A 57671-nucleotide genomic window follows, 5' to 3' on the forward strand; every position below is an offset into this window, starting at 1 on the left:
AGGAGGTTGTTACCATGTTTTCTGAAGCATTACGAAAATTGGATGAAAATACAGTCAATTACATGATCGATGAATTGAAAAAAGAACGTGATGAAGCAGTCACCGCTTTATCTGAAAAAGATGCAGTAGTATCTAAAATGAGCGCTACTCTAGCCGAAAAGAATGCTACAGTCTCTGAAATGAGTGCAGAGATTGCCTCACTAAAGGCTCAGCTTGCAGCGTTAAAGAAATAGCAGTTCTTACTCCCATAGAATATAACAAAACCCCTGCCGGTTTCCAAGTCTGTACTGGCTGGGATTTTTTACATTTATTCTATTATTCATTTACAACTCCACATAATTATATTCCATAGAAAGATCATCCAACATATCCCCAATGGCATTATTTGATGTGAATATAATAATCTGGTCAGTATCAATACGGCTCATGCAATAGAGCGCATTTTTCAGGCGATGTTCATCATAAGCTGTAAAGATATCGTCTACAATGATCGGCATACGGTCTTTGCAGAGAAGACCTGCGATGCACAGCCGGACAGCCAGATAGATCTGCTCGATCGTTCCGCTGCTTAAGAATTCGATCGGCATATAATGATCGTCGTCAAATACTGAAATGTGCATGTTTTCATCCAGCTTCACGTCATTATATTTGCCATCTGTAATGATACTAACAATCTCCGAGATATTCTCGTTTAACTGTCCGCCAAAATCATTGTAAATATCAACCGATATATCATTGATGGTCTGGATCGCCAGATCGATCGCTTTCTGTTCCTTCTCCAAGACTTCGAATCGTTTCTGAAGCTCGTCACGTTTTCCTTTTAATTCATAATAGGAATCACGTTTTGCCATGGCATCATGCTCTTTGAACTTCAATAACTCAAGTTTTGCGTCATGCGCCTCCTGAAAATTCCGGTCAATCTCGATTCTTACCGTTCTCGATTCTGTTGCACGTCCAAGCTCATAAATCATCTGGTCAAATTCCTTTTCATCCGGTACGACATCCGGTCCATCGAAGAATCCTTTTCGGAATAAACCATCAATGATCGTAACTGCGACAAATGCAATCGTGCAGATTGTAAATAACTGCTGAATCGCTTTCTGGAAATTCAAAAGATGAACAGCAAGTACAACAGCTGCAACAACCAATACACCGGTCAACATAATAATCAAAATATTATCTGTTAACTTCTTCTTTTCCTTTGGCCGATTCTTTTTCTCGTCTTCCTCATCGTCAAGAGCTTCTACATCAAGGAAGATATGGCTTCTGGTTCGATCCTCGTCCTCATCCGGAATAGCGGCATCCTTTTCATTTACAAGCTGCCTTGCTTCTCGTTTCAGGCGGGCAATCTCCATATTATATGCATCCAGCTCTTCACGACGTTCTTCCCGAATCGCTTCCAGATCACCGTCTACATCACCCAATGCATCCATTTGTTCCCCTAACTGATCGATCTCCACCGCCAGTTTTTTATTTTCAAATTTCCGTCTCTCGTTTTTCAGATAACGGATAGCTTCTGTCTTATCAATATCGGCATTTCGGGTCGTTGTCAGATTCACCACATAATTCCCGAGATCCTCTGCCAGTTCTTTGCCGGGTGCTGCACCATGCTCTCCGATACAGAGAGTATTTGTATAGGTGCTCTTATCCACATCAAACAAGATGCCCTTATAAGAATTCTGATTCTTAAGCTGGACTTCCTTTCCGGTATCAATCTCCGTCAGCGTCGCATTCTTACTGGTGCGAAGAAAGTTCCGCTCCAGAAGATAGCTTTTTTCATCTGTTACCGCATATGCTTTTCCGGAATACCCACCGCCATTTACCGGCTTGCGAAGTTCATAATTATCAAGCCGCGCACCGATACCTCTGGTCTTATCAATTCCATACAACATACCAACGATAAATTCTTTTACAGTCGTCTTTCCGGATTCATTTGCGCCATAGATCAGATTCAAACCTTTTTTAAGCCGAATTTCTTTATTATTAAATTTTCCAAATTCCTTTAATAACAGCTTATTTATATACATGTTTACTTATCTCCAGTTGCAAGTATTGCTTCTACTCCGTATTTCAGGGCACGTTTGCTGATCTCGTCATCTGCTTCCGCAAATCGATCAATAAACTGTCCGAGAAGGTTATCTTCATTATCCAGATACAATTTATCCAGATCATACTCGCACAATGTATTGTCTACAATCTCATAGATCCTGTAATTCCGCATCAGACCGGAAAAATCCAGCTTCAATCCATTTGCCATGTGACCCGACAGGATGATTCGATAAATGTTCTGAGTACCCATACTCTCCATCTGCTTTGCAAGAACATCCAGAATCTTTGCTCCGCTGTATTCCGGTTTCACGGCAAATCCAAGATTAATATAACTCCGACAGTTAAATGGCTCCCAGCGGATCTTCGTCGCGCCATCCTTGATCTGTCCGTAAATGAAACCATGTCGACCGGTTTCCGTCCGATCAAGAGGCTCCAGCGAACCAGGATATGCCATTTTGTTCTTCACGATATGCTTCGGCTTGTGGATATGTCCGAGTGCACAGTAGTCAAATCCTGCTTCTGCCATCCGTCTGAAATTGATCGGTATGTGCTTCTCGTCTCCGCCATGCGCCAGCAGAATATTAATCGCATCCTTCATCTGCGGCATGATATCTGCATAGACATCCTCTGTGTATTCTACCTGTCCAAAACTGAATCCGGTCACACAGACATTGATATCATCCAGATATGCATTACTAAAAGTATCTGCCGGCATCAACACTGTATTTGATGTAAATTCATAACTCTCCGCCGGTGAACCTTTTCCGATATAATCATGATTTCCTGCAATCATAACGGTTCTTGTATTTGTAAGCTTTGACAGCTTGTAGTCCAGACTTTTCAACTCCTGCAGAGATGGCGGTGCATGGAACAGATCACCGGCGATCAGCAGCAATTCTACTTTTCTTTCTTCTGCCACAGTCAAAAGGCGGTCAAATGTTGATTCGATCTCGTCTGCCCGCTCTTTGCTCCAGCTTTTATCTTTGTCAGGAACGGCGCCCAGATGGACGTCCGCAATATGAATAAATCTCATAGGATGACCCCTTTTCTGTTTCTCAGCCAGAAAAACCTCTGGCAACTCACCCTTGATTATACCCCACCTGCCCCCTGATTGGCAATGGAATTATGGATATTCCATTATCAAGCCTGTCCTATCTCCACTACTAATTTGGTTCGATTTCTATTCGATTCGCACGCCTATTTGCCAGCAGTCGCCCAAACTCGTCCTACGGACTCAGACAAGGGCTTGATGCTGGCAGCTAGTGCAAATCTCATTACGAAATCTACACCAACGTTTGTAATGGAGATAGAGCAGGCTTGACAATGAAATATTCCTCGCCTTCCAGCCTATACCCAATCCGTTCATGCTCCTGTGCTAACTCGTCCTCTAGGCTCAAACAAGCACCCACATTCACTGGCAGTATGTCCCTCTCTACGAAATGCTCGCTATGTTGTTACAGGACAGACTACGATACACGATGGACATTCAACTTTCCCATAATACAAAATTGCCTGATTGCCGGTTGACTATATGATATTCCATTAACTCGACTTGATTTTTATTCGGTTCGCACGCTGATTTGCCAGCAGCCGCCCTAACTCACCCTCACGGGTTCAAACAAGGGCTTAGTACTGGCAGCTAGTGCAAACCTCATTACAAAATCTCGCCGAATGTTAACGGAACACCATATACCCAACCGGCAATCAGGCACCTTTTATCAACTGTGTTTAGCGACTGCTGTATATCAATGGTCTATTCTGCAGCAACATAGCGAGCATTTCGTCAGGAGGTGTATATTGTCAGCGAATGCGGGTGCTGGTTTAGCAGACATTAAAAATTGGCCGAAAATATGCCCGGTAGTTGGTATTACAATAACATTGTGAGGATTTCGCAATGAGGTTCGCACTAACTGCCAGCACCAAGCCCTTGTCTGAGTCCGTAAGGACGAGTTAGGGCGACTGCTGGCAAATAAGTGTGCGAACCGAATAGAAACCGGAACACGTTAATGTAACACCAACTACCGGGCATTGATCGAGCAATTTTTAATTTTCAGAAAGTCAGTCGGTTGCACCGGAAATGCCACCAACTGCTTCGGCGAGCTTCATCAGGTCGATGGCAGAGCCATCTCTGGCATCCAGAATTACGGCCTGCTCCGGAAGTTCGTGATCTGCAGGGTCTTCGTATTCCGCAAGAATCCAAGCCGGAACATATTCAAATCCGCTTCCATCTTCCTTCTGTTTCAGATAGTAAGACAACGTAATATCGTTAAATGCAATCTGCTTATATGCTGTCGGATATTTGGTATAATACGCTGCTATCGACTCATTTGCTTTCTTAAGCATCTCATCAAAGGATAACAACTCCACCGCCTGCGCACTACCATCGGCTTCCAGATAACTGTTCCATAGAGCATCGATCACACCATTTGCATCTACCTGAATCGTATATTTCTCGATCGGAACATTCACAAATCCATTTGCCTGACGAAGATTATCAGCAGTCCAGACTGCTACATCCGACACTGGCTGATCCATAACCGATCTTATGTATTCAAATGAATATCCATCTACAACCGTCGGCAGATTCTGGTCAGACGAACCATCGTTCCGATACAGCCAGCACAGATCCGATTCACTCTGTAAAATCACATCCGATCCGCCAATCTTTGACAGAAATTCTTCAGCAATCTGCCTTGCCTCATCTACCGACAGTGAACATTCATTAATATCCGATTCCAACTCTCCATATTCATCACCCAAGCCGGTATTGTATTCTTCCAGGCTGGATGTGAATACACCGGTCGCACCTTCCATCGGACGATACTGCAGAAGATCTTCCTTTATCCGAAAAAGAGTATCATTTTCCCCTTCCTGAGGAAAACTTATTCTGTATTCCAGATCACCAACTGTCCCCATATATTCATCTGCGGAATAATCTCCCGCATTTTCTCTCTGCTTTGATGTCGTTTGCAGCAAACGGTTCATACGGTCAATATCCGAATCATAATTCGTTGCATTTGACGGATCTGCCTTTTTCTGCTGCTCGTACAGATCGATATATTCCTGAATATCCTCCTTTGACAGCTTGTCCATATTCTCCATATCATAATAGACATAGACACCCTTATCTGTGTCAAATAACTTTTCTACCAGATTTTTTCGATATTCCGGATCGATCTCTTTCATCTTTACCGGAGCTACATACATTGCACCGGTATTCGGCACAGTAATATCTGAATCTGTCAACCGGATCTCTTTAAGCCCGGTCGATCCTGCGTCAAATGTGGTATCACACGATTCCGGAATACTATATTTACTCTGAACGCTTCCGCCATCTCCATTACCTACATCCACATTATAATCGGTATCTTTTTTTCCACACGCGGACAAAGCTGCAATACATGCAAATGCCGCTGCCATTACCACAAACTTTTTCTTTCTCCATAACTTCTGTCTCATTGTAATCGCCTCCGTTAACTATCTTTTACCCCTTATTCTCGTACATTCTCCTCGTTATATCTATTTTTCATTTTAACCAATCTCATCTGATAACACAAGTAAACTAAAAAAGAGAAGCAATCTTTTTCAAATTGCCTCTCTGCGTCATCATGTCATCTTCTGACTCCATATCTTTTCGCCTTATACCGATCTATGCAAATATTTTTATTCATTGCACCTCTTGTTCTTCCCGTTCATGCAGATATTTCTCTTTCGTTGCCATTCCTCCCCTGATGTGCCGCTCTGCTTTATTCACATCCAAAACGACCCGGATCCTTGCCGCCAGAAATGGATTGATCTTCACCAGCCGTTCCGTCACATCTTTATGTACCGTACTTTTACTTACTCCGAATTTCTTTGCTGTCTGCCGGACAGTCGCTCCGCTTTCCACGATATATTGTCCAATTTCTTCTGCTCTTTCCTCAATATAATCTCTCAAAAAAATTCCCCTGCAAATCTCATTTTTACAATGTATGCAGAGGAATTTTTGTGTATGTCTATCTGATGGAATGAACATAGAATTATTTTTATTCTATTAATGCGCTTAGATCAAGCTTATATAGCATATCTCCCAGTTTTTTTTCCTTATTCAAAAATGTTACCATATAAATAGGATAATATATAATATTGTCTTTTTTATTTACATTACCATTACAGAAAACAAACGCCTCATGAATATTATATCTAGGATTTTTCATGCAATTATTAAGAGCCGCATGTCTTTCATAATCTTTTCCTGATTTTATCTCAATAGGCAATACGCAATCTTCATATTCGATAATAAAATCTAATTCTCCAGATCGATTATCGTTATAATAAAACAAATTAAATCCATGACATTTTAACTCCTGTGCAACAACATTTTCATATATTGCACCATAATTTATATTGAGCTCATTCATCAACATTTTCTTTTGAATTCCATTTGCATACATGGCTGTAAGAAGTCCTACATCTGCAAGAAACAACTTAAATAAATTAGTCGATTTGGATATAAGCAACGGTAACATGGGTTCCGATATACAAAATACCGGAAGCGCAACCCCTGCATCCTTCAGCCATATAAAACTATTCTCATATCTGGAAAGCTTAAAATTTTCATTAAGATTTTTCATAATAAATCGTTTATTCTTATTGTTCAATTCACTTGGAATCAGATCAAATATGTCTTCCAAATATAACTTGCTTTCCGGATCATACTTAGCAATATCTTTTTTATATTGCATTATAATCTGGCTTTGCAAATCAATAACATTCTGAAGATTATTTGTATCAATATATTGCTTAACCACCTCTGGCATTCCGCCAACGATCAAATATAAGCGAAATAATTCCAACATTTTTTCATGTACAACTTCATCTACGACTTTTTTGTTTATAAAGCAATCCTTTAATGAGTCCAATATCCGTTGGCTCACATTGTTTGCCATACAGAACTCTTCAAAATCCATAGGATACATTTCTATAACCTGCAAATATCCGACAGGAATTGATCGAATATCCTTTAATTCAACACCAAGAAGGGAACCACTTAATACATATTTATAATTTCCTTCTTCAACCAAAAATTTTATCGCCGTAACTATCTCCTTACACTCCTGTACCTCATCCAAAAAAATAATCGTTTCACCTTTTATTAATTCACCTTCTGTAAATGCCGATAATCTGAGCAAAAAATCGCGTGTATTTTTAAAATCCGAAAATAATTTTTTTGCCTCTTTATTCTCAATAAAATTGATTTCAACAAAAGAAGCTGTGGTTTCCTTTATACATTCTCTAATTATATATGTTTTACCGATCTGTCTGGCTCCAGTAACAAGCAAAGCCTTCTTTTTTGCATCCTGATTCAAAAAATTCAAAATATCATTTTTTATTTTTCTTCTCATTCTACACCTTCTTTCATATTTTCATATATATTATGCCATATCTTCGTCCGTTTATACAAGTTTATTTTTGCATTTTTGTCCGTTTATACAAGGTTATTTTTATATTTTTGTCCGTTTATACAAGGTTTGTACATTATTTATGAACCATGATATAATGAACGCAAAATTATTTGCTCGCAAGGATGCTGATTTTGCGGAATGCATAGAATGTGCGAAGCACATGATATAATGATGAAAAATCGCTTGCTTGCAAGGGTGCTGATTTTGCGGAATGCATTGAAGAAAGAAGTTTTGATAATGAACAACAAACCAAACAACTACATTCTGGATTTTACACATGTATACTGTGATGAAGATATGAAGAACAACTCGCAGTTTCACTGGATCGACTGCTCTGACATCAATGGCTGTGATCTGTATTGTTCAGATGAAGCTGCTGCCGAGATTCAAAAACGGATCATGCCGTATGGCACTAAAGGTATTCATTTTATTGATTCCGGAAATTTTCATTATATAACAAAGATAACCACCGACCAGATCAAACAACCATTCTCGCTCGTAGTATTCGACCACCATACAGATATGCAGCAGCCACTCGTTAACGAAATGATGAGCTGTGGTGATTGGGCGGGTCTTGTTCTGGATCAGAATCCGAATCTGAAGCAGTTAATTCTGATCGGACCGGATGCAACCGATATTTCTCAGATTGATGTGATACGCAAAGATCGCCTTCTGACTTTTTCCGCTGAAGAATTAAAAAATGGAACTGCCCAAAGGAAATCAACTGACATCCTTTCAGGTGTTCCATTTTATATTTCTATTGATAAAGATGTCCTCTCCACCCGTTTCACGGAAACCAACTGGAATCAGGGCGACATGACGCTCGACATGTTGGAACATCTGCTTGGCATTATCTTAAGCCGTGAAACCATATGCGGCATCGACATCTGCGGTGAATGTCAGCAGGATCTGCCACTACCGGAATATATGAAAGCCGAAGAAAAGAACGAACGGATAAATCATGAATTGGCGGACTTCATCCGATCACATATTTCTACTTATATCCCATCCGCTTCTCATAGTCGATGATATAGTCTCTATTTGCAAGCTCATATTTATTAAATAAAGCGGTATCGTCAAAATCATCCGGATCGATCGTTCCATTGTACCAGCTCTTGGAATTGAAATATGCCCGGTAATCCGGATCATTAAACTTTCTTCCGTGACGAGCATATATTTCATTGAGCGCAAGACGGCATTCATCTGCTGTCAGACCATCCAGATCACTGTCCGATATGTATTCCGAATCACTGTTTGGCAGAATATAGTCATCTGAAGTCTGAATTTCATTTGCACTGTAATCTACATTTGCATTTGAATCATATTCTGCACTTTCTCCGCTGAATGTGCAGGAATCTTCAAGCTCCTGTACCTCTACCATATGATAATAGTAATTGGCACCTGCGATAGAATAAATCTTCGCTGAGACACATAATACGCCATCTTTATTGATATAAGGTACTGCATCCTTGATATTTGAATCTGCGATTGTCTGATTATAAGTCTCATTCAACGCCTCATCTGATTTATTATCTTCGCCATATAATGACCAGAAATACTGATCCAACGCATTTCTTACCGCGCTTTCATATGCCGAGATATCCAGATTTACTGCTCCAAGCAGATCGTCCTCTGATAACATGACATCCTTTTTCAGATTGATGTTGTAGATCGTATATTCCGTCGCATCCCAGTCAAAATCAACCGATACCAGCAGAGATAATATGTCTCCATACACAGCCCATTTATAGCCGATTCCTATACAGACATTTCCATCCTCATTCATATAATTTTTTCCAAGCTTCTCGATCTGCTCATTCACATTGTCACACGCATCTCCCTCATAATTGATATGAGGTAAATGATATACTGCCGTATAGCCCTCATACTGAACCTGGGTAGAAATATTCGAATCTACAACCATATCTGCCGAATATGGCGCTTTCGTATCATCTGACTCCTCCGATACTACACTCTCTGTTGTCACTTCTGTATCCTGCCCGGTTGATACCTGCGTATCTTCCTGCTCCGTCGCTTCCGTGGTCTCTACAGTCTTATCTGCATCTCTTCTATTATCAGATAACTTGCTTTCGACTTTATAAACCACAAATCCTACAATCACTGTTAATACAGCAATCCCCACAACGATCAACAACCATTTCTGCCATCCCGATAAACCACCCGAAGATGGTTTCTGTGGCGGTTGCGGTCGTGAAGGTTGCCCCTGCATCTGTACTGAATTCGGATCATATTGATTCGTTCCCACATTCATCTGTGAAGTCCGCCCCTCTTCTTCTATCCGCATACCACAATTCGGACACACCGACCAACCATCCTGCAATTCACATCCACAATTACTACAAAACATATTTTCACCTGTCCCTTCCATATATAGTCAACCATTCAAATTCCATTTGAATTCCCCAAGTTTATTTATAACAGAATCGGAACCGCGTGTAAAGATTATGCTGAATCAACTACAATACCAACACGAATCTAAAAAGCAACTGTCTAAAAGAATTCATCTATCCCCTCAAATAATTCTTCTCCCCCTTGCCAATAAAATACACCTTATGAAACGGCATAGTCACAAGAAGCGTCACCGCTTCCGCGATCGGTACAGCCAGCCACGCTCCATAGATCTTAAGGAAATGCGGCAGGATCAGAAGACTTAACACCGTAAAGATAAATGTCCGGCTGAATGAAATGATCGCCGACACCTTACCATTTGAAAGGGCAGTGAAGAAGCCGGAGGATGTAATATTCAACCCGCTGAACAGGAAATTGACCGCAAAAATCTTGAATCCGATCTCCGCCAGTTCAAATGTTGCCGGGTCATGTGTGAATACCGTAATGATCCAGGTCGCAAGCACCTCTGCAATAACCGTCAGAATAACCGCCGATACCGCCACAAAAAGGAAAGCAATCTTATAAATACTCCGAAGTTTTTTCTTATCCTTTGCGCCATACTGGAACCCAACGATCGGACTGATCCCGATTGTAAATCCCAAATAGAATGCATTGAATAAAAATTGTCCATACAGCAGAATTGAGATAGCCGCAACTCCGGCTTCTCCTGCAAGCCGCATCAGAACAAGATTGAACAATACCGTTACAACAGAATTTGAAAGCTCTGATACCATCTCTGAAGAACCGTTATAGCAGGCATGTCCAAGCTCCCGCAAGGAAAGCTTGAATCCGGTAAACCGAAGCTCACCTTTGGAGAACATGAAAAATACAAGTCCGGCAATCGCGGGAATGCACTGACCGATTCCTGTTGCAAGTGCCGCACCTGCAACTCCCATATCACAGATCACGATCAATACGTAATCAAGAACAGCATTTACAATACCTGCACCAATCATAAGCAGCAAGCCCATCGTTGGCCGTCCCGCTGTGACCAGATACATCTGAAACAACGTTTGCAGCATACAGGCAGGAATGAATAAGCTCACCATTCCCAGATAACTTTTACAGTCTGCCAGAAGCACTTCATTGGAACCCAGCAGTCTGGATATCTCTGTCAGGAACACCTGACTGATCACCACGATCACAAGACTGACCAGAACACATACCGTGACAAACTGAGTCAGGCTCTCACATGCTCTCCTTTTATTTTCCTCTCCAAGATATTTGCTAATGATCGCATTTCCACCCGATGCCAGCATCATGGCAATGGCGATCGCCACATTTACTACGGGATATACGATATTTAACGATGATAATGCATTACTTCCGACAAAACGGGATACAAAGATACCATCCACGATGGTATACAACGACATAAATACCATCATGATGATTGACGGTGCCGCAAAACTCAGCAGCGACCATGGCGTAATGCGACGATTTAATGATTTACCCATTTTAACAAGTCCTCTCCGTTTTATAACACTTTTCTAATTGACAAAGCCAAGCATATACTATAGGGTAACCCTATAGTCAAGTGTAATTTTGAAAATGAAAGGAAATTCAAATGAATAAAAAGATATATATGACGACCGGCGAGTTCGCCAGGATCATGCGGATAACAAAAGAAACCCTGTTTCATTATGATGAGATCGGTTTATTTCAGCCGGAGCTCACCCAGCCAAATGGTTACCGCTATTATTCGATCTATCAGACTGAGATTCTTGACACCATCCTTCTATTAAAAGACCTAGGTATGCCGTTAAAAGAGATCAAACAGCAGCTTGCCAACCGTGATCCGGCAAAGATGCTCCATATATTAGAAGAACGTGAACATCAGATCAATACGGAGATTGCCAAATTACGCTCCATGGAAAAATGGATCTCGCAGCAAAAGAGCAAGATCCATTTCGCTATGCAGATTGATCCGACAGCCATCTTTATTGCTGACTTCCCGGAACGCTACTATCTCTATGCAGAAGCACCGACCGCTACAGATGCTGAACTGTATCGAAAAACCGATGACCTGATCAATCTTCTGCTAACAGTCGGTTCTACTTTTAAAAATGATTATGATATGGCATATTTCCAGCATGCTTCCCATATCGAATCAGATAAGTACGCTGTCTATGATAATGTCGCCCTGCTGTTAGATAACAAGCCTTACGGGCTTCCTGTCCATACCTTGCCTGCAGGAAAATATCTCACCGCCTACCACACTGGTCACTGGGATACGATCGGCGATACTTACGACCGCCTGATGACCTTTAAACATGAGCACAACATCCATACTTCCTCTGAATATCTGGAGCACAATGTTATAGACAGCTTCACTGCCGAAGACCCGCAAGACTACATTACCGAGATCACTGTAGCCATAGAAGCATGATCCACATTTTTATATAAGGTTCCGCTTAAAACTTCTCAAAGAAATGATATTCGTACAGGTTAGTCAGCTTCTTACCTGTCAGCGCCGCATAGGTACGGAGCATATAATCATAGAACTCTTTCTCCCCGGTATATTCATACATGGCAGCAAAATGCTCCAGAATACCTGCTGTTCCACAGCACTGGCACTGGCAGTTCCAGAAGCCCCAGGAATGTTTCTCCGGCGCACCGGCACGGACGATACCACGCGATAATTCGATCGTCCAGTTCCGGTAGATCTCCTCTCCGGTAATCTCATATAATTCACGAAATGCCAGCGTACTTCCAACCGGGCCATGACATGTACTGAGATAATATTTGTCATACGTCGGACCTGTTACCGGATGATCCTGATATGGAATCAATCGTCCGGTCTCATCTCCTACTGCGATGTTCATTGCGTATGTAAGGCCTTCCTTTGCCAGCTCCAGATATTCCTCTTTCTTTGTATCCTGATATAAGGCTGCGAACATCCTCCCGGTATCCATCCTGTCCTTCCGGCAGAGCTTGCCAGATCCTGCCATACTCCGTCTTAATTGCCAGCGTATCGATCCATTCCGCCGTATCAATCGCCGCTTTTAAATAATCTTCTGCTGTATTCTTCAACTATACTATTAAGTGTCCTTTTCATTACATTTTGTATCGTGTTATATCGTTCTCCCCTTATTTACGAACTCTCATAAGGGAAAATAAGGGAAAGAAAATCTGGTAACAAATTATAGAAATGGCGCTAGAATATTGGAACTTGATATGATAAGATTAACGGAAATACTTTATTTGAAAGAGGTGAGAACGATATGAAATATATCCGAGATAATTACTCAGTACAGTTGATGTAAACTGTTGGCAGATTGTGCTGAGGTGAAAATAAACTTGCTAGCAGTCGTTAACTGTACTGTCCAAATGATTGAACTACAATATATAAAGGAGTACAGTTATGCGCTATATAAAAGAAATTCTAAAGAATAACAGAATATGGGTATTAGCTTACATTGGACTAGGTATATTTAATGCATTTATGGCTAATTACAAGACGGACTATTTTCAGAAGGTTATTGACGGATTGGCGACTGGAACACTTACATTTGCAGGAGTTATAACCTACGGTCTTATTTTGCTGGTAAATTATTGTATGAACTATCTGGATAATTATCCAGAAAAGAAATTGGAGTATGGTATTTATCTGGATTTTAAGCTTTTGTCGCTTAGAAAAATAAGTACAATCGATTATACGGAATATCAGAAAATAGGTACTGGAAAACTTGTTCAAAGGATCGAGAATGGCTCATCCGCAGGCAGAAATGTAGTATTCAATTTCTGGTTACGTTTGATTCGTGATTTACTTCCTACCATTGTTTTTAGTGTATATTTTATTTGGAAGATTGATAAAATAATTACTTACATTTTGTTTGTAGGCTATATGCTTATTTTTATAATAACCAATATTCTACTAAAGTTTCTATACAAAATAAAAGAAAAGATTTTGAATAGTGAGGAGCTATTCAATCATTTTCTGGTCAGGGGCTTTATGGAAATGTTGGTATTCCGTATGAGCAAACAGTTTCCGAGTGAAATAAAGAAAACTCGTAGTGCCAAAGAGAATATTGTATCATCAAAAGTAAAAATGAATATGATTCATGAAGCATTTTTTACAATATTTGCGCTACTTGTGGCAATGTTAGATATTGGTATTTTATTTTACGCATGGAAAACAAAAAATCTTACAGTGGGTTCTATAGTTGCACTCATTGCGCTGATTGAAAATGCTTACACGCCGATCGCTATTTTTAATGTACTTTATGTTCAATATAAATTGGACAAGGCGTCCTATAAGAGATTTGAAGAATTTTTAGATTTAAAAGATGATAATCAATTAAGAAATGGTAACGCAATTAATACGGACATTGGTGAAATAGCAATAAAAAACTTATCGTTCCAATATGAAGAACGGAAAATTATTGATGATTTGAGTCTATTCATAAAAAGGGGACAAAAAATAGCTTTTGTAGGAGAAAGTGGCTCTGGAAAATCCACTGTGATTAAGATATTACTGGGATTACTAAAATACAATCAGGGAGAAATCTGCTTAGGTGATATGAAGTTAAGTGGAATTTGCCTTAATAATTTGTATGACAAAGTTAGCTATATATCGCAGGATGTTCCCGTTTTTGATGGAACAATAAAAGAAAATCTGGTATTTGAAAAGAACGTGTCAGAAGAACAAATGCTGGACGCATTGAGTGAAGTGCAACTATCTCATTTGGTTGAGAATCTTGCGGAAGGCTTAAATACTGAAATTGGTGAGAAAGGTACCTGCTTATCAGGTGGAGAAAAACAAAGACTTGCTTTCGCCCGCTTGTGGTTTGAAAACCCTGAACTTGTCATTTTGGATGAAGCAACATCTGCAATGGATAATTTAACAGAAGAGATTGTAATGAAATCGGTTATGCAAAAAATGAAAGATAAAACGGTCATTGCGATTGCACATAGATTAAATTCCATTGCCGGTTTTGACAGAATTATTCTCTTTAAAGAAGGGAAGATTGTCGGACAAGGGACTTTTGAAGAACTATTACATACAGATTCTTATTTTAAGGAATTGTATAATGCGAATGTGCAATAATAGTATTTGTTACATTTGAATTTGTAAAAAATTTAAAGTGGCTGGCGCTCTTGCATTTTAGTGTTCGAACGACAGCCACCCAACAAAAATTCACACTATTTTAAGCGAATAGTTTTTGCTTTTGTAGATATTTGAATTGCCTTTGTACTCATATTTTTCACAGATGCATTATCTAGTTGATCATCCCCTGTAATGAATATCAGTGAGATTTCCGTAATAAAATACAGCTTGCCAGCATATGTGGGCGCATGTTTGAGCCGAAGGCGAGTTTGCGCAGGAGCATATGCGAGTCAGGCAAACTACCGCTCATCCTCCAGCATCTCCCTGTCCTTCTCCATCTCCTGCACAACCCCAAACGCCGACAGCTCATCCGCAAATTCTTCCATATAATCTTGATAATGCTCCATCAGCTCTGCCTGAACCGCATCCACGCCCTTCTGTTTACCCAAATGACGCTTCTTATCCACACCATGCTTCCGGCTTTGGCGCATCCCCGGATATACCTGATCTGCAGTCCTGTTTCTTCTATTAAATAACATATCCCATTCCTCTTTTCATACAAAAAGAAACCACCATGCATATAAGCCATTCCAGTTTCCTTTCTTTATAAAAGAGTATCGACATCCAGAGAGCGATTTATACCATTCCGTCTGCTGTATCAATTAAACATAAATAAAAACCTGGGGGAAATTGAAATTATGTATAGAAACATCATAAATAAAAATTTTTAGGGAAATTAATTATAGAAAGGGCTTGAGCCCCAGTAATTAATACTGAGGCTCATTCTTAAAGGAGAGGTCATGGAGGATTCCAAAAAGGGGGGGTTTGGGGGGGTTTGGGGGTTATGGGGTACATTACATCGTAATATAGGGATTATACGAATTCGTGCATTGGGAATCCTCCATCATATCTATTCAAATGTTAAGTAATTGTCTTTTTTTAACTTACTACACTGTAGTAACTTCTTTCAAGATGTTCGTTTTTATTTCCTGTCCATCTCTTATGGTGCTATAATAACAAATCATTTCATATTTGTAAATATTGCATAATAAATAAAGTTTTCGGGGTTTTATGGTTCTTTTTGCACAAATTTTACTAAAAATGAATTATTTATGAATATTTTGACCGATTCTGCCTGTCTTGTTTTGTTAAATTTACTACTTCTTTACTTATTCAATCAAATTCAATCACAGCACTTTCATTTTGCGTACGACGTTTTTCGACATTTAACGACCCGGCGCATCCGATTTTTTGTGAATTTATTGTGAAAAATGCCATTTTTAAAAAATTTTTGAATATATGTATCGCGTAGCGTTTTCTTTTTTATTTTAACAATATCTATCCGGCATAGAATTTCGTCAAAAAGTTTTTTATCAATCGAAAAAAGGAGCTCAAATCTGAGCTCCCCATTCTTCGAACTTTATACTATGCAAAATTAAGACGTCTGTCACAATCTTACTGACCCCGTGTTCGGAATCCTCTTCTATCGCGCCAGACGCTTTACACAATATATACGTTTCATTCTGTTTTGTCAAGAATAATTTTAAAAAGTTAAGATTCTCTCTACAAATCTCTCTTTACAAATATACCCAATAATTTTATCATTCTACATAGAATTCAAAGCACACGTCACACCGGAACAGGAGGAACAGCAGCATGAACACCGATTTCTTATTACAGGGTCATTTAAATGATCTGGCAAACAAAGCCTACCAAAAGAACATTTATACATTTACTAATTTTTTATCTGCATCCGACCTGGATATTTTTTATAGTATGCTACCGGATATTTCTCATATTCCATATGAGATTTTCGGTGGAAGAGACAGCTGCGACCGCGTAATGATACGATTCGGTTCCGAGGACACAACAGGGTATGATTTGCCCTTTCCTATCACGATTTTACAAATTACTCCATTGATGGACAAATTCTCAGATGAATTATCTCATCGTGATGTCCTTGGCTCTCTGATGAATCTTGGTATTGAACGTGAGATGACCGGAGATATCATCATGAAAGCATCATCCAGAAGCGGCATCCGAAACACAGCCTATGTCTTCTGTGTGTCTTCTATCGCTGACTATATTTCCGAGAATCTGACCCGCATTAAACATACATCCGTGCGCTGTATCCCATGTCCGGACTCAGATCTACCTGACATCACCTCTACTCTTGAAGAATGTCAATGCATCGCTGCATCCGAGCGAATCGACGCTGTGATTGCAGCTGTTACCAAGTTATCCAGAAGCCAGACCGTTATCCTGTTTCGGGAGAAAAAAGTCTTTCTCAACAACCGTGTTCTGGAAAATAACAGTTACACACTAAAACCGGACGACACTTTCTCCATCCGCGGCTACGGCAAATTCATCTATAAAGGCTGTGGCAAAGAGACACGGAAAGGACGCATCTACATCACTCTGGAAAGATATGTGTAGCCACATATATAATAAGCAGTACAGTCCGTATAACACAGCCTGTACTGCCCATTTTGACATCTTATGAATTTTTAATTTTACATCCTGTCAAATCCATTCTTATCTTCCCATATCCGGCGCCTGAATACCGGAATTACAAATGTCCGACAGCTGTTATCTGTATATGTCTCGCTACCCTCCTTTTCATCTGTTTTCTTCGACAGCCTTTCATATCTGCCGACACCCACACTATACACAAAAAAGGAGCATTTTTATCACAAATGTAATAAATGGTATGTCTCAATGTAACTTTTGGTAAGTAAGCTCCAAAATTATCATTACTATGTACTCGCAATTCGTCCTTTTTATATCCATCGTTCCATTATAATAAGCAACAATTTCCCTCATGATATGCAGTCCGATTCCATGCATTTCAGAATTTGCCACTCCATTTTTTATACCCGGAACAAACGACTCTCCACATCCGTCAGAAGATCCGGAATCTGTTGATCTGTTTTCACATTCATCCACGGTATTTTTACAATGGATCAGAAGATTTTGCCGATCATAAACCATCTTGATCCAAATCTGTCCTCCTTGTCCGGTATGACGAATCGCATTATCCAGTATATTTCCAAGCAACATATTCAGATGATAGTCACTGATTGCAAGATCTGTCGGTATTGAAGTCTCCACCGTAAGTCCGATCTGCCGCTGATCCGCTTCCGAACGCTTACAGGAAAGAATGGCATCTGTCATAACATGACCACTTATAACCTCGCGCGACGAAGTAATCTGGATCACGCGGTCATATTCCTGTTCCAGCTTTTCATATTCGCCCCGTTCCAGATAAATCCGTTCTAACATATACTGCTTCTTCAGATCATGCCGAAAACGCCTGTTTCTTTCCCAAGCTTCTCCAAGCGAATGACAATAAGCACGATACTGTTCTGCCTGTCTCTGAATATTCCAGACAAATACTGTCGAACTTCTCTCATTTCTTGTTCTCATATAGAGATCCTGCGCCATCAAATTAATACTGTAGACAGCCATGGTCATCCAGACTATCCGACACCTTGTATTATCCATAAAAAAAGCGCCTATAACCACCATGGACATACATGGGATCAACACAGCCTCCAGCCAATCAGAAAAATACAGATGATGATCCAGACGATCTGCTTCTATAAATAATTTTTTTGTTTCAATTTTTTGAAATCTGTTATTATATCGATTAAGTAAGAATTTGTAGATTAGAATATAGATCTTTATAAACAGACACACCAGCAAATTTGAAAGAATAATGCGATACATCTCTATCGGGACAGCCGGTCTTCCCTTCATCTTTTCAAGCCATCCATGTTCTGCAAATACAACATGGATGAATATCTTTGCAATAACCTGCATTAATACAAGATAAACCGAGGTCAATAAAGCTTTTTTCTCTGCACTATCAAAAAGTAATTTAAAAAATAAAAAGTACAAAAAAAACAAACTTACAAATACCAGATTTTTATATATTGATATCATATGGGAAATAACGCAGTAGACACACAACCATATCATTTCCAGCATGATCTCTGTTGTACTTTTATATTTCGACCGATGATATAACGCATGCCCCAAAGATCTTATATTCCAAAGATAGAACAGATCAGACGCCAGCGTGATCATCCGGATCAAAAATTCATTCCTTCCAGCCACTTTGTATAGTACTCACGCACCCGGCTTCTTTTATCCCGGCTGATCATCAATTCCACGCCATTACTCATACCTACGCAAGTATAGGAAATCGTTCGAATATGATTCGTATTTACGAGAAAAGACCGATGAATCCGAACAAACCTCTGCTGTCTTGTTCCAAGATACTCCTCCAGATGTTCCAGCTTGTCATAAAATTCATATGTCCCGGAAGTGCAAAAAGCTGTTATCATACGCTTGTTGCTTTCCAGATAAACAATATCACCAATTTTGATAGAATAATAAACTCGATTCTGACAAAATGTTAGAAGCTCCGTGTCATTGACAACACGCTCTAAAACCTGATCTAATGTTAAAAGAAGCCTGTCTGCCGCAACCGGCTTATCAAGAAACTGAAAAGGCTGAACATCAAAAGCCGCCTTATAATATTCACTATACGCAGATATAAAGACAAGAATAATGGATGGGTATTTCTCCCGTAGTATTCCCGCTACCCGAATCCCATCCATTCTTGTTAATTCAATATCCAGAAAAACAATATGAAACATTCCGGCATCTTCCGTTCCCAGCAATAATGCTTCTCCATTTTGATAAGAATATAGCTGATAATTAAGATTTTTCTGTTCCATATGTTGTGTAATTACACTCTGCATCTCTGTGAGCATAACTGCATCATCATCACAAATTGCTATTTGTATCATTTGTCCCCCCCAATTATATTTATCTGATTACCGACTATTTGGTTATATCCATAAGCATGATCAGCTTATCAAGAACCGCCAGTAACTGTTCTGTCTTTGCAGTACCAAACCGCTGAAAAGATACATATTTCTCCAGTTCTCCGCCTTCGACCTTATAGTCATAGCTTATACTATCCTGAAGATAATAATCTGCGGGAACATCAAATGCATTCACCAGCTTTACAAAACAGTCCAGGGAAACATCTGCTTTTCCTGTCTCAATCCTGCTGATATATTTATCTGCAAGACCGGTCTTTTCTCCAAGTTCAGCCTGAGTCATCCCATGTTTCTTTCGGATCTCTCTAAGACGTTGACCAAACATCTCTTTATCGATTCCTGCCAAGTTGTCCACTCCAATTATGTTTATTCTATAATGTGTACAAAAGCTACTCTTGTATTCTGTCAAAAAAAGTCACATTATAGAACAACCTGACAGGGCAATTTCTAACTGAACATGGAATTTATTTCGTATTTTTCTATCTGTTTTTATAAAGTTTCCGCGCGCTGTTTGATATTTTTCTTGAAATTGATAACCTTATGGTCATATTCCTGATCCATATATTTGGAATTGATCATAAAATCAGCAGTTGATTTATTATTTGCGATCGGAATATCATATACCTGTGCAATACGAAGCAGCGCTTTTACATCCGGATCATGTGGTTGTGCTGTCAGAGGATCCGAAAAGAAGATCACCATGTCGATCCTGCCCTCTACGATCTTGGCACCGATCTGCTGATCACCGCCTAATGGTCCGCTGTTGTAACCTCGCACCGGCAGTCCTGTCTTATCTGCGATCATCCGGGCTGTTGTTCCGGTTCCGCAAAGAAAATGATTCTTCAGTATGTCCTTATTGTCATTGCACCACTCGATCATCTCAGCCTTTTTGCTGTCATGTGCGATCAGTGCGATATTCTTCTGTCTTTCAATCGTAAGTGTCACAAAATCATCTGTCATATTAGGTCTCCTTTCTGTCCAAACCTGCAGCTTACCTGCCGGAAATTGTTACTGTATTACCGGCCATCAGATTTTCAGCAAGTCTCTGTTATTTTGTTATACCAAGCTTATGTGCTTCATCCGCAACTGCCTTGGCAACCACCTTTGCTACTCTGTCATCAAATGCACCCGGAATAATATATTCTTCATTTAATTCTTCATCGGTTACAATTGATGCGATTGCTTTTGCTGCTGCCATCTTCATTTCTTCTGTAATACCTGTTGCCTTCGCATCCAGTGCTCCACGAAAGATACCGGGAAATACCAGAACATTGTTGATCTGATTTGGATAGTCGGAACGTCCTGTCGCCATAACACGAACGCCGCCCTTCTTTGCTTCCTCCGGCATAATCTCCGGTGTCGGATTCGCCATAGCAAATACAATTGGATCTATGGCCATGGATGCTACCATCTCTGCCGTTACGATATTCGGAGCCGATACACCGATAAATACATCCTTGCCCTTCATGATCTCCGCAAGATTTCCAGTCTGTCTGTCTTTATTTGTAATCTCTGCCATATCTGCCTGTGCCGGATTCATCCATTCCTGACCCGGACAGAGAGCACCCTGCTTATCAACCAGAACTACGTTTCCGATACCTAGCTGAAGAAGCAGCTTGCAGATAGAGATACCCGCTGAACCTGCACCATTAATTACAACATTTGCTTTATCGAAATCCTTACCTACCAGCTTCAGTGCATTGATCAGACCTGCGGATACAACGATAGCTGTTCCGTGCTGATCGTCATGGAATACAGGGATATCCAGTTCTTCCTTTAATCTTCTCTCAATCTCAAAACATCTCGGTGCTGATATATCCTCCAGATTGATACCGCCAAATACAGGAGCGATCCGTTTTACGGTTTCTACAATCTCATCTACATCCTTTGTATCAAGACAGATTGGGAATGCATCCACTCCACCGAATTCTTTGAACAGGATCGCTTTGCCTTCCATAACAGGAATCGCAGCTTCCGGTCCGATATCGCCAAGTCCGAGAACTGCAGTTCCATCGGAAACAACCGCTACCATATTGCCCTTACATGTATATTTGTATACATCAGCCTTATTGTCACGGATCTTTCTGCATGGCTCTGCAACACCCGGTGTATATGCTGTACTTAAGTCGTCTCTATCTTTGACTTTAACCTTTGAGATAACCTCAACCTTTCCTTTATTCTCCTCATGCATCTTTAAGCTCAGGCTATTGTAATCCATTTGCGTAACTCCTTTATTCATTGATTATTATATCTGAAGCCATCTTCTATATGGCTGCATATATTCTGGTTTTTGTGAATATATTATATAGATATAATAACATAAATTGCTGGCATATAACAGCAATTAATACCACAAAATAATATGGAGGATTTCAATGAATCAGTCTGTTAAACACAACTTTTTTATCTGGAGTGTTTTCTCTTCCATCTGTATTGTGATACTTGGAAGCGGCTGGCATTTTCTATATGTCATCTTAGAGAAAAGTAATCTGGTCGCCTGGTGCACCCCGATCAATGAAAGTGTCTGGGAGCATCTGAAGCTTACCCTGTATCCGGTGCTCATCGTTATGCTGATCCTTTATGGTCTGCATTTTATTCCCTGTGGACCTTCGATCCATAAAGTGATCCTGATGATCTCAGCCAGCGTCTGCATCTCAGATCTGATCATTGTCAGCATCTATTATGTGTTCTCCGGCGGATTCGGACTTACCGGAATGTCTATCGACCTTACAGCCTATGGCATCGGTATTCTGGCAGGACAGTTTCTAAGTGTGATTCACCTGCTTTCGCTCCACCAGATTCCAAAATGGGTATATAGTATTGGTTATATTCTTCTGATCGGACTTATCATTATTACAGCTGTATTCTCTTATAATATCCCAGATCTCCCTCTCTTTGTTCCGCCTGATCAGACGGTATGAAAAAAAGGTGACAGTCAACCCACAGCAGGTGAATGGTCAATTGACTCATTTCGATTTCTATTTGATGCACATGCCTGATTCGTAAAGGCTCCTGTGCCAACTCGTCCTTTGGACTCAAACAAGCACCCGCCTTTACTGGCAATGTGCTTCAAATAACGAAATCACCATTAATGTCAATTGACCATCCACCTGCTGTGGGTTGACTGCCACCTTTTTTATACAAATACATACAAAAACCCAGATGCATAAGCACCTGGGTCTTTGTATGTATTTAATTTTAGATTATTATCGAAGTATTCTGTAAATATTCGAGGTTTCCACACCTGCCATATAAAACGCCATTTTATATAAAATCTATAAATAAATTCTACTGAAGGATGAGCAATTATGTATGCTCCCGATGCAACTGCATCATTCAAATCTTAGATGTATGGTACAATATTTCAAAAGATGTGAAATGTTATACCGCAATGGTACATATTATATAAACTCCTGCTTATAACGAATCTAAACAAGTGGCATCTGTAACAGTCACTGCCTGAACAGATACTATGTTGTACCAATCCTTCCAACAATTTCTAAGCGTCTATGTGATATAGCCTAATGCCCTTGAAACACTACCTATATCTTGTGTTTTTGAACAATCCTAGCAGAACATAACCGGTAATCTAATACCTACGTCCCGATACTTCAATCTATGCCGAACCGGCATCCGTGTGGGGACTTGTTTCAAGTTATATCGATAAGGCATCCCGTGTGGAAACAACTTCCCAATCATGTATGCTGCTACGATAAAACTGTTCTTCAATTGTATCCAACGGAATCTCCTCCTTCCTTGAACTTCCGGAAAACATCTTTTACTTTTGACCAGTTTCCGTGTACCGGACCTCGATCTGTTTATCCGGGTGGCATCTGTTTGATGACCGTTCTTTAATGTATCTTTATTATATGTGATAATACCCATTTTGTCAACATTATTTTTTGACAATTTAATCATTTTATTGTATTTATTTTGTCTTTTTGTGTTCGTTTATTGCATTGTGGTATTAATTGCATATATTGTATATTTAATTAAGGTTCTGTCGAACAATTCACATCTATTTGCATTATAAACCAATAAATATACCATTCAATTCCAGTTGATATATGCCTGCGTTTATTATCCATTTTCATCTGCTACACACATTTGACCGTCCGAAAAATTTGCATGAAAATTAAGTTGACTTTTTCCCTGTGCAGTGCTAGACTTTTAGAAAAATCAAAGGCTATGACAGGAAGGAGTACTTAAGCAAGTGTTACTTCAGAGAGCAGGCGGCTGGTGTGAGCCTGTAGAACATCTTAAGGAAGCAGTCCCCGAGCTGTGATTGCGAAATAGGTTTTAGATTAGCAGTCAACGGAAGGTTCCACGTTACAGGAACAATGGTTAAGAGATCTGGCCGTACAGAGTGCAGGAAGTTTTTCCTGAAGTTAGGTGGTAACACGGACTATAAAATGATAAGTTCGCCCTAAGCAAAATTTATTTGCTTGGGCTTTTTTATTGTCATCTTATAAAGTCCGGCAGATTCCCATAACAACAGTTTCCTGTACAAGAATGGATTCTTAAGGTTGCTTAACTTCCGGTTTTGGGAGCCGGATAAATTCTTATAAAGAGAGGTATATCGCATGAGAACATACGAAAAATCAACGAAACTCGATAACGTTTGTTATGACATAAGAGGTCCTGTTATGGACGAAGCAAACCGCATGCAGGCAGCGGGCATTGATGTTCTGAAACTGAATATCGGAAACCCTGCACCATTTGGTTTTCACGCACCGGATGAAGTCATTAAAGACATGTCTTACAATCTGAGAGACACCGAAGGATATTCCGATTCCAAGGGCTTATTCTCCGCAAGAAAGGCTATCATGCAGTATTGCCAGTTAAAGCATATTCCAAATGTCGGAATTGACGATATCTATACCGGAAATGGTGTAAGTGAACTGATCACCATGTCTATGCAGGGACTTTTAAATAATGGAGATGAGATTCTGGTTCCTTCTCCTGATTACCCATTATGGACAGCTTCTGTCACACTGGCAGGCGGTACTGCTGTTCACTATATCTGTGATGAACAGAGTGACTGGTATCCGGATATCGATGATATGAGAAGTAAGATCACTCCAAATACAAAGGGTATCGTTGTGATCAATCCAAATAACCCAACAGGTGCCTTATATCCAAAGGAGATTCTGGAACAGATCGTTGATCTTGCAAGAGAATTTGACCTGATCCTGTTTGCAGATGAGATCTACGACAGACTGGTTATGGATGGCAGAAAGCATGTTGCACTCGCATCTCTGGCACCGGATGTATTCACGATCAGCTTCAATGGTCTGTCCAAATCCCATCGTGTAGCCGGTTATCGTATCGGATGGATGTGTCTGTGCGGCAGAAAGGATCATGTAAAAGGCTACATCGAAGGTCTGAATCTTCTGTCTTCAATGCGTCTTTGTTCAAATGTTCCTGCACAGAGTATCGTTCAGACTTCTCTGGGCGGTTATCAGAGTGCCGATGAACTTCTGCTTCCGGGCGGACGAATCTACGAACAGCGTGAATATATCTACAACGCCCTCTGTGACATTCCCGGTGTATCCGTTGTAAAGCCAAAGGCTGCTTTCTACATATTCCCGAAACTGGATCAGGAGAAGTTCCATATCAAGGATGATGAGAAGTTTGCCCTTGATCTTCTCCGTGAGAAGAAGATCCTGATCACCTGTGGTACCGGCTTCAACTGTATAGACCCGGATCATTTCCGTATCGTATATCTGCCGAATATCGTGCAGCTTAAAACCGCTATGGGAAGAATTGCCGACTTCTTAAGCTACTACCACCAGTAAATCGACAGATTACACATAAAAATGAAAGAGATTATTACATATTATTCCGTAAGACGCTCGCGCTCTAATCCTCGTGCAGCGGTACATAAGGTTGCAAAAGACGCAACCTAAGTACCGGCCTCGGATAAGGCTTACTTCATAATAGTAATAATCTCTTTCATTTTGATTCTATACCAGCTTTTGGGGTTATAGATCTGTTTGGTAATCATATCAGAACAAATGCCGAACATACCTTTGTGTAGCAAACCTATTCGAACGCCGGTTCTTAACGAACTGCATAAGCAGTGAGTTTAGCACCGCTGCGTGAGAATCGAACGCAAGTGTTTTGCGTAACAAATGGTATGTTCGGCATTTGTTTGTACGGTATAACACCTTATATAAAGTCGAAGGTTGCCTGCTGGTAGGTGATGTCCTGATATTCCAGTTCCTCCTGCGAGGTCTTGCTGGTGTAATCGACAACAACCGTCTGCTGGCGGTTACCGACCATCTGCTGGCCAAGAACGTAGTTCACATCAAATTTGCCGGTGATCGCCGGAGTTGCGCCACGGGCAGGAACGATCAACTGCACATGATTAGCTGCAAGCATGGCAAAGATCGGCTCCCAGATATATACATCCTTTGCCGCACCAAACGGATTATCGATAAAGATCGTCTTTGTAGAGATCTCGCCCTCTGCACCATAGGAATACATACCTGCAATATAGTTGATGATCGCAACCAGAAACTGAATGTAGATACCCTGTGACTGTCCGGTACTACCAACCGCTTCTTCATAACGAAGATACCGGCTCTGCTCCTTGATACGCTCTCTCTTATATAGTTTCAGCTTGATCGCATTCATGTCTGTGACCATTACGCCAAATAACCGCTTCAATGCAAGGCAGTCACGGATATAGCGAACACGCTTCCGCTCATCCTCATAGGCATCTGCGCCTTTTACGATATCGTCAATATAATCAGACATGCGCTGTGCAAGAAATTCTTCTTTTACATAAGGAATCGTCAGATCGACCATACGGATGACTTCTTCTCCGACGGTGATCTTCGATAATTTTGGAAGCTTCTCAAGCTCAGTCTTTACATCCATACAACGCTGTAAACACTGACTGCAGAAATTCTCCTTGATCGCAACCATATCTTCAATTCCCTTTTCCACTCTTTCCTTTTCCAGATCGATATAGGAAATGATCTGTAACAGGCTTTCAAGCAACGCCTTTGCATCATAGTAGTTTTCGGGTATGATGACATCTCTGCGGATCGTTTCTGCCATCTCGAATACACCCATTTCGCTGAGTGCTTCCGCTGTCTGTCCCTTGAACCGCATCAGTTCATTTCTTGTCTTTTCCAAATTCTTGCGGCTTCTGTCATATCGTAACAGACTGGTCTCAAATGCCTGTCGCAGCTCCTCTTTTCCGGCTTCTAACAGCTTACCGTTTTCTACATTAATGTCATTTGTATCTACGATACGTTTTACATCTTTATAAAGCTCGATCATATAGCCCTGCTCTTTGTTACAGGTCTCATATTCCTCTGCTGTCTTCTTATAACTCTGTTCCAGCTCGGCAAGGATCTGATCGCCCTGTGCGATCGCCTGCTCTGCTTCACTTAGAGAAATCTGTTCTTCTGCATATGCATCTTCACCATAAGTCTTTTTCAGACTGGCAACCGCATATTCGATATTTCCTTCCAATCTGCCGGAAGCCTTTGATACATTCTTCAGTTCTTCCGCCATGGATGCTGATACCAGTTCCAGACGCATCAATTCATCAGAAAGTGCCTGTAACTGCTGCTCGGATGTGGCAAATAACTGTGTCTGTGCTTCCAGATCCGAAAGCTTCACGCCACGCTTCTCGATCGTATGCAAGATACGATCCATTGACTGTGACAATGCCTGAACCAGCTTCTTCTTATCCTCTATATCCGGTGCATTTTTATTTGCTACTGCATACATCGCCATAAATTCTGTCTCCAGCACTTCATCAGAGATCGTAAGGATCTCGATATCCCGTCTGGATACATCTTCCGTTTCCTGTCCAAGTGCCACCTGAATCTTCTGCTTTGGATCCAGTGACACATACACTTTTCCATCCTCCGGGTAATAAGGTTTGAAATAATTCTGCCATTTATCCTGTATATCCTGAATACTGTTTGCAATCGCAAGCATCCGTGCCTCCGTCTCGCTCATAGTTGTATTCCATCTGACTGCATCCCGCTTCAGTTCCTCGATCTGTCCTGTGATCCGCTGTTCTTTCTGAACATTCTCCGTATAACGGGCTTCTTCCTCAACTGCCAGATCAGAAAGCTCCTTAATACGAAGCAGGATTGATTTGTCTTCCTCCAGCTCATGCAGTTTTTCTTTTACGGATACCTCATCTTCTTTCTGATGCGCGATCCGGCTTGTCCGTTCTGCTATGCGATCCTGAAGCTCACGAATCTCATCCTTTTTATTTAACAGCTCCTGATTCAGCTTTCGTTCGATATCCGCCGCATCCAAGTGCCTCTCATCTGCCAGATGACTGACAAATGCCAGATCTTCCCGGTAGGTTGCAAGCTTCTCATCGATCATGGATATCTCATCCTCAAGGCCACGGATCTGGATCGTCAGTTCTTCTTTTAACGATTTCAGAATCTCATCATCTGTAAAATATTCGCCTTTTCTGCAGACCATAACGGCATTTTCGTTTAAGGTAACTGCCTTTTCGGACAGGTCATCCATATCGTAGATCAAAACCATTTCATTGTCCGTCTGAATCGAATCCAGATTGATATCTTCGGCTATATCAGCGAAATTCTTCACGACTACTCCATACGGAAGTGCTCTGTTTTTCTTCAAGATCTCCGTCCGCTGCTCCGGCTTAAGTGCTGCCAGATAATCAGCTCCGTGCATCGCCATATGTCCATGTCTGGTCACGATATAATCAATAACTGCCGATGCTCCTGCACTCGGTCCGAATAAACGTCCGGATTCCAGATATTTGCGTCTTTCGAGCAAACGGTCAATCTCCTGTTTTCTGGTGATCGTCTCGGTCAGCGTTCCTGTGATCCTTGCATTGATCGCATCTATGATTTCTTCTGCTTTCTCTACACTATATACCGCCATAATGCTTTCTAACTTCTTAGCTGCCTGACGATATTCCTCTGCATCCAGATGGCTCGTCTCATATTCTTTTTCCAGTGTTTCCAGACTGTTTTCCGCAAGTGACAACCGGTAACGGTCTTCAAATACCTGCTCCTGATCTTCCCGGATGCTCTCTGCAAGTGCCCGTAAGGATGCCTCTAGTTCTTCTGCCTTTTCTTCGGATGCTTCTATCACGTTTGCCGCATCCGACACAACAAGCAGGGCAACCTGTGAGGTCAGCTCGGATATCTTGTTATTTAAGGACTGTAATTTGTCCGAAGCTGCCCTCCGGTTGTCTCCGGATACGGCCAGCTCGATCTCGCCCTCTTTAATGCATTTTGTGCAGTAATCAGCCTCTTTCACCGCATGTTCATGCGACTGTTCGACCTCCTCCTTTGCCAGAAGAAGCTCTTTCAAATGTGCATCATCCCTGAGCTTTCTGTTATAGGCATAGACCGTCATCTTCTCGCGGTCTGCACCGGTATTCTGTAAGATATGATCGATGATCTTCTGGTTCTCGGATAACTGTTTCTTATCTTCCAGATAACCCAGATAATCATTGATACTTTCTTTCATATTCATATCCTGCTTTAATGCCGATACCTGTCGTTCATTTTCAGCAAGATTTGCATTTAACTGCTCTGACTTATCCCGAAGCTCTTGCAGACGGAAACCATCTCTGGTGATCTTCAGATTCTCCAACCGCTTCTTCTGACTTTCCTTCTGTTCAAATGCAGTCTGTTTTGCTACAAGCAGTTCTTCCAGATGTTCATTTTCCCTCGATGTCAGTTCTTTTCCCGTCACATAGATATCCGCAAGCTGCCTTGTGATATCTTCGTGTGCCTCGTACTGGTTGATACAGGAATTGACCTTTGCCTGCAGGACATTGATCAGCTCGATCTGATGATCGAAGTTCGCAATATCCCTCTTCTTCTGTGCCAATACGTTCAATTTATCCTTAATGTCAAGCAGAGTTTCTGCCATTGTGCTCTCATCCCCATCCCTACCGGTACGGGTCAGAAATGCTTTCTCTATGATCTCCTCGATCAGCAGATCCTCTACTACTTTTCTGGTCGTCTTATAATTCGTCTCAAAATAAGTACGGACATGACCCTCTGTCTTATTGATTCCACGGATGATCTCCCAGTGGCTCTCATGCAGACCATATTCGCTGATGAACCGCTGGTACTCCCCTTTCCGCTCAAACAGACGCACTTCAAGGCTCATATCCTTATGTCCAAGCTCCTTAATGTAGGATTTTAGACCACTGTATGTAATTCTTTCATTACCATTTGACAATGGAAGATTAATGATATCGTTCTTATTGTAATCCCGATAGAAAATGCAGTAATTGAAATATTCGATCGCCGCCGTCTGTCCGTCCTGTGATGCTCCTTCATCGGATTCCTTTGCTTTTCTAGCACAGAAACCGGTCGTCATGTAGCGGTATCCGTCCTTGATATCCGCATCGTCTAATTTCCATTCGATCAGGGAATGAATAGTCGTATTGCCGCCGCCATTCCGGAATAATTTCTCGATCGGCTGCTTATCATCTAACGTACAGTTCGGTATCAGATTCTGAAGCAGAAGAAGCATCAGCACACTCTTTCCTCCACCATTTGCAAGGTCATAAAGCGTGTTCTTGCCATACATCCGCATCGAAAAATCATCGTACTGCTGTGTACCAAAATTGTATTTTACATTATTCACTCGTATTCGGTTAATGCACGGCATCCTCTTCACCTCCAAGCAGCTGATACAGACGTCCTCTGTATTCTTCAAAGTAATTCTCACATAACGCCTTGAACCGATCGGTCGGATAGTAGCGTTCTTCGTTCTCGACAAATAATTTCTGGCTGACCATAAAGTTAAATGTCAGCTTCACATAACCGGATTTGGATGCCTTTGACGCCTTCGTCTTTTCTCCGTCATAGACTGCATGACTGACTGCCGGAAGCTCATCCCACAGCAGTCCAACCGCTTTAAAGCTCTCTGCCCCGACATCCTCTGCGGAAAATACAGACAACCGCTTCGTCACATCTGCCAGATATTTGTCCGCCTCTTCGATCACCTTTTCCGGCTTGATAAATTCACGGAACTGATAGCTTCCGGAATCTTTATAAAAATACAGCAGGATCACATACATGAGGAAATAGCATAGGAATAATTCTTTATTCAGCCGCAGTCCAAGTATGCGCTTCATATCGTCATTTGTATAACCAAATACCCGGTTGCCTTCACCCGGAGTGATATAAAGTGCTTCATTGTATTCGTAAATACTCAGATTCAGTTTCTTTAACAGATTGCCTACAATCTCGTAGACCTCTGCATTTCCATAATAATCTTCGTACAGAGCACTGTTTTCTCTGCTTGCTTTCGCGATCGTTTCGCCCTGTATCAGTCTGGCGTAGATCTCAATCGCCTTATCCAAATTTCTGCTGTCCATCTTTTTTCCTCACATGTATTTTTATCATTGATATTTGAACAAAATATCTATTCATATATTTGTCTGTATATATTGACTTTGTCAATCAGGGGACGCTTTCGCTCGTTGAGTCCTGCAGCGGTACTAAGATGCCACTCATGTGCCATCAAGTACCGGCGGACTCAAATGCCCCTGTATTAACAAATCAATATTTACAGACAATATACATACTATTTTTTTGTTCAAATATCATCTATCGCACTTCAAACAGGATGTTCGTTACATACATATCCACTCCAACCGGGATCTCCTCAGTGCTGTCAAAGGTCAGCGTGAAGCGCATATCTTTGTATGGCTCAAATGAGATGTCCGGAGCATAAGCATCTTCCGAATAAATGTCCGGTACGCTTACGGTTGAAATGCTGTCGGCTGTAGCCTGTGGTATCTGCTGCTCTCCGATGCTGTCCCGCACCTTCTGATATTCCCGGATGCTGTCAACTACCAGCTTTTCAAGCATGGTATCCTGCTTCTTTAACATCCGGCTGATATCATATTCCTTCTTCTGTGCCAGATGGGTAAGGAATGCGTAATAATCGGCATTCTCATAGATTTCTTTTCCAAATCGTATCTCAAGGAATCCGTTGAATTCTTTCAGGCTGAGTTTCTTCCAGCGGACAAGTACATCCATCAGTTCAAAAAATAACTTACCGTAGTTCCTGCCGGAGCGTTCTTCCTCGATCTCATCCTCATAGCGGAAGTTTGCATTTACATCTTCTTTCTTTGCTGTCACCATCTTCGCCTCATCCTCTGATTTGAGCGTAAGAAGATTGTCGATCGATGTCATCGAAAATGACTTCGCGATTGCCGGTGCAAATAAAGGAGCAAGGATCATGCCCATCTTATCCGGCCGATCCTCCCTGATCATCTTCTGTAATTCCTTTTCAAAATCAAATACCGGACGCAGACGCTTTAACTTCGCCTTCTGAATAATGTTGTCCGATATATTCTGTAATTCCATGGTGCTGTTGATCAGATTTCCATGCTTTAATATGGTCTTCTTCAGTTCCAGCTCCAACTGACTGATCTCATCCAACAACGTAGAACCTTTTGTCAGATGGTCAAAGTTCGCTTTCGCAACTGCCTTATCGACCAGTGCCTTGTTCTTCGCAAATAATTTCTGTTCCTCGGAAAACCATTTTCCAACCGTCTTCATATATTTCTCATAAGCTTCTGCCCCGGCAAATACATCGTAAGAAAGCAGATCTACGATATCGTCTTTTTCTCTTACAAGCCGGTTCACTTCGCTGTTGATCCGCTTGACAACCTCGATACCTCCCTTGAAATTCTCTCCGGTGATCATCTTCTCAAGCAAAACCTGTTCTACATTGATCTTGCTCTCGTCCTTGATCTCCTTGGTATCAAGATAGAATTCTATCCCATCCGCAGTTATGTAATAAAGCACTTTTCCATCCGTGATCCGGCTGTCGATCAGTCTGACACGTCCAGTCTTCTTCTGCTTCTTACCCGGATCGTAAAATGTAAATTCAAATGCTTTTCCGTCATTTCTGATCTTGTCAAATATATATAAGATCAGGTCTGCCATATCCTCATCCTCGATCTCAATATCGAAATCACGGATCAGTAGCTCTTTTATAAATGCTTCACACTGAGGATATGTGATGTCCCTCTCGTTGAAGTTGTTTTCCTCAATAAAAAAACGCAGTACCGCCATGGTGATATATCCCATATCCAAACTGTTATATCGTCCATCCTTGTACTGTGTAAATGCAGTTTCCGATAACACAAAAAACGGGTAGTATTTTCTTAAGTTATACATTCTCGCATTATGTTCTTCGATTATGTCATTGATCATCACGTACTGCTTTGCCACTGTTTCTACTCCCTGTTTTGTGTGCTTTATTTTCTGTTTTTCTTAAAAAATCACGGACACATAACATGCCCGTGATTTTTCAATACCTATTCGCCCATCATCTGTTTAAAAAATAATTACCTGAATCAGTCCTGCTTTGCAAGATTTTCTTTGTCTACTTTGTAAACCATAAGACGAAGAAGATAGTATGGCATTCTTCTATTTCCAAGTTCCCAGTCCTGTACAGTTCTATACGGTATCTCGAAATACTCAGCAAATTCGCGTCTGTTCATTCCTGTAGACTTTCTTAATTCTAATAATTCTTCACCTGATGTCATAGTCTGCGTCCCTCCTGTATCATTCCTATGTGCATTCTTTCTGAAAAAAAAAGAATGCTTTCATTCAATATTATTTCAAAATTCAGCACAAAATAAATTCTACAAGAATCCAACCCTAACCTCATGTATATTCTACAATATAACAGTCGGCATGACAATAGGATTTGTTAACACAATAAAAAAAATTTTTATATGCGTGTTCTTCTCGATTTGATATTTAATGCATTTTGTCCATTGACTTTATGATATAACCGGAAAATAATAAAATTAATTTTTTATATTATACATTAATATGCATGGGATACCTTTAACATTACCAATCAGGGGACGCTTCCGCTCGTTTTCCCGCTGTGTAACTTCGAACTAACCTCGGATAAACCTCGGTAAGGTCTCAGTTAGGTCTGCAACGGTACTAAGATGCCGCTAATGCGCCATCTAAGGACCGGCGACCTCAAATGCCCCTGTATTGGTAAGTTAAGATATCCCAACGCATAATTCACACAATATAAAAAATTAATCTCATTATTACACAGGGGGTGTTATGTATGTTGAATAATCGAATTATAAAGGAAAAGCCATCAGACGAGGAAATGAAGACACGGTTAAAGGCTTTGCAGGAAAAGCTGGCGACGCAGACGCTGGCCGTCCGGGAACACAAGCTTCCGGTCATCGTTCTGGTAGAAGGCTGGGGTACTTCCGGCAAAGGCAGTCTGGTCGGACGGATCATCAACAATATCGATCCACGTTTTTACCGGGTTGCATCGCTGGAAAAGGTCAGAGAAGAAGACAGACGGAAACCATTTCTCTGGCGATTTGTAAAAGAGATACCGGAAGCCGGCAATTTTGTCTTTATGGATTCCGGCTGGATGGATCAGCTTACGCGTGAATACGCACACAAAGAATTGACAAAAAAAGACTATGAGCTTCGAATTGCCAATGTTCGGAGATTTGAACGACAGCTGACCGATAACGGCTATCTGGTTGTCAAATTCTTCCTGAACATATCGAAGAAAGAACAGAAGAAACGGATCCGGACGCTTGCCGATGATCCTGCAACCAAATGGAGAGTGACCGATACCGACCTTGCACAGAACAAGCATTATGACAAATACATGGATATCTTTGACAAATTCTTAGATGCTACCGATTCTTCCCGCGCACCATGGTATATCATCGATGGCAGCTCCAAGAAATGGGCAGAGCTTCAGGTTCTGGAAATCCTGACCGAGGGAATCGATGTTGCCCTACAGAATCATTCACTGGCAGTTCCGATCCCACAGAATGTATTCCCTCTTATGGACATGCCGAAGCTGTCGGATATCTCTTTACAGGACAAGACGGTATCTGATGAAGAATATTCCAAACGTCTGAAAGAATTACAGGGAAAGCTTCGAGAGCTGCACAACAGCATTTACCACAAAAAGATTCCTGTCATCATTGCATACGAAGGTTGGGATGCTGCCGGAAAAGGCGGCAATATCAAGCGTGTAACGGAAGCATTAGATCCTCGCGGTTACGAAGTATTCCCAATCGCAAGTCCTCTTCCGTATGAAAAATCCCGACATTTCCTCTGGCGTTTCTTCACCAGGCTTCCACGCTCCGGTCATGTAGCTATCTTCGACCGAACATGGTATGGCAGAGTCATGGTAGAACGGATCGAAGGATTTTGCAGTGAAAATGACTGGAAACGTGCTTACAACGAAATCAACGAATTTGAAAAAGAACTGTATGACTGGGGTGCTGTGATCATCAAATTCTGGATACAGATTGATAAAGACACCCAGCTTGAACGATTCACGCTGCGTCAGAATACACCGGAAAAACAATGGAAGATCACAGATGAGGACTGGCGGAACCGTGAAAAATGGGATCAATACGAAACAGCCGTCAATGAAATGCTGCAAAAAACAAGCACCACCTATGCTCCATGGCACATCATCGAATCAGTCGATAAAAAATATGCCCGGTTAAAAACCCTGGAGATCATAGTTGATGCTATAGAAAAAGCTATATCTTAATGAATCTTTGTCTTCTGGTAGTCGATCATGACATCATAGATCCGTTCACAGTTGTCATGGTCGTCAAACCGGAAGAAATCATCGGCACGTCTGCGGTACTCCGGTTTCATCTCGCAGTTATTCTGCATATAAGAGATCAGAACATCGATCAATTCGTCGTTGTCCTCACAGATCTCGCCAAATCCCATCGTATCATAGTGGAAAGTTCCTTCCTCATAATGCTTCGGTATATCGTGATGGTGCAGGTAGACCACCGGCTTACGCATATAAGCAAAATCGAACTGAACACCGGAGAAATCCGAAACCATCAGACTGGATTCCCTGAACACCTTCTCATAATTGACACCGGAATGTCCATGAACGGCAACCGCCGGAATGATCTCTACCGAAGGATTCTTATCAAAATCATCGATCTGCGGGCTGACGATCGGATGCAGTACATAGACGATCTTATAATTATATTTCTGTGCCGCAGCGATCAGACGCTCATCATTAATAAGGCTGTTATATACCTGATAATAGGTTGTCTCCTTAAAAAGTGGATTGTAGTCACGGCTCACACCCTCATTCTTTGTAACCGGAACTGCTGCCTGCATCCGCCAGGTCGGGGATAACAGGATCTGCCGTTTATCTTCATTTATAAGTCCATCATAACGCGGTACTCCGGTCAGCTTCAATGCATCATAACCCTCATAGCCGTAGATCGGCTTCGACAGATTTTCAATCTCATATTTGGATGCACAGAAATACAACCGTGTATTATCTCTCAACCGGTTCTGCGCAACTGCGATCTTCTGGATAGACATACCATGCTGGACACAGGCTACATGGAAGTTCATCAGATCACGGATCAGTGCCGAATTGATCGTACCGAAATCATTAAATGCGTAGACGGTAGAGTTTGACACGATCACCATATCCGCATACAAAAATGCATACCGGTGCTTGACGCTTCTCCGTTTGACCGGCTTCATACCTTCGCGTTCCAGACGTGCGTAATCTTCCGATGCCCCATCTGCCAGATAATAGCATTTGATGCCATCCTTCTTGCTTCTTGCATATTTGTACATATATTCAGCAGAGTCCCCCGCCTTATATATCTTATCAAAAAAGAGCCAGATCGGACGATGCTTTAAAACCGGCTTTGCCTTTAAGAACGCCCGGACAATGATAAACTTAATAACCTTCTTCTGTCCGGTTGCAAACATATCCCGCCATAACGTCAGTTCTCTGCCTGCAATCTTCCCATGCTTTACCGGATCAACTTTCATGATATTAGCTTCTGTCTTATACATATACAGCTTCTTATTGATCTTCCAATAGCTGTGACGGAAACGGTCGCACAAACGGCTGAAATGAGAATCGAATTCCAGAGTGACCGGAAGATCCTCTACCGACATTCCCATCGTTTCACCATTTTCAAAGACATCCGTCCGGACTCTTGTTACATAAGCCAGTTCTGTTTCCTGTCCATATGGAAGTTCCACCCGGATCGTAAACGCCCGAAGCTTGAAGATCGACATGCCAAATGCTTTTGTATGTGCATACCGCTCATTATATTCTGCCGGATAGAAGCGGTCACCGACCAGAACACCAAACTCTGCTCCATTCATCAAAAGAATAGGCGATAACCGTCCTTCGATCGTAAGCTCTGTGTGATCCTCCATATCTTTATTATCCATAAACTGAATGTCCGCCGTCGGCTTCGTAAGTTCTCCGATCTGAATATCATTATAGCTGTAGCAGCCATCCGCAAAATCAAATTCCAGACCGGTGTCCTTATACTTTAAGATCAGCAATACCCATACCAGACAGTCTTCATTCTTCATATCCACATGGTATCCCTGATTCTCACAAATGATCGAATCATCTATATAAGAGAGCACTTCCCCAAGCCTCCACAAAAAAGCCTCGCCGTCGGTCTCTTCAAATAAATGCTTGTTCAGGTTATCGAGATTTGCCTGGATCATATATTTTACAATGAACAGTGCATGCTGCATAACAAGCATTTGCAGGGTTTCCTGATGGATGGACATTTCCTTTAACCATTCGATCAGCTGATCAACGGTATCCTTATACCATGCCCGGTCATAGATTCCTTCAAAAAAGGTCTTATCCCCTTCAAAGCTGTTTTTCAAAGTATAGTCAACACCATCGATATAATAGAACTTCTCATCCAGACAGGCTCTTGCCTGAACCGCAAGTAGCCATTTTAATACCGGAAATGATCCCTTTACCAGAACGTCCTCCAATGTGTGTGCAGGGCTTCCGAATGTCACATTTGCATCCTGCCCGGCATTCTGTATTCCGGCAGAACTACTCTGTATTCCGGCATCTGCAATCTCCATCAACTGATTTAACAGACTTCCCTTAAATATCATACCGAATGGTGTAAATCCGTGCAGGAATCTTAAAATCTCCGTAGAGATCACACCATTTGCAAGCTGCTCATAGACACCATGAAATTCCTGATCTCTGTCCAGCTTCTGTGCAAGCCAGGGCGCATGCTTTCCTTTCTCGCGATATGCGGAAAACGGCGCATACATAATTCCCTTCTTGCTGTTCCTGCTCAGTCCGTATTTCTTCGGCAACAGAAAGATATCTCCGTTCCTGTGGTCATCAACAAAGGTCACGATACGCGCAAAATCCTCATCTGAAAGGATATCGCCCTCTTCCATCAAAAGGAACATCCCCTGCTCATCAAATTTTCCATGTATACTGAAGCTGTCCGCTCCGACTACGATCCTGTTTACCAACTGTCACTTCCTCCTGTTTTCTTTATCCCAGACTTTCCTGTAATGCAAATAACTGCTGCTACCATAGAACAGGTCGTCCCCTGCAGCAGCAGCAGTTTCTGTTTATTTCTTTCCGAACTTTATCTTGTATACTCCATGCTCTTCATCATACGGGTATACATTTCCTCAAGACCGATCACCGGCTTCCAGCCAAGTGCCTGAAGTTTATCTGAATTCAATCGCATATTTACATCCGGTGCATAGCCAAATGTCATGGCACTTTCCGGTATGTCAAATACGACCTTGATCTCATTATTTGCCAGTTTCTCTGCAACCATCTTTGCCATATCTCCGATCGTGATGTGTGCTTCCGGATGTGCTACGGTATAGGCTTCACCATCATTTCCTTTTACAAGAAGGAGTAAGATACCCATTACGGCATCTCTGGTATAGCAGTAGTTACCAACGGATTTTCCGGCTGTGTGCAGAACGATATCTGTCTTATTCATAGCAGCCTTTGCAAACTGTGCAAATACACGGTTCTCCTCATAGCTGATGCCTGCGCCAAATGTCTGTGACAGTCTTGCGATACGAACCGGCAGCTTATACTCACTTGCGTAAGAAGAACACATACATTCGCAGAGACGTTTGCCCTCCGGATAACAGCTTCTTGGATTGTGGATATCGATGTATCCCAGATCATCTTCCTTTACATATGGCTTTTCAGGATCCGGTGCGCCAAATGCTTCCATCGATGATATATATACAACACCCTCGGACTGCTTCTCCTTACCAAGGTCTAACATATTCTTTGTACCATTTACCGCAGTCATGATCGTCTCTACCGGATAGTCCACAAAGAACTTAGATGCTGTAGGACTTGCCGCATGGATGATGTAGTTGATCTGTACTTCTGAGATTTTCTTGCCATTTGACAGGGTTACAGTCTCATCGGTAACCGGATCTCCGACATCACCGATCACATACACCAGCTTATCCTTTGCAAATTCATCATAGATCTTGTCTGCCTTTTCTGCATTTCTGACAAATGCATAGATCGTGATATCAGCATTCTTTACTTCGTTCATCTTAAGCAGTGCCTTTACGATCTGTGAACCAACCAGTCCGGTTGCTCCTGTGATCAAGATGGATTTGCCGTATAATTTCTCATAATCTCCACCTGCATTTGCAATATACAACAAATCTTCTTCTAAAATCTTATCTTTCATTATTATTTCCTCCTGCAATATTTTTTCTAAATATCTGTACGAATTGTTATCCTGTCATGGAAAGCACTTTCGGCATATTGTGCTATGCCCGCTGTGCAAATATCTATTATTCTTCCACCTGATACATTTTGATAATGTGAGCTTTCCGGTCTTCTTCCGGCGGAAGCTTCATATAGTCACCGTAAAGGGATGTCAAATAGTAATCGGTACAACCCGGTGCGATCAGCTCCCGTCCGCCAAATGTCACTTTCATTGGTTTTACATATTCTTCCCTTGGCATCTTCTCCTGCGGACCATAGCCACAGGCAATGCCTCCTACATATTTGCACGATTCAAAATCATACTGCGTACATAACCGTATCAGCTTCTTCACCGTCCGCTTCTTGCCCCAGATCAGATGTGCGAATGGCTTTAAGATCGGCTTCACGATCTTCTTGACCAGATTACCGCCGCGCCCGGTCTTCATCTTCAGATACTGAATGACTCTGCGGTACCAGAGTGCTTTTTTATAGATCTTCTCAATCTCTGCATCATCATCCGGCAGTCCGTCCATCGGGAAAATATCCATCCATAGATAGATGTCGTATTTGTCTTTCGTATAATATTTGTCCAGCCTTGTCCTCGTATCCGCAAGCTTCGTATATGGCTCATCCAGATTGCCAAGGCTTGTTGACAGGAACTTATGCTCCGGCAGAAACGGCTGCTCTTTGATCACTTCCTGTAATCTCTCATAATCCGGTCGTGGCATCAGAATGTCGATATCATCATCCCACGGAATAAAATCCTGATGTCTGACTGCTCCAAGCAGCGTGCCGCCGCACAGATAATACCGCAGCCCATGCTTCTCACACAGATCATGGAACATGAACACCATTGTTTTCTCACGCTCATGGATATCCTCAAGCGTCAATAATTTTCTCACGTTTTCGTCTCCTCTTTTATGGTATATGCCTGCATTTGCCTTCTATATACCCTTAATATCCTTATGAATACCCATTAAAAGTCTCCTTATAATATCAAAAGGGCCTCTGTCTGATCTCCCTTACAATGTCAGGAGCTCTTCCGGGCGGCTGATGATATATTCCGCGCCGGCTTTTTCAAATTCCTCACGATTTCCATATCCATACAGAACACCGACCGTATCAATTCCGCAGGCATGTCCGCCATCAATGTCAAACATCCGGTCACCGATCATCACGGCATCCTTTTCATGTATCTGTGTCTTAACCTCTGGCTTGGAATCGTCCATCATGACTGCCTCTTCCCGGTCTGCCGGTGGCATATCCGTACCTTCCGCATCGGCTTCCTTCAACCGCTTCAGGCACTCTGCGATCAGCACCTGCTTGTCCGAGCCGGTTCCATCCGGATTGCTTCCTACCACAACATCAAAGTACTGTGCCAGATCGAATTTCGCCAGTATCTTCTCCGTTGGTTCTGTCGGTTTAGAGGTCGCCACTCCGATCTTCGTGCCTTTTTCTTTTAAATCCTTGAGTGTCTGTGGAATGCCATCATAGATAGATGTTTCATACAGACCTGTCACATTGTATCGTTCTCTGTATTTGTCCACCAGCCAGAGTGCCTGATCGTGGTCAACATGACATTTGGATGTAAAGGAATCGTACAACGATGGTCCGATAAATGTCTTTAACACTTTCTCCGATGGCTCCGGCAGTCCGGCTGCATCCAGAGCATAGCGGATGCAGTTGAGAATGCCCGGCTCGGACTGGCTTATTGTGCCGTCCAGGTCAAATAAATAGTATTTATACATAGTGTTGCCTTTCTATCCGTTCAAAATTCACGCCACCATTGTAGCATAGATTGTTTTTTCCCTCAACAACATTGATGTAATCTTGGGTTATGGGGGGATAAACAGCAAAAATTACCGAAAGTTACATCCAGACATACCATTTGTTACATTTGCAGTCTTTTTCCTCTTTTTTCTGCTATGCTGTTCCTGTCGACAAAACAGGAGCCGGAAATCATGAGGAATAAAATTTATGTATAACCAAAACAACAATCATCACCTTAACAATCAACCGATATCAAACGAAAAAATTACCAACCATAACCATGCCAGTCAGCCAGCTAATGATTCTCCAATAGACATCCACCAGCTCTTTCCTACTCGCACGGAAAAGGAATGTCTTGCGGAGCTTCGAAAGCATCCGCGAAGCTACTTTGCATATCAGAACATGTCGCCAGAATGGAAGAACCGTTTTCTGGGATTTATGGAGGGTAAAAAAACTCTGCCTTTAACTTATGATCCATTTTTCAAGAAGCTGTTCAACCCGGACATCTATCCGGAACGATTATCCAGTCTGATCAGCAGTATCATCGGAACAAGGGTGACGGTTCAGTGTATCCTGTCAAATGAAGACAGCATGCTGCCGTCCACCTCGCTCCTGCTTCTGGATATCCTTGTCCAGTTGGAAGATGGCTCGATCGCAAATGTCGAGATCCAGAAGATTCCATACGCTTTTCCGGGTGAACGTATGTCCTGCTACTCCTCCGATCTCATGCTGCGTCAGTATACAAGAGTGAAAAGCCTGAAAGGAAACGCCTTTACCTACAAGGATCTGAAAACGGTTTACACGATCGTGATGTTTGAAAACAGTCCTAATGAATGCAAAGAGACACAGTCAGCTGATATTTATCTGCATCATGGAAAAACTGTTTTTGATACCGGCATCAAACTGAATCTTTTGCAGGAATTCTATGTGGTTGCCCTTGACGTTTTCCGTGAAAGTAAGTATGCTAAAGATATCAATGAACTTAATGCATGGCTGTCATTACTGACTGCCCAGTCGGTTGACGACCTTGCTGCACTGGTATCTGACTATCCCTGGATGGAAGCCATCTGTAAGGATATGTCTGAATATATGTATGATCCGGAGGAGGTGATCACCATGTTTTCAGAAGCACTTCGAATGTTAGATGAGAATACGGTTCACTATATGATCGATGAACTACAAAAGGAACGAGATGACGCAATTACGGCTTTGAACGAGAAAGAAAACGAGATGACTTTAGTGATATCCGAAAAAGACGCTGAAATTGCTACAGTTCTTTCTGAGAAGAACGCAATGATTTCTGAGATCGCGGCTTTAAAAGCACAGCTTGCCGCCCTCAATAAATAAACTATTTTATAACAATAACACATAAAGCAAAAACGCCTGCTGGCTGTATCCATGGAATATACGATATTCCTTAGGTACAACCAGCAGGCGTTATTCTTTAAACACATCCTACCTGTTTCCAGCTCTATGGCTAGTGGCAGGTGAATTGAAACATTAGTGGAACTTTCGTTATGAGGTTTGCACTAGCTGTCAGCACCAAGCCCTTGTCTGAGTCCGTAAGGACGAGTTTGGGCGACTGCTGACAAATCAGCGTGCGAACCAAATAGAAAGTGGAACGCGTTTCAAACCACCTGCCAGTAGCCATAGAGCTGGATACAGATGTAGTTTCCTTCTATTTTATTATTTCAGCTTCCATGTCTTGACATATCTGATGAAGCTCTTTTTTCAGATTTTCTGTGTATGTTTCTGCCAGACTCTGTACATACTAGTGGCATAAAACTATGATTTGAGGGTTGTATATGAAACAATTTAAACCATATATTCCGGCAGACAAGGTGATGCCGGAGCTTACACCTACTTCTGTGATTCTCGGCATTATCCTGGCGGTCGTGTTCGGCGGTGCAAATGCCTATCTGGGCTTACGAGTCGGTATGACCGTCTCCGCTTCCATCCCTGCTGCCGTTCTTTCTATGGGTATTGTGCGCATAATCATGCGCCGCGATTCTATTCTGGAAAACAATATGGTTCAGACGATCGGTTCTGCCGGAGAATCTCTGGCTGCCGGAGCTATCTTTACGCTGCCAGCCCTGTTCATGTGGGCAGATGAAAATCCCGATATAAAACCTCCATCTTTTCTGATGATTGCATTTGTCGCCATCTGTGGCGGACTGATCGGTGTTCTGTTCATGATCCCACTTCGTACCGCTCTGATCGTAGAAGAACATGGTACACTTCCATTTCCGGAAGGAACTGCCTGCGCTGAAGTACTGCTCGCCGGAGAAACCGGCGGTCACAAATCCATGCAGGTATTTTCCGGGCTTGGCATCTCTGCTGTCTATAAATTTATCGCTGATGGTCTGCATTTGTTTCCAAGTGAGATCACATGGACGATTTCCTCTTATAAAGGATCGGGCTTCGGTATGGATGTCCTCCCTGCGCTGGTCGGTGTCGGCTATATTTGTGGTGCAAAGGTTGCTTCGTATCTGTTAAGCGGTGCTGTGCTTGGATGGTTTGTTATCATGCCTTTGCTCGTTCTTATTGGAGGTGACAACATCCTGTTCCCCGCTTCCGTTCCGATCCGCGAACTGTCAGTCGATCAGTTATGGGGAAATTATGTACGGTATATCGGCGCAGGCGCGGTGGCAGCCGGCGGCATCTTCAGCCTGCTAAAATCATTTCCGCTGATCGCATCCACATTTGCCAAAGCCCTGAAAGGCTTCGGACATACAGATGGAAATTCGCGAACATCTAAAGACATTCCGCTTCCTTATGCGATCGGCGGTATCCTGATCGTAGCATTTGGTCTGAGTGCATTTCCTGATATTCCGATCAATCCGGTCACATCCATTCTGATCATTATTTTCGGATTTTTCTTTGCAACCGTATCTGCAAGAATGGTCGGTGTCGTCGGCTCGTCGAATAACCCCGTGTCCGGTATGGCGATCGCAACCCTGTTATTTGCAACGATCCTGTTAAAGCAAGCCGGCATAACAGGATACCGGGGTATGACATCTGCCATCTGCATCGGTACTGTTATCTGCATAATTGCAGCCATGGCCGGAGACACCTCGCAGGATCTGAAAACGGGGTATATCGTCGGTGCAACCCCATATCTGCAGCAGATCGGCGAACTGATCGGATCGATCGCTTCCGGTCTTGCAATCGGTGGTGTTCTCTATCTGCTAAATACCGCATGGGGATATGGTTCTACCGAGCTTCCTGCTCCGCAGGCAACCCTTATGAAAATGGTCGTTGAAGGTGTTATGAATGGAAATCTTCCATGGGGGCTTGTTATTGTCGGCATTTGCATTGCTGTCGTTGTCGAGATCTTAGGTATCCCGGTTCTACCATTTGCCATCGGACTGTATCTGCCGATTTACCTGACAGTTCCGATCATGATCGGTGGTCTGATCCGCCTTTTCATAGAGAAACGTCGATTTGCCGATGAAGTTTCCCGCGAAACCGTCCGCAATAATGGTATCCTTTTTTCCTCCGGTATGATCGCAGGTGAAGGGCTGGTTGGAATCCTGCTTGCCGTCCTTGCCGTATTCGGTGTAAGTGATCGGATCAATCTGGAACTTATGGGATTCCATCTGGGAAAATGGGGCGGCTGTCTGTTCTTCCTTGCCCTGCTTTTCAGTATGATCTACATGATCCATAAAACGAAGGATAAACAATCATCCAATAACACACTTTAATATATTCTCCCGGAAAGGATTTATTTTCTCATGCAAAAATATAATATACAAAATGTCATTGCAAAACAGAACCATAATCGTAAAGATACCCTCTCGCAATTTTTTATTAAAAGATCAAAATCCGGTTTTCTTTCCCATACTGCAAACTATATGGACAAAATCCCCTGCATCAATCTGAATTATACATGGGAACAGTCGCCCGATGGAATTATTGTGATCGAGATGCCGCATACCGGTTTTTATCACAAGATCGCCCAGAAATATTTTCACAAACCAAAGAAAAGCCATATCAGGCTTGACCGATATGGCAGTACCTTATGGGTTCATATAAATGGCGACAACACGGTATTCAATCTGGTATCCATCATGGAAGAACAGTTCCCCGAAGAAGCTCCTGATATGTTAAAACGTGTTATCGCCTTTCTTGAAACGCTGGAGAGAGTAAGGTTTATATATTTTTAGTATTATTGTGTGTAGTCTTCCTAACTTTTCCTAATAAATCATAGAAACAGCCATGCATAAACAAGAGCTTCCATCAACTCTCATTCATATATGGCTGTTTCAATACAATGTTCCTATCATTCAAATATTTTTGTAATATCACGATAACGATTAACGACACGATATATTTCGACATATTCATCTCCTACCTTGTAGATGATTACATAATCTTCCCATACAGCATACTTATAATCAGTCTGAAAACTAACTCTTTTGGAAAGCTCTGCGCCTATCCCTGGAAACATTTGAAGGTTTTCAAATTTGTTATAAATCTCCTGTACTGTCCGTGCTGCATACTCCTTATTATCTTCTGCAATATACTCTCGAATTTCTTTCAAATCCTTAACAACAATCGGATTGATCCGTAATTTTAACATTTCATTCCCCCATTTGTTCTTTTAGTTCTTCCAGGCTAAGCCAGCCTTCACCATCCTTTACCGCTTCTTCTGCTTCCTGAAGTTTCATCAAGAGCTTCTTTTCTGCTCGATCACGTTCATAATCTTCAATATCCATAACCACAAAACGTCCTCTACCATTCTTAGTCAGATACACAGGCTCTCCTTTGTGACAATTTTTCAGAACTTCATTATAATTTCTCAAATCTGAAACTGGTAAAATGTTAGCCATATACTTTCAACTCCTTCCTTTATGTATTGCTCATTTCTACTAATAGTATATGCAAAAAAGCTGTAAAATTCAACGTAAATTTTTACAGCTTTCTGCATTTATACAGGTTTCATCGTATCCAAAACATCTTACTATTTACTGTAACCCTGTGCTGAAATATCCATTTTCCTTATCTACATTATAAATGGCATAGCAGTCAAGGGCATCCGGTATCGGGACATTGTAATAATGAAAGCCCAGCCAATTCTTCATTCCATCCGGCATATCTGCTGTCGGTGCACCCGGAAGATACACCGTAAAGGTAGTACCCCCGGCAATTCCATACAGCTCTGTGAAAGTAGTTGTATAGCCATTGTCATCTGTTGTTTCTTTGCCAAGCTCATCATCATAGTTCAGGGTATCCAGCTCCATGGTATATGTATATTTGTCAATCTGCGTAATATTCTTAAAGGATCCGGATCCACTGGAAACTCCCCTGCCACTATAATTACTGTCGTGAAACGAAGCTGTAAAGGTTCCATCCGGTTTGATATCCATACTGGAGCCCCATGCACCAACTCCGCTTGACATAAGAAAGCTTTCCGGGAGATCCTCCGGTAATGTCATCTTTACTTCTCCTGCATTTCCGGCAGATATCTCTTTTCCGTCTTTAGAAGCCCTCTGATTTTTGTCCGCCTTATCTGTTTCTTTTTGTGTGATCGTTCCAAGATATTCCATAGCCTCATCATAAGTCATAGCGGTATCATCCAGCGTACCAAGAACCTCCTTGGCTTTATCCTTGCCCTGTCCATTATACATTAATAACGTATCAAAATTCTTCTGCAGCTTCTCTACCTGAGCATTATACTTATCCTCTGTGATCTCAGAACCATTCTTTTGACATGTGACAACAGTTGCTGAATAATCGTCATTCGGACCTTTCCTTCTTGTCCAGGTTGTTGACTTCTGAAGCATGCCGGAATCATCTACCGTGAATTTGATATAACTGTCTGTATAACTCTCATCTCCGAACCCACTATATGCATATAAGGTTCCCTTCTTAGTCGTAAACAGATAATAACTGGTTCCGGAAGCGGCATTTATATCCCAGCCACCATATTCTTCCATATCCGTTCCAAAGATTCTCTTTGCTTTTGTTCCGTCAAAGCTATAAATATCCATCTGTGCAATTGAAGCTTCGTTCTGTTCTGATCTTACCAGGATCATCTCCGGCACACCATCACCTGTAACATCGGCAAATACGATCGGCGTCTGTTCTTCTTTTGCAGCCTTTGTGGAATAATCATATTCATACTGCCAGTAATAATTGTCGATCTGTGTCTTATAGGATTCAAGTACCTCTTTGTATGCTGCTTTATAAAGACTTTCATCGATAGCTGACTCTGTAGTTATCTCCGTTGACGCTTCTGTCGTTGAAGCATCTGCTTCACCGGTGGTCGTCTGATCTGATGTATCATCGGTTGCTTCTGTTGCTTCCTTTTTATCGGTAGCTTTTGCCTTATCCTGTGAATACTTATAGGCGATTGTACCGCCTGCGACTCCGCCTACAATCGCGATCGAAGCGGCTGCGATCGCAATCTTTCCTGTCATGGTCTTTATAAACGCCTGTTTACCAACTGTAGCTGCTACAGTTTTTCCGGTTTCTACTGCACCCGCAGCCGATCCGGCAGTTCCTGCCTGTGTGGCTCCTCCGGCTACCTGTCCGGTAGTTCCTGCCTGTGTAATTCCTCCTGCTACCTGTCCGGCGGCTCCTGCCTGTGCAGCCCCACCTGTAACATTGCCTGCCATCTGCATAGCACCACCATGAATGATGCCGGCTGCAATATTTCCACCAAGACCTGCCATCTGCTCAAATACATGCGTAACGATCATATTTCCACGTTCTGCCATAAGCAGATATACAAGAAGACACATCGGTGTGTAGCTGTAAAGCTTGTAGCCCTTCTTCTGAAGCTCCTCTGCCTTTGCCTTGATATTCTTACGTCCATAATTCAGTCTGGACTTTACGGTGTTCTCGGAACAGTTCAATACTGTGGCAATATCCTTGATACTGTAACCCTCCAGATGGAACATAAGCACACAGATTCTCTGTTCATCCGACAGGGAATTGATCAGCTCCCGCACCATATCCTGTGTCTCCTGCACGGTACATGCCATCTCCGGCTGTGTGCTCATGTTTTCATCTTCCAGAGTATACTCAAAGACATCCCCTTCATCATTTTCATTCTGCAGATCAGAAAACAAGACTGCCTTTTTCTTCTGAAGTGCATTGATCGCAGTATTTACCACGATCGTACTCATCCATCCCGGAAATGCATTTGCATCCTGTAAACTATCTAATCTGGCAAATGCCTTTATATAGGCATCCTGAAGGACATCCATTGCATCCTGCTCATTCTTCATATACTTCATTGCAATGTAAAGTTTATTCCGATATGTATTCTCATATAAGAACGTAAATCCTTCTTCACGCCCTGCCTTTGCCTGTTCCACTGCCTGTGTATAATCCACACAGCTTCCGCAAAACGGACAGTTGTATTCATTTCCCTGTAAATCATTTCCGCATGTTCTGCACTTCATGTTATCCTGCTCCTCCTGCTTTTTATCTTATTTCTGTAATTTATATATTTTCTTTATACCTTTATTTATCTGGACTGCCTGTCATGCTCGATCCGGTCAAATAATTCTTTCTTGCGTTCCGGATCATCCGGCAGCTCCTTTCGTTCTTTTCTTAACAATGCAACAAACGCGCACACTGCCTTCCACACATCCATATATCTCACCTCCTGTTTATTGGACAGATCAGGTGGATAAAAAGTTTTAAGCTTTTGGATATTTTTTGCATTATTATAACATACCACAAAATCAGGATAACATTATATTCTATTTCTTTATCTTTACAGTCTTGTATTTGCTCCATGCAGAATAACATTTCTTCTCGCGGGAACCTGCCTTTACATAAGAACGGACACGGACATAATAAGTCTTGCCCTTTTTCAGATCCCAGAATGTACAGTTATTGTAATTCTTAAATGGCGCATCATATACTTTCTTATTCTTTTTGAATTTCTTATCCGTTGCGATCTGGATCTGATATCCGGTCGCCTTGCTCTTGCACTTCCATGTTACCTTTAACTTTCCGGATGAAAGATTCTTTACCTTGTTTACAGTGGTCTTCGGAACATCTGTAAATGTCGTCTTAAATGTATACATTCCGGCATAATTTGGATCAACACTATATGGCCAGCCTTTGGTCATCGTGATGTAGTAGGTTCCCTTTGGCAGGAAAAATGTGTATTTTCTGGTTCCCGGTGTAACACCCGTCTGAATATAGTGAATGTCACCATTTGTATTCTCGATCACAACATTCATTTCCTTGATCTTGCTGTTGATCTGAATGTTCATGTACCGGTTCTTTGTCATCTTCATCTTATAGATATCTGTTGTCTCGTTAAATGCAAACTGTCCTTTATAGGTCGTACCTGCCTTATAGGTAAATGCCATCGTTTTCTCATCGTTCTGTGACAGCCATGCCTCGAAACGTGTTTCGCCGGATGCCTTATAAGATGCCGTAAATGTGAATTTACAGCCGGTATAAAAACCTGCACACAGTGATAATTTATAATCACCTGCTAATAATTCTGCCTTATAGCTGCCTTTTCCTTCTTTGACTGATGCTGTATAGATCTCATTATCATACATATCACTGACTTTTATATAATTAAGCCCGGTATGTGTCTTTCCAATTCCCTCCGTCACAATCGCAAGAGAAAATGTACCGGATTTCTTCATCGTAAATGTATACTCATATGTATTCTGTGCATCCTCCAGCTCACCACTGTAACTCTGACCCCATACGATCTGCTGTGGACTGTTTAACACCTCTGCGGATACCTTTCGTGCAGGACTTACTGCACACATCATCACCATTAAAATTACTGCTAACATGATCTGTTTCATTTTTCTACTCATAATAATCTATCCTCTCTTTCTACCTTCTTTTTATTCAACTGTTTCAGCATCCATCATCTGCTCTTTATATGCCTTACGGATCGGAATGATCGGCAGTCCGATAAAGACCATGATCGAGATGAAGAAGGATACCATACCTGTAACGATGTCATATGGAAATGGTACGATGAGCCAGCCCCATTTTGCTATCTTGCCTGCCATTCTCACCGCAGTTCCAAACCCTCCGAAGAAGTAGGAAACAATACCTGCCATAACTCCATACCCCATCATGGACATCGGGATCCTTCCACCAAAAATACCGGAAAGGACAAATCCTAAAACGGTTAAACAGGTTGCTCCCAATGCGATGTACTGTGCGATTTCGATTCTTCTCATTTTCTTCATTTTTTTATTCTCCTTTTCTTTATCTGAGGAGCATTTCATCCGGAAATTCATCCATAAAAAATGCAACCTCTGTATCGTTTCACCTATATGACACAGAGGTTGCAAAAAAGTTTTATATTTTTTGAAATTTTTTTAAATTAATTTTTTAATGCTGTAATCGGCACAACATATACGCCATCCGGTCGTTTATATGCTGCATTAGACAAACCACAAATAACACACAATATTTTTGCAGGCTTTCCTTTGGGATCTTTTTCAATCTTTTTGTTTATATCTAATAAACTCTTCGCAGCGTCATCAATCTGATTTGCACCTAATTTAATTTCAAATGCGCACCATTCACCATTACTAAGTTCAACAACTGCATCTATTTCTTTATTATCATAATCCTGATAATGATATAATGAGGCACCAAACGATTCTGCATATATTTTCAAATCCCGTTCACAAAGAGACTCGAATAAAAATCCAAGTGTTTGCAGGTCATTGACCAACATCTCCGGTGTCGCATTCAACAAAGCGCAGGCAAGAGAAGGATCACAAAAATGCCGTTTCTCCGCTTGCTTTATTCTAACAGATGATCGGATATTTGTTGAAAATGGCATTTGATTATCTATAATAAAAAGTCGTTTGAATATATCCAGATAATCAGCAATAGTATCCTTATCAAGATCAGTATCATCCATTTCTTTCACATCTCTTGCAAGTGAAGTATTGGTAACTGTAGTTGCTTCGTTTCTCGCCAAAGATCGAAGTAACAGTTTCATTTTCTCCTTATTACGTTTTACACCATCCATTCTATATACATCATCGTCAATTATGGCATCAATATATTGAATTGGTAAAAGTGCTGCCTGTTCAACAGGTATGTCTATATTACCAGGCCATCCTCCCCGAATAATATACTTAATTAAGTTTTGCAGATTTACTTCACCAGTCATAACCGGAATTATATTATCATTACATAACTCTTTTAATGAAATTTCGCCAGAGGAATCACCAGATTCGTAAAGGGACATTGGATGCATCTTTATTCTTGCAATTCTTCCTGCACCACTATGCATGATTCCCTTATGATTAGGAGTTGCCGATCCTGTTAATATAAACTGTCCCTTTTCTCCTGTTTGATCAACCTTATATCTAACTGCATCCCACAACGGCGGAACTTCCTGCCATTCATCAATTAATCTTGGCTTGTCACCATTCAATACCAAATCCGGCGACATTTGTGCCAGCGTTCTATTTTGAAAATTACCTGCAGGATCTCCCATATAAATTTCACTATTACTATGGTAAGAAGAAGTCCATGTTTTACCACACCACTTTGGTCCTTCTATACATACAGCACCAAAGCTCTCCAAAAACTGTTCAATTCTATTATCAATTATTCTTGGTTTATAAGCATCTTTTATCATATTTTTATTATCACCTCTAATACGGATTATATACCAATCGGAGAGTTTTGGAAAGTATAATCGGAGAGATTCGTAGTTTTCAATCGGAGAGTTTTGGAAAATGCAACCGGAGAAATTTTGAAAATTCAATCGGAGAGTTTCGGGACTTTCAATCGGAGAGATTTGACATTTTCAACCGGAGAAATTTTTTGTAGAATGAACTTTTTCTTATAAAGTAAAAATGCCTTTGACTGATCCTCATAAACAGCCAAAGGCACTCTAATAATTTTTTATTATTTGCTCTCTTTAAAACATTTCAATGCATCTGCATAAGACATTTCCCAATAGTTTGATCCAGCATTCCAGCCTGCAATCACATTTCCTGATGAATCACGCTGAATATCTGCCACCTGATCATATAAACCATTTGGAACCCTTGATGCCATATTCTGTAAAATCACGCCATTCTTTCCATGGTGTATTTCCTCTCGTTTTTCTTGATATTCTTCCCAGCTCACAGATATACCGTCCCGTTCTGCAAGCAGTGCTGATTCTTCATCCCCCACTTGTTCTGCATGACAGGTCCAGACAATCGGCTGCAGATAATCTCCACTAGATGAAGCCACATCGAATTCTATCATCTTATCTATGACCCCAATCTCCGTATTATCACTCTGTCCATCGCTGCAAAGTATATACATCCGGCATCCATTTTCTGAAACTTCTCTAGTGCAAACTAATACATATGGCGTTCCTTCTGCTCCCCATTTGTCCCGGTTCTCATCTGACCTTGTATCAAGTTCTCCACTATAGACCTGTATTGCTTCATTATCTATATATGTATATATATGAAGATCAGCTTTATTCGGATCTGATTCATCCTGTGCAGCAAAGATCAGTTCCGGAGTATCGTCCCCCATGATGTTAATAACAGAGATTGCTCTGGGTTCTTCTGTCATTGTCGGTTCATTCTCCCTAAATTGTGAATTCTTCCAGCTATAATTCTCAATTTCCTGCCTGTATTCTTTTATTATTTCGGTATATGCATCCTGCCAGGTATTCTTATTGTGATTATAGATTGCTACTCCGGCTGCTCCACCTGCTACTGCCACTCCGGCTGCCGCCATCGTGATCTTACCGGCTACTGTCTTTAAAAAGGTCTGTTTTGCCGCTGTAGCTGCCGCAGTCTTTCCTCCTGCCGCTGCACCTGTTCCGACTGCCGATCCTGCAGCCCCGGTCGCTCCGGCACTTCCGGCTGTGACTGTACCACCGGCTGTGGCTGCACTTCCAGCGGCAGATAACGCACCTACTGCTCCACCATGGATCAGTCCGGCACCAACTACACTTCCAACACCTGCCAGCTTGTCGAAGGTTCCTGCTACCAGCATAGTTCCTCGTTCTGCCATGAGCAGGTAAGTAAGAAGTGCCATAGGTGTGTAGCTGTACAGCTTGTATCCCTTCTTCTGAAGTTCCTCTGCCTTTGCCTTGATATTCTTACGTCCATAATTCAATCTGGACTTTACTGTATTCTCTGAACATCCAAGAACGGTCGCAATATCTTTTATGCTGTATCCTTCAATGTGGAACATCAGCACACACATTCTCTGTTCATCAGACAATGATCCGATCAGCTCCTGTACCATTTCCTGTGTTTCTTTTGTTGTACATGCCATCTCCGGCTGGGCTGTCATATTCTCATCTGCGATCGAATATTCAAATGCCTCCCCATCCTGATCTTCTCTCTGCATATCCGAAAAATTCACTGTATGGCGATCTCTCAATGTATTCCTTGCGGTATTTGCAACGATGGTACTGAGCCATCCCGGAAATGAATTTGCATCCTGAAGACTGGAAAGCCGTTCAAATGCTTTCACATAAGAATCATGGAGAACATCCATTGCTTCATCTTCATTCTTCATGTATTTCATCGCAATATACAGTTTATTTCGATATGTCATCTCATACAGATAGGAAAAGCCTTCTTCTTTTCCGGCTTTTGCCTGCTCCACCGCCTCTGTATAATCGACTGCCGCCCCACAAAACGGACAGTTATATTCATTTCCCTGCAGATCATTCCCACATGTTTTGCAAATCATTTGTAGCCTCCCACACGCCTGTTGTTTCTCATTTTTTGTATACTTTTAATAGAAATATGTCAGATCCGTTTTTTCTGTTTAGCCTATTATAGCTTTTACTGTACTAACGTTCAGATTTGTTATCTCGACAATCTGATCCAAAGAATAGCCTTTCTTATGCATATTCAGTACAATCTCTGTTCTTGCCTTCTCTTCACCTTTGGCTTCGCTTTCTTCCTTGATACCCTGACTTAAATTACACATAATACTCACTTCCTTTTCTACATTATTTCCCTTAACAGGAATATCATACTCCGTACTGACCCGTTGCAGTTTTTCTTCTGCAGATAATTTTTCCGACAACAATGTGCCAAGCAAACGATGCAGTTCGTATTTTTCATCCTGCTCTGGAATCTCCTTGCCCAGTCCAATCATAATAATATTAGGAATATCAAGATCACCTTTCCATTGTTTTGCATCAATAAGATCGTCCTGAACCAAATGAATATGACACATACTGTTTTCCTGCATATTCATACATATCCAGATAGAATATACCGGTTCTATATCATCATAATTCATGCCGGTAAACTCCCGTTCCTTCTGTGAAGAAATCATTCGTCCCACATAAAAAATAGCACGATTAATAATCCGATATTTATCTGGTTCTTTCCTCTGAGCTTCTACATTAATAATGATCTTTGATCTTCCATTCCTCATCCGTACATAGAAAATTATATCAAAAAATGTAGTGCCTTCATTCATCTCTGCATTTTCTGTATTCATTCCTGTAATACGTGTACTGCCATACTCTATTTTCCGGTTTGTTGCGCCTGGTTCTACAGGTACCTGCCCAATGTACGGTTCTCCTTCGATCAAAAGAACAACTTCATCTGCTGTCATTCCTTTAAACTCATCGATTGTACGGATAAGAATATGTGCCAGTATGACTTTCTCTCCCAACAGGCATTTTGCCGCTGCATCATACTGTGCCTCTTTTTCTGTTTTGGTGAGCGTTTGTCTCAATTCTGTAATCACGTCTAATCATCTCCTTTCATGATTAAACGGATCTACATATTTCTACCACGTCTCACCGTCTCTCCAGCTTTTATTGTAACGTAGTTCACAAGGGATAGCAAGATTAAGAAAATAAAGGCAACAAAAAAACTGGCATACAGATCAGGTATCTTTTCTTCCGAAAATATGATGATCCGTATGTCAGTTTTTTGTACTTATTTATGTAGGGTTGTATTATTTCACATAAACCTTCTTAACTGTACTCCAGCCAGAGTAATAATAACGTGTTTTATAATAACCATTTATTCTTACATCCTGTGTTTTATAAGCACGTACACGAACATAATATGTTCCTTTTTTTAATCCATATGCACTTACATTCTCACTCTTACCATGAGAAAATGATTTCTTTCCTTTTTTAAACTTCTTATCTCTTGCAACCTGGATCTGGTAACCCTGCATATCTGAATTTCTTTTAAATGTAGCTGTAATTCCTTTTCCAGTATCCTTTACTTTTTTAATCTTAACAGTTGGCATTACTTTTGAAGAAGTCTTAAAGGAATAAGTACCTGTACCACCCACTCTCTCAAAGGTAATATAGTATGTTCCCTTCGGCAGAAAATATTTATATTTATGGACACCGGCTGTAATATTATACTCTCCAATAGTTACATCTCCGGCAGTGTTTTCTATAGTAATCTTCATCTGCTTTATCTTGCTGGATAATGTCAGATTCAAATACAGATTCTTTGGTACCTTTACTTTGTAAATATCAACTTTATCGCCACAAGCTAACTGAGCTTTGATTCGGCTTCCAATCTTATAAGGAGTTGCCATTCCAATCTCATTGTTCTTTGCCATAGAATGTTCTGACTTTGTTTCTCCTGCTGACTTGAATGATGGCACAAATGAGAACGATGCTCCTGTTCCTGTTCCCCAATGTCCTACTATCTCCAAAGTATAATTTCCAGCTAACAAATCGATCCATACGTTCGTCTTGCCTTCTGAAACTCTGGTAGAACCTACTACCGATCCACTCTCATCCAGGAAATTCATCTCCTCAATCTGTGTCCATGCACATTCACTTACAGAATCCACATTAAATGCAAGCGTTACCCGACCAGACTGTTTCAATGAAAAATTATAACTGTAATATTCCCCTCTGTATGTGATTACTCCACTATACGAACTGCCCCATTTCAGTTTTGTTCCCTCTGTTGTTCCTGCTGCAGATGCCTTCTGCACTGGCATCACTAACATTACGAATGCTGCTGCCAGCATTACAATTAACCCTTTCCATAAGCTCTTGTTTTTCATCATTTTTCTTCTCCTTTTCATTTTTTGATATTTTTATATTACAACAAATATTTACAGCTGCAAGAGAAACATTCTATTTTCCTGCCTTCTAATAAGTAAGACAGGGCGAAGTTGAAAAAGGTTTTATATTTTTTTAAATTTTTTCAAAGAACGCCGTCTGTGATATTTTTACCACAAACGGCGTCCATTGCTTTTACTGTTATTTTGTTATTTTGTTACCTTAACCTTGGAAGATAAGCCTTTACTCTTAAACAACTTCTGATAAGAAGAAACCTTCTTCTTCGGTACTTTAATTGTAGTAACCTTCGTGATGCCCTTAAATGCATTCTTGGAAAGCTTCTTGGATGTGATCTTTGAAGATTTGATCGTAATTGTCTTCAGCTTCTTGCATCCGCTAAATGCCTGATCACCAATCTTCGTTGTCTTCGCCGGAAGCGTAATACCGGTAAGAACTTTACAGCCCTTAAATGCATATGCTCCGACCTCCGTTACGTTCTGTCCCATAGTAACGGTTTTAAGTTTTACCGCTCCGCTGAAAGCATTCTTGGAAATCTTACTAACATTGCTTCCGATTGTAACCTTTGTTACCTTCTTATTATTCTTGAAAGCACCCTCTGCAATCTGTGTTACTTTGTATTTCTTACCTCTGATCTTCACGGTTGCCGGAATGCTGACAGTCTTAGCCTTTTTATTTACAGGTGCTTTATATGCAACTGTTTTCTTGGATGTGCTTATAACCTGAACCTTTGCAGCTTTACTGTCATCAGAAACCACATCCCCCTTCTTGATCGGTTTTACTGTCGGTTTTTCCGGTGCCGTTGGGGTCACCGGTGTTGGATTCGCCGGTGCCGGCTCCTCAAGTTTTGCAATTGACTCTGTCTTTGTCTTTTTACAGACGCTGCAGGTATATGTCTTTACACCCTCTGTCTTTGTAGTCGGCTGTGTTGTAACCTGTCCTTCATCCCATCTATGTCCAGTTGCTTTCAGTTCTTCTGTATCCACAATCTCATTACACTCGGTACATCTATATGTGATAGAACCATTTTTCTCACAGGTTGGCTCAACTCGTGTTCCATTATCTTTGATATGTTGCGTATGTGGTGCCTTAACCTTGATTATTACTACATATTCGTCAGATGTATATGCTCTTTCTTCTGTATAGGATGTTACTGTAATTGTAGTCTCACCGCATCCCGTTATAGTAACTTTACCGGTCTCATCTACAGCAGCAACCTCCGGATCAGCCGAAACATACCGTAATGCAGAGAGCTTGGATTCAAGCGCTGTATCCTTTAAATCCACATCCAGTGTAAATGCGCTATCGCCAAATACCTTCTCATAAGTCTCCGTACCGGTTAATTCAAGTCTGGTAGTTGGAAGAACCGTTACCGCAATCCTCTTTGTTGTAGCACCCTTACCTGTACTTGCAGTGATAATGGTCGATCCCTTGCCTAACGCAGAAATGGTAATTCCATCACAAGCAGCTATCTCTTCGCCGCCTTCTGCGACCTTATAGTCAATAACATCTGTTGATCCATCGTTAAGTTTGGCATC

The 57671-nt window shown here is 41.4% G+C and carries 43 protein-coding genes, 1 pseudogene and 1 other annotated feature (1 of these 45 running past the window's edge); of the genes and pseudogenes, 11 read left to right on the forward strand and 33 right to left on the reverse strand.

Annotation, left to right across the window (positions count from 1 at the left end; genetic code table 11):
* Positions 1–233, forward strand: a pseudogene (locus DWW43_RS12200) (hypothetical protein); the annotation flags it as partial.
* 90 nt (positions 234–323) lie between these two features.
* Here the strand turns inward: DWW43_RS12200 and DWW43_RS09160 are convergent.
* The 5 genes from DWW43_RS09160 to DWW43_RS09180 all read right to left on the reverse strand — a co-directional run bounded on the left by DWW43_RS09160 (position 324) and on the right by DWW43_RS09180 (position 7433).
* Entirely contained in the window at positions 324–2027 is a 1704-nt protein-coding gene (locus DWW43_RS09160; RefSeq protein ID WP_119963370.1) for an AAA family ATPase, read from the reverse strand.
* 2 nt (positions 2028–2029) lie between these two features.
* Complete coding sequence (locus DWW43_RS09165; protein ID WP_243104449.1) at positions 2030–3082, reverse strand: DNA repair exonuclease; 1053 nt, start codon at positions 3080–3082, stop codon at positions 2030–2032.
* A 1025-nt stretch (positions 3083–4107) separates the two neighbouring features.
* A complete protein-coding gene (locus DWW43_RS09170; protein WP_119963372.1) occupies positions 4108–5508 on the reverse strand; it encodes a DUF6034 family protein in 1401 nt (466 codons plus the stop codon).
* Positions 5509–5716: 208 nt separating this feature from the next.
* Entirely contained in the window at positions 5717–5986 is a 270-nt protein-coding gene (gene spoIIID, locus DWW43_RS09175; protein WP_021944681.1) for a sporulation transcriptional regulator SpoIIID, read from the reverse strand.
* Positions 5987–6074: 88 nt separating this feature from the next.
* On the reverse strand, positions 6075–7433 hold the full coding sequence (locus DWW43_RS09180; RefSeq protein WP_119963373.1) for an AAA family ATPase: 1359 nt from the start codon (positions 7431–7433) through the stop codon (positions 6075–6077).
* 297 nt (positions 7434–7730) lie between these two features.
* Between DWW43_RS09180 and DWW43_RS09185 the strand changes: the two genes are divergently transcribed.
* A complete protein-coding gene (locus DWW43_RS09185) occupies positions 7731–8522 on the forward strand; it encodes an arginase family protein (protein ID WP_243104451.1) in 792 nt (263 codons plus the stop codon).
* On the opposite strand, the gene DWW43_RS09190 is transcribed toward DWW43_RS09185, so the two are convergent.
* Both DWW43_RS09190 and DWW43_RS09195 read right to left on the reverse strand, forming a co-directional pair.
* A complete protein-coding gene (locus DWW43_RS09190; protein WP_165853054.1) occupies positions 8488–9861 on the reverse strand; it encodes a YARHG domain-containing protein in 1374 nt (457 codons plus the stop codon). The two genes, DWW43_RS09185 and DWW43_RS09190, sit on opposite strands and share 35 nt — an antisense overlap.
* A 157-nt stretch (positions 9862–10018) precedes the next feature.
* The gene (locus DWW43_RS09195) at positions 10019–11359 is read right to left on the reverse strand and encodes an MATE family efflux transporter (protein ID WP_119963375.1); all 1341 of its coding nucleotides are present in this window, start codon (positions 11357–11359) and stop codon (positions 10019–10021) included.
* A gap of 110 nt (positions 11360–11469) precedes the next feature.
* On the opposite strand from DWW43_RS09195, the gene DWW43_RS09200 reads away from it, so the two are divergent.
* Positions 11470–12291, forward strand: a complete 822-nt coding sequence (locus DWW43_RS09200) for a MerR family transcriptional regulator (RefSeq protein ID WP_008402504.1) — start codon at positions 11470–11472, stop codon at positions 12289–12291.
* 25 nt (positions 12292–12316) lie between these two features.
* On the opposite strand, the gene DWW43_RS09205 is transcribed toward DWW43_RS09200, so the two are convergent.
* On the reverse strand, positions 12317–12817 hold the full coding sequence (locus DWW43_RS09205; protein WP_165853055.1) for a lanthionine synthetase LanC family protein: 501 nt from the start codon (positions 12815–12817) through the stop codon (positions 12317–12319).
* Between the two features lie 449 nt (positions 12818–13266).
* Here DWW43_RS09205 and DWW43_RS09210 point away from each other — a divergent pair, with 449 nt between their 5' ends.
* On the forward strand, positions 13267–14952 hold the full coding sequence (locus DWW43_RS09210; RefSeq protein ID WP_119963377.1) for an ABC transporter ATP-binding protein: 1686 nt from the start codon (positions 13267–13269) through the stop codon (positions 14950–14952).
* Between the two features lie 299 nt (positions 14953–15251).
* Here DWW43_RS09210 and DWW43_RS09215 read toward each other — a convergent pair whose 3' ends face one another.
* Positions 15252–15491, reverse strand: coding sequence for a hypothetical protein (locus tag DWW43_RS09215; RefSeq protein ID WP_119963378.1), 240 nt, complete (start codon positions 15489–15491; stop codon positions 15252–15254).
* Between the two features lie 1117 nt (positions 15492–16608).
* Between DWW43_RS09215 and DWW43_RS09220 the strand changes: the two genes are divergently transcribed.
* The gene (locus DWW43_RS09220; protein WP_119963379.1) at positions 16609–17388 is read left to right on the forward strand and encodes a YlmH/Sll1252 family protein; all 780 of its coding nucleotides are present in this window, start codon (positions 16609–16611) and stop codon (positions 17386–17388) included.
* A gap of 279 nt (positions 17389–17667) precedes the next feature.
* Here DWW43_RS09220 and DWW43_RS09225 read toward each other — a convergent pair whose 3' ends face one another.
* The 5 genes from DWW43_RS09225 to DWW43_RS09245 all read right to left on the reverse strand — a co-directional run bounded on the left by DWW43_RS09225 (position 17668) and on the right by DWW43_RS09245 (position 22023).
* Complete coding sequence (locus tag DWW43_RS09225; RefSeq protein WP_207666011.1) at positions 17668–18798, reverse strand: GHKL domain-containing protein; 1131 nt, start codon at positions 18796–18798, stop codon at positions 17668–17670.
* A gap of 248 nt (positions 18799–19046) precedes the next feature.
* Positions 19047–19769 carry a LytTR family DNA-binding domain-containing protein gene (locus DWW43_RS09230; protein WP_008402496.1) on the reverse strand — a complete coding sequence of 241 codons (723 nt, stop codon included), beginning with the start codon at positions 19767–19769 and terminating at the stop codon, positions 19047–19049.
* A 34-nt stretch (positions 19770–19803) separates the two neighbouring features.
* A complete protein-coding gene (locus DWW43_RS09235; protein WP_044945980.1) occupies positions 19804–20151 on the reverse strand; it encodes a helix-turn-helix transcriptional regulator in 348 nt (115 codons plus the stop codon).
* Between the two features lie 143 nt (positions 20152–20294).
* Positions 20295–20765 (reverse strand): methylglyoxal synthase, encoded by a 471-nt coding sequence (locus DWW43_RS09240; protein WP_008402494.1) that lies wholly within the window; start codon positions 20763–20765, stop codon positions 20295–20297.
* 88 nt (positions 20766–20853) lie between these two features.
* A complete protein-coding gene (locus DWW43_RS09245; protein WP_119963381.1) occupies positions 20854–22023 on the reverse strand; it encodes an NADP-dependent malic enzyme in 1170 nt (389 codons plus the stop codon).
* Positions 22024–22180: 157 nt separating this feature from the next.
* Here DWW43_RS09245 and DWW43_RS09250 point away from each other — a divergent pair, with 157 nt between their 5' ends.
* Complete coding sequence (locus DWW43_RS09250; RefSeq protein ID WP_119963382.1) at positions 22181–22726, forward strand: DUF6512 family protein; 546 nt, start codon at positions 22181–22183, stop codon at positions 22724–22726.
* A 1258-nt stretch (positions 22727–23984) separates the two neighbouring features.
* Positions 23985–24237: a binding site (T-box leader), on the forward strand.
* A 151-nt stretch (positions 24238–24388) separates the two neighbouring features.
* A complete protein-coding gene (locus DWW43_RS09255; protein ID WP_119963383.1) occupies positions 24389–25603 on the forward strand; it encodes an aminotransferase class I/II-fold pyridoxal phosphate-dependent enzyme in 1215 nt (404 codons plus the stop codon).
* 373 nt (positions 25604–25976) lie between these two features.
* Here the strand turns inward: DWW43_RS09255 and DWW43_RS09260 are convergent, their stop codons facing one another.
* From DWW43_RS09260 to DWW43_RS09275, 4 genes are all read right to left on the reverse strand, one after another.
* Complete coding sequence (locus tag DWW43_RS09260) at positions 25977–30455, reverse strand: hypothetical protein (protein WP_119963384.1); 4479 nt, start codon at positions 30453–30455, stop codon at positions 25977–25979.
* Complete coding sequence (locus DWW43_RS09265; RefSeq protein WP_008402483.1) at positions 30442–31167, reverse strand: DUF6063 family protein; 726 nt, start codon at positions 31165–31167, stop codon at positions 30442–30444. Before DWW43_RS09265 ends, DWW43_RS09260 begins: the two co-directional genes overlap by 14 nt.
* 232 nt (positions 31168–31399) lie before the next feature.
* The gene (locus tag DWW43_RS09270; RefSeq protein ID WP_119963385.1) at positions 31400–33037 is read right to left on the reverse strand and encodes a hypothetical protein; all 1638 of its coding nucleotides are present in this window, start codon (positions 33035–33037) and stop codon (positions 31400–31402) included.
* Positions 33038–33162: 125 nt separating this feature from the next.
* Complete coding sequence (locus tag DWW43_RS09275; RefSeq protein ID WP_008402480.1) at positions 33163–33354, reverse strand: transcriptional regulator; 192 nt, start codon at positions 33352–33354, stop codon at positions 33163–33165.
* Between the two features lie 545 nt (positions 33355–33899).
* Here DWW43_RS09275 and pap point away from each other — a divergent pair.
* A complete protein-coding gene (pap, locus tag DWW43_RS09280; protein WP_119963386.1) occupies positions 33900–35372 on the forward strand; it encodes a polyphosphate:AMP phosphotransferase in 1473 nt (490 codons plus the stop codon).
* Here the strand turns inward: pap and DWW43_RS09285 are convergent.
* From DWW43_RS09285 to DWW43_RS09300, 4 genes are all read right to left on the reverse strand, one after another.
* Entirely contained in the window at positions 35369–38128 is a 2760-nt protein-coding gene (locus DWW43_RS09285; protein WP_119963387.1) for a CDP-glycerol glycerophosphotransferase family protein, read from the reverse strand. The genes pap and DWW43_RS09285 overlap by 4 nt on opposite strands.
* Positions 38129–38247: 119 nt before the next feature.
* The gene (locus DWW43_RS09290) at positions 38248–39336 is read right to left on the reverse strand and encodes an NAD-dependent epimerase/dehydratase family protein (RefSeq protein ID WP_119963388.1); all 1089 of its coding nucleotides are present in this window, start codon (positions 39334–39336) and stop codon (positions 38248–38250) included.
* A 106-nt stretch (positions 39337–39442) separates the two neighbouring features.
* On the reverse strand, positions 39443–40258 hold the full coding sequence (locus DWW43_RS09295) for a LicD family protein (RefSeq protein ID WP_119963389.1): 816 nt from the start codon (positions 40256–40258) through the stop codon (positions 39443–39445).
* A 120-nt stretch (positions 40259–40378) separates the two neighbouring features.
* Positions 40379–41104 (reverse strand): HAD hydrolase-like protein, encoded by a 726-nt coding sequence (locus DWW43_RS09300; RefSeq protein WP_119963390.1) that lies wholly within the window; start codon positions 41102–41104, stop codon positions 40379–40381.
* Positions 41105–41528: 424 nt separating this feature from the next.
* Between DWW43_RS09300 and DWW43_RS09305 the strand changes: the two genes are divergently transcribed.
* The 3 genes from DWW43_RS09305 (at position 41529) to DWW43_RS09315 (ending at position 45292) form a co-directional block, all read left to right on the forward strand.
* Positions 41529–42473 (forward strand): PD-(D/E)XK nuclease family transposase, encoded by a 945-nt coding sequence (locus tag DWW43_RS09305; RefSeq protein ID WP_119963391.1) that lies wholly within the window; start codon positions 41529–41531, stop codon positions 42471–42473.
* A 458-nt stretch (positions 42474–42931) separates the two neighbouring features.
* A complete protein-coding gene (locus tag DWW43_RS09310) occupies positions 42932–44830 on the forward strand; it encodes an oligopeptide transporter, OPT family (RefSeq protein ID WP_119963392.1) in 1899 nt (632 codons plus the stop codon).
* A 150-nt stretch (positions 44831–44980) separates the two neighbouring features.
* Positions 44981–45292, forward strand: coding sequence for a PqqD family protein (locus tag DWW43_RS09315; protein WP_161117480.1), 312 nt, complete (start codon positions 44981–44983; stop codon positions 45290–45292).
* Positions 45293–45408: 116 nt separating this feature from the next.
* On the opposite strand, the gene DWW43_RS09320 is transcribed toward DWW43_RS09315, so the two are convergent.
* From DWW43_RS09320 to DWW43_RS09365, 11 genes are all read right to left on the reverse strand, one after another.
* Positions 45409–45708 (reverse strand): type II toxin-antitoxin system RelE/ParE family toxin, encoded by a 300-nt coding sequence (locus tag DWW43_RS09320; protein WP_008402466.1) that lies wholly within the window; start codon positions 45706–45708, stop codon positions 45409–45411.
* Between the two features lies 1 nt (position 45709).
* On the reverse strand, positions 45710–45958 hold the full coding sequence (locus tag DWW43_RS09325; protein WP_008402465.1) for a type II toxin-antitoxin system prevent-host-death family antitoxin: 249 nt from the start codon (positions 45956–45958) through the stop codon (positions 45710–45712).
* A 135-nt stretch (positions 45959–46093) separates the two neighbouring features.
* The gene (locus DWW43_RS09330; protein WP_119963393.1) at positions 46094–48538 is read right to left on the reverse strand and encodes an RNA polymerase sigma factor; all 2445 of its coding nucleotides are present in this window, start codon (positions 48536–48538) and stop codon (positions 46094–46096) included.
* A 65-nt stretch (positions 48539–48603) separates the two neighbouring features.
* Complete coding sequence (locus DWW43_RS12400; protein ID WP_264293245.1) at positions 48604–48732, reverse strand: hypothetical protein; 129 nt, start codon at positions 48730–48732, stop codon at positions 48604–48606.
* A gap of 109 nt (positions 48733–48841) precedes the next feature.
* Positions 48842–49930, reverse strand: a complete 1089-nt coding sequence (locus DWW43_RS09335; protein WP_119963394.1) for a fibronectin type III domain-containing protein — start codon at positions 49928–49930, stop codon at positions 48842–48844.
* Between the two features lie 30 nt (positions 49931–49960).
* Complete coding sequence (locus DWW43_RS09340) at positions 49961–50314, reverse strand: hypothetical protein (protein WP_119963395.1); 354 nt, start codon at positions 50312–50314, stop codon at positions 49961–49963.
* A gap of 137 nt (positions 50315–50451) precedes the next feature.
* Complete coding sequence (locus DWW43_RS09345) at positions 50452–51729, reverse strand: DUF4143 domain-containing protein (RefSeq protein ID WP_119963396.1); 1278 nt, start codon at positions 51727–51729, stop codon at positions 50452–50454.
* A 272-nt stretch (positions 51730–52001) separates the two neighbouring features.
* Positions 52002–53804 (reverse strand): RNA polymerase sigma factor, encoded by a 1803-nt coding sequence (locus DWW43_RS09350; RefSeq protein ID WP_119963397.1) that lies wholly within the window; start codon positions 53802–53804, stop codon positions 52002–52004.
* A gap of 78 nt (positions 53805–53882) precedes the next feature.
* Positions 53883–54821, reverse strand: a complete 939-nt coding sequence (locus DWW43_RS09355; RefSeq protein ID WP_119963398.1) for a PD-(D/E)XK nuclease family transposase — start codon at positions 54819–54821, stop codon at positions 53883–53885.
* Positions 54822–55034: 213 nt separating this feature from the next.
* A complete protein-coding gene (locus DWW43_RS09360) occupies positions 55035–56120 on the reverse strand; it encodes a hypothetical protein (protein WP_119963399.1) in 1086 nt (361 codons plus the stop codon).
* A gap of 204 nt (positions 56121–56324) precedes the next feature.
* Positions 56325–57671, reverse strand: partial view of a leucine-rich repeat protein gene (locus tag DWW43_RS09365; RefSeq protein ID WP_119963400.1) — the 3' portion only. Its footprint extends 4401 nt past the window's final position; the window shows 1347 of its 5748 coding nt (coding positions 4402–5748); its start codon lies off the right edge, out of view; it ends in the stop codon at positions 56325–56327.

The sequence above is a fragment of the Clostridium sp. AF15-41 genome (assembly GCF_003604095.1).
Lineage (GTDB): Bacteria > Bacillota > Clostridia > Lachnospirales > Lachnospiraceae > Coprococcus.

Excerpts from the sequence above, each read along its gene's own strand:
- DWW43_RS09215 (WP_119963378.1), bottom strand. The coding sequence starts at position 15,491 with ATGTTATTTAATAGAAGAAACAGGACTGCAGATCAGGTATATCCGGGG.
- pap (WP_119963386.1), top strand. The coding sequence starts at position 33,900 with ATGTTGAATAATCGAATTATAAAGGAAAAGCCATCAGACGAGGAAATG.
- DWW43_RS09245 (WP_119963381.1), bottom strand. The coding sequence starts at position 22,023 with ATGGATTACAATAGCCTGAGCTTAAAGATGCATGAGGAGAATAAAGGA.
- DWW43_RS09325 (WP_008402465.1), bottom strand. The coding sequence starts at position 45,958 with ATGGCTAACATTTTACCAGTTTCAGATTTGAGAAATTATAATGAAGTT.
- DWW43_RS09305 (WP_119963391.1), top strand. The coding sequence starts at position 41,529 with ATGTCGCCAGAATGGAAGAACCGTTTTCTGGGATTTATGGAGGGTAAA.
- DWW43_RS09345 (WP_119963396.1), bottom strand. The coding sequence starts at position 51,729 with ATGATAAAAGATGCTTATAAACCAAGAATAATTGATAATAGAATTGAA.
- DWW43_RS09260 (WP_119963384.1), bottom strand. The coding sequence starts at position 30,455 with ATGCCGTGCATTAACCGAATACGAGTGAATAATGTAAAATACAATTTT.
- DWW43_RS09180 (WP_119963373.1), bottom strand. The coding sequence starts at position 7,433 with ATGAGAAGAAAAATAAAAAATGATATTTTGAATTTTTTGAATCAGGAT.
- DWW43_RS09315 (WP_161117480.1), top strand. The coding sequence starts at position 44,981 with ATGGACAAAATCCCCTGCATCAATCTGAATTATACATGGGAACAGTCG.
- DWW43_RS09265 (WP_008402483.1), bottom strand. The coding sequence starts at position 31,167 with ATGGACAGCAGAAATTTGGATAAGGCGATTGAGATCTACGCCAGACTG.
- DWW43_RS09230 (WP_008402496.1), bottom strand. The coding sequence starts at position 19,769 with ATGATACAAATAGCAATTTGTGATGATGATGCAGTTATGCTCACAGAG.
- DWW43_RS09165 (WP_243104449.1), bottom strand. The coding sequence starts at position 3,082 with ATGAGATTTATTCATATTGCGGACGTCCATCTGGGCGCCGTTCCTGAC.
- DWW43_RS12400 (WP_264293245.1), bottom strand. The coding sequence starts at position 48,732 with ATGGATGTGTGGAAGGCAGTGTGCGCGTTTGTTGCATTGTTAAGAAAA.
- DWW43_RS09340 (WP_119963395.1), bottom strand. The coding sequence starts at position 50,314 with ATGAAGAAAATGAGAAGAATCGAAATCGCACAGTACATCGCATTGGGA.
- DWW43_RS09205 (WP_165853055.1), bottom strand. The coding sequence starts at position 12,817 with ATGGATACCGGGAGGATGTTCGCAGCCTTATATCAGGATACAAAGAAA.
- DWW43_RS09350 (WP_119963397.1), bottom strand. The coding sequence starts at position 53,804 with ATGATTTGCAAAACATGTGGGAATGATCTGCAGGGAAATGAATATAAC.
- DWW43_RS09310 (WP_119963392.1), top strand. The coding sequence starts at position 42,932 with ATGAAACAATTTAAACCATATATTCCGGCAGACAAGGTGATGCCGGAG.
- DWW43_RS09200 (WP_008402504.1), top strand. The coding sequence starts at position 11,470 with ATGAATAAAAAGATATATATGACGACCGGCGAGTTCGCCAGGATCATG.
- DWW43_RS09160 (WP_119963370.1), bottom strand. The coding sequence starts at position 2,027 with ATGTATATAAATAAGCTGTTATTAAAGGAATTTGGAAAATTTAATAAT.
- DWW43_RS09275 (WP_008402480.1), bottom strand. The coding sequence starts at position 33,354 with ATGACATCAGGTGAAGAATTATTAGAATTAAGAAAGTCTACAGGAATG.
- DWW43_RS09240 (WP_008402494.1), bottom strand. The coding sequence starts at position 20,765 with ATGACAGATGATTTTGTGACACTTACGATTGAAAGACAGAAGAATATC.
- DWW43_RS09300 (WP_119963390.1), bottom strand. The coding sequence starts at position 41,104 with ATGTATAAATACTATTTATTTGACCTGGACGGCACAATAAGCCAGTCC.
- DWW43_RS09255 (WP_119963383.1), top strand. The coding sequence starts at position 24,389 with ATGAGAACATACGAAAAATCAACGAAACTCGATAACGTTTGTTATGAC.
- DWW43_RS09290 (WP_119963388.1), bottom strand. The coding sequence starts at position 39,336 with ATGAAAGATAAGATTTTAGAAGAAGATTTGTTGTATATTGCAAATGCA.
- DWW43_RS09195 (WP_119963375.1), bottom strand. The coding sequence starts at position 11,359 with ATGGGTAAATCATTAAATCGTCGCATTACGCCATGGTCGCTGCTGAGT.
- DWW43_RS09320 (WP_008402466.1), bottom strand. The coding sequence starts at position 45,708 with ATGTTAAAATTACGGATCAATCCGATTGTTGTTAAGGATTTGAAAGAA.
- DWW43_RS09330 (WP_119963393.1), bottom strand. The coding sequence starts at position 48,538 with ATGAAGTGCAGAACATGCGGAAATGATTTACAGGGAAATGAATACAAC.
- DWW43_RS09170 (WP_119963372.1), bottom strand. The coding sequence starts at position 5,508 with ATGAGACAGAAGTTATGGAGAAAGAAAAAGTTTGTGGTAATGGCAGCG.
- DWW43_RS09360 (WP_119963399.1), bottom strand. The coding sequence starts at position 56,120 with ATGATGAAAAACAAGAGCTTATGGAAAGGGTTAATTGTAATGCTGGCA.
- DWW43_RS09250 (WP_119963382.1), top strand. The coding sequence starts at position 22,181 with ATGAATCAGTCTGTTAAACACAACTTTTTTATCTGGAGTGTTTTCTCT.
- DWW43_RS09220 (WP_119963379.1), top strand. The coding sequence starts at position 16,609 with ATGAACACCGATTTCTTATTACAGGGTCATTTAAATGATCTGGCAAAC.
- DWW43_RS09190 (WP_165853054.1), bottom strand. The coding sequence starts at position 9,861 with ATGTTTTGTAGTAATTGTGGATGTGAATTGCAGGATGGTTGGTCGGTG.
- DWW43_RS09210 (WP_119963377.1), top strand. The coding sequence starts at position 13,267 with ATGCGCTATATAAAAGAAATTCTAAAGAATAACAGAATATGGGTATTA.
- DWW43_RS09185 (WP_243104451.1), top strand. The coding sequence starts at position 7,731 with ATGAACAACAAACCAAACAACTACATTCTGGATTTTACACATGTATAC.
- DWW43_RS09335 (WP_119963394.1), bottom strand. The coding sequence starts at position 49,930 with ATGAGTAGAAAAATGAAACAGATCATGTTAGCAGTAATTTTAATGGTG.